This is a genomic window from Exiguobacterium sp. s50, assembly GCF_018618175.1.
Taxonomy (GTDB): Bacteria; Bacillota; Bacilli; order Exiguobacteriales; family Exiguobacteriaceae; genus Exiguobacterium; species Exiguobacterium chiriqhucha.
Genome location: NZ_JACSLP010000003.1, coordinates 344,026 through 399,434 on the forward strand (window position 1 = coordinate 344,026; position 55,409 = coordinate 399,434).

Sequence of the window (55,409 nt, forward strand, 5' to 3'; positions counted from 1 at the left end):
CCGTTCCGTCTCTTCCAAGTCGGTCTGGACCGGTAATGTGACGCTCGTCACGACTTCTGGTCGGTTCGCGGCCGGGAAAAATTCGAATGGTGTCAATAGAATCAATCCGTACAAGGCGGTCGTGATGACGAAACCGACGAGTCCGAACGTCCATGGACGCTTCGCAACTTTTGGCAACAACGTGTCCGCATAGAAATTACTGAGACGGTTGAGTGGTTTCCCTAACCAACCCGGCTCTCGTTTCGAGACTTTGACTTGTTTCCGGTTCAACCAGTATTGGGCAATCGGGACGAGAGTCAAACTGATGACCATCGAAGCGAGCACCGATAACGCCAATACGGTCGGCAAGGCGCGGATAAAGTTCCCGTTCGCACCTGACAAGAGGGTCAATGGCAAGAAAGCGAAGACGACGGCGAGCGTCGAAGTGACGATCGAGCCCCACACTTCTTTCGTCCCGCGTACGGCACCTCCCATCGCCGTATCCCCTTTCCGGTAACGACGCAGGATGTTGTCGTTGACGACGATGGCGTCATCGACGAGAATCCCGAGGGCGATGATGGCACCGATGATGGAGATTTGGTTCAAGTCGACCCCCGTGAAGCGAAGCGGGATTAACGCGAGCAAGAACGATAATGGAATCGCCAAGCTGACGATGATGGATCCTGATACCGTCAATCCAATCGTCGTGACGACGATGACGGCAATCATGGCGACGATGAACTCTTTTGTCAACGACGAGAAGATCGCGTCGACCGCTTTGGCCTGCTCGTAATAAGGGACGAGCTCGACGCCAGAGACGTCTCCGACTTCTGCGGCGACGACTTCATCGACGCGTTCTTGCAGCGTCGGGATATCTTGTCCCGACTCGATTGTGACCGTCAAGGAAATGGCGGGCATCCCATCGAGCGAGACGAGGTCGGTGACCGCTTTTTCCGTCTCTTCGACCGTACCGACGTCTTCGAGTAGAACGGGCGTCCCGTCTACCGATCCGACGACGACTTGGCCCATATCATTGACGTTCGTCAAACTGTCGATCGCCAACTGATAGATGCCCTCTTCCGTCGACTGGCGTCCGAGCGGTGTCGTCTTATATTCTTCATTGATGGCCGTCAAAACGTCCGGGAAGGCGAGTTGACGCTCCCCGAGTTCGGCCGAGTCGAGCGAGACGACGAATTCGGTTTCTGGCAATCCTTTGATTGTCACACCGGTCACGCCTTCGGTCCGCAACAATCGTTCCTCCAACCGCTCGACATCTTCTCGAGCCGCTTGCAACGTTTCGCGGTCGTCCGAAGTCAACAAATATGAAGCGACCGGCAATTGTCCGATCGAATCATTGACGGTCGGTGCCAGCGCATTCTCAGGCAAGCGCGGTGCGGCATCCGAGATGGCTTGGCGCACGTTCGCCTGGAGCTCACTTCGGTCGAAGCCGTCTTCATACTCGACTGTGATGTTTGAGAACTCGGATGCGGATAATGATGACACATTCTCGATTCCTTCGAGTCCTCTCAATTCAGTCTCCAAAATATTCGTGACGTTCCGTTCGACCGTCTCTGCGGTCGCGCCTGGATATGGCGTCTGAATCAAGACGATATTGACACTCGTCTCCGGAATTTCACGCTTCGGAAGTTGGAAGAACGTGAGCACCCCGACAACGACTGCGACGAGTAAAAACACGATGACCAGTTTTCCTCGTTCAATCATTTTTTGAAAAAACATGTTGACCCCTCACTTTCAGATGATGTGCAAATACACATATGAACTATTCTTCTTCATCATAGAGGGGTTCGTCATCGATTTCAATCTTTAAACCTGATTGAATGTGTTTCAGTGAAAGCGTTTTTGAAACGAATACGATAACTCGATGGAACGCTGCTTCTGCTTATAGACGGTATGATTCGACACCGGCACTTCGACCGATTCACCTGAATGAAAGATAATTCGGCTCCCTTTTCCGCTCTTCTCCGCATCATAGACTTGAGAGAAGTTGATCCAGGCACAGTCGGGGCTTTCTTTGGCAATGGTCGGGAAAAATACGGCATCTGCATGCCAATCCATGATGACGGGCGTTTTCCGGTGCGGTCCGAGTACGTCACGGGCCGCTTCAATCCGTCCTTGGATACTTGAACCGTAATACAGACAGGCGGATTCGAGTAAGTGAAGGGGTGAGCCTTTCAAGCGTCGGACACCATCGGATTGATAGACGAGCGTCTCCGCCTCCCCGTACTCATTAAACACCGGAATCAAAGCTCTTGTTTCATTCGTCAACTGAGTCATCTGATCTGCCTCCATCATGGATGTATTGCCTTACCTCTCATTCATACCAAGGAGTCACCGTTTCCACAAATCGAGCTCAAACATTTCCAACTAAAAAAATCAGCCAACGAGTGGCTGATTTTTTAATTTCGATAATCTAACTTTAGTTTTGGATTCGAATTCGATGGCGGAAAGTGAAAATGTACAGCAACTCCGTCACTCGTATTTCCCAAGGCGACCGTCCCCTCATGGAGCGTCACAATCCGTTGAACGATGAAGAGACCGAGCCCAAACTTTCCTTGTTTTCCGCGTGAGAATTGATGGAACAAATCGAGGTTCTCATCGACCGGTGGACCATCGTTCTCAATCGTAATCTCGACGCCTGCCTCAGTGTGAGACAGACGGATATGAATCCTCGATTCGGCGTAGCGCAAGGCGTTATCGAGCACGTTCTCGAACGCGACGCGAATCTGTTCCCCATCACCGAGCATCTCACCGGCATGTCCTTCGACCGTCCAGTCCAAGTTGCCACGCAATTTGAACCGGCTGACGAGCAGCTCCACCAATTTATCAAGATTGATTGGTTCAAGTCGCATCTCTTGGCCTTTGAAATATTCCAGCTTGGTGACGTACAACAAATCGACGACTTTCTTCTCGAGACGCGATGCCTCTTCATCAATGACTTCGGCCGACCCTTTCAAGTCTCCGGTCGGATAGATGCCGTCCCCGATTGATTGGGCGTAACCACGGATGACCATGATCGGCGTCTTCAAGTCGTGGGAGATGTTTTGAAGCAACGCCTGTTGGGCCACGTCCTGCTCTTGCAACTCTTGCCGCATCGCGTCAATCGAGCGGGCCAATTGGCCGAGCTCGTCTTGACGGGCGAGTGGGAGCACCGTCTCCCATTGACGGTTCGAGATTTTTTCGACCGCCCGTTCCATCTCGACGATCGGCTTCGTCAGCTCACGCGACATCCATAAGGCTGGAATCAACGACAGCAAGCTGATGACCCCGATTAAAATCGAGATGCGCCAGTAGAGCGTCGAGACGAGCTCACGGCGATAGGCGTCCCACGCATAAGATGCCTGATAGATGAGCTCTCCGTCGTATTCGTTTTGACGGATGATATAGTAGACATCCTCTCCGTCAATCGTCGTCTGATATTTAGCGACCTCGCTCGTCTGTTCGATCGCCTCTTGATACATCCGGTTCGTCAGTTCGAGTGGGGCCGACCCATAAATGATTCGTCCGTTCGGCAGAAAGATGAGCTGGTTGACCGAACGGGACTCTTGTTGGCGACGGTCATATTCAATCGGATTTTGCGGGATATTTTCCAACTCGTTCGTATTACCCAGGTAATAATCGACATCTTGTAACGTCTCATACACTTGTTCATCGATGAACTGCGTGATTGAGGAACGAATCGTCAATAAAATCATCAAGGCGAGCGTCACGATGATGAGGAGAATCAACACCCAGATTTTCCACATGAGCCGCTTCGGCTGAAGGTGATCGAGCTTCATGGCTTAACGAGTCGATAACCGACGCCATAAAGCGTCTCGAGCTCCAAGCGATGCAATTTCTTCCGCAGGCGCCGCACCAAATCATCGACGACGCGGTCCGAACCGAAATAGTCATGGCCCCAGACGCCTTCGAGAATCTGTTCACGCGACAATGCCGAACCCGGGTGTTCGAGGAAGAGGAGCAATAAGTCGAACTCTTTCGACGTCAAATCGATTTCATCCTGTTCGTGTCGGATGAGACGTTTCTCGGGATAAATCGTATATTCCCCATACTCGATATGTTCGTTCGATTTTGAGCCGTATACCCGGTCAATCAACTTCTTCACCCGGATGACAAGCTCGCGCGGCAAGAACGGTTTGGCGATGTAATCGTCAGACCCCATCTCGAGCCCGATGATTTTATCGATATCCTCATCTCGCGCCGAAATGAAAATCGTCGGCGTGAACGCGTTTTTCGCTTTGATTTCTTTCAGTAATTGGAACCCATCGAGGTCCGGGAGCATGATATCGAGCACCCATAAGTCTGGTTCGTCTTTGATTGCGGCCTGGGCCGAGGTCCCGTCGGTGAACGAACGGACCTGATACCCTTCTTGCTCTAAATACGTGACGAGCATCTTATTTAAATTGATTTCATCATCGACTAAATAGATTGTGTACATTCCAGTCACCTCTGCAACGTTTTTTATTTATCATATCAAACAATTGTGGATGAATGATGGGAATGCAGCCGTTTCCTCCGCGCTCAATGTGTTCACGACACGCAAACAAGCCCACAAAAAAAGAAGGGTTCCCCCTTCCTTACCGCGTCGGCCGAGTGCGCATCTGTTGTGCGAGGAATACCGTGCCGCCACTAAGGAGGGCCAGTACACCGCTGATCATCATGAGTTCCATCATGTTCCACCTTCCTACTGATAGCGATTCTCATTATCACCTATAATATAGCATACTTTTCTTAGCATGAACATGACAAAAAAACTCCCGCCATGCTAGGCGGGAGCTCTCGATTATGCGTTGACGTCGTAACCCTGTTCTTCGATGGCTTCGATCATCGTTTTCACTGAAATTTTATCGTTGTGGATGACATCGACCCGATGGTCCTGTAACGAGACGATCGCTGACTCGACGCCTTCAAGTTCTGTCAAGGCGCCTTCGACCGCCGCCTTGCAGTGATTACATGTCATACCTTCTACTTTTAATGTCGTTTCATTCATTTGGATGTTCCTCCTTGTGTTTTCAATCGTAACGCGTTCAAGACGACCGAGACCGAACTGAACGCCATGGCCGCCCCGGCAATCCACGGGGCAAGCAAACCGGCGGCTGCGACCGGGATACCGAGACTGTTATAGGCAAGCGCCCAGAACAAATTTTGACGAATGTTACGCATCGTCAACGCACTCATCTCGATGGCACGGTTCACCCCATCGATATCTTGCCCCATCACGGTGACATCGGCCGCCTCAAGAGCGATATCCGTCCCGCTTCCGAAGGCGATGCCGACGTCAGCGACAGCAAGTGCCGGCGCGTCATTCATCCCGTCCCCGACCATGGCCACACGGCCCTGGCGTTTCAGCGCCTCGACATGATCCGCCTTCTCGACGGGCAGTACCTCGGCGATGACGTTCGTTTCCGGAATCCCGAGTTGACGGGCGACGTCGAATGCGACTTCTTTCCGATCACCGGTCAAGACGTAGACTTGTCTCGTCTTGGCAAGTTGTTGGACGACGGCACGGCTTTGGTCTTTCAACCGATCTTGCAGACCAAACGCCGCAACGACCCCAGACTCGTCGGCCACATAGACCGGCGTCATCGCCTGCATGTCCCACTCCGGTAATGCCAATCCAGCTTCTTGCATCATGCGGACCGAGCCGATAAGAAGAGGTTTCCCATCCACGACCGCTTTCAATCCTCGACCGGCCAACTCTTCAACGCGTTCGACCTGACCGTCCCCTTCGCCCCGACCGATTGCCTCGGCGAGCGGGTGCGTCGACTGACGTTCGGCCATGACGGCTTGTTTCAAGAACGACGTCTCTCCGAACGTCGCCACGACTTCCGGCGTACCTTTCGTGAGCGTCCCCGTCTTATCGAAGACGACGATATCGACCCCATTCAACGATTCGAGCTGACCGCCACCTTTGAACAAGACACCACGTTCGGCGGCACGGCCCGTCCCGACCATGATCGATGTCGGTGTCGCGAGACCGAGCGCACACGGACAAGCGATAACGAGAACGGCGATCGAGGCCCGGATCGCCATGTCCAAATCATTGAAGCCAAGCGTCCAGACGGCGAACGTCAAGGCGCTGATGGCGACGACGATTGGAACGAACACACCGGAAATCCGGTCCGCTTGTCGTTGGATCGGGGCTTTGTCCGTCTGCGCCTGTTCAACAACACGAACAATTTGAGCGAGCATCGTCTCGCTGCCAACACGTTCGGCGACCATCAAGACCCGGTGCGAGCGGTTAATCGTTCCGCCGACAACATCGGCGCCGACACTTTTCTCAGATGGGATTGATTCCCCGGTCAACATCGACTCATCGATGACCGTCTCACCTTCGACGATTTTTCCATCGACCGGCACTTTTTCGCCAGGGCGGACGACGATGACGTCACCGGCTTTGACCAAGTCGATCGCGACTGGCCGTTCCACACCGTCAACAAGTAAAATCGCTTCTTTCGCCTGTAACGATAAAAGTGACTTGAGCGCGTCCGTCGTTTTTTCTTTCGCTCGGGCCTCTAACCATTTCCCGAGCAATACGAGCGTAATCAAAACGGCACTCGTCTCAAAATAGAGCGACGGATGCATCGGATGCACGAGCATCTCGAAGACGGAATAAAAGTAAGCCGCCGATGTCCCTGTCGCCACGAGCACATCCATGTTGGCCGCGCCGCTCTTCAGGCTCTTATACGCCCCTTTATAAAACTGGGACCCGATCCAGAACTGGACCGGTGTGGCGAGCGCGAATTGCCACCACGGATTCATGAGCCAATCGGCATGGAACGTCACACCCGGGATGTGCGTAATCATGACGAGCAGAAGCGGTGCCGACAACAGCGCCGAGATGAGCACTTTTCGCTCGAGCGGGCGCAGGTCGTGTTTTGGCGTCAGTTCCGCCTTTCGTTCTGCGCCATAACCGATTTTTTCGATGCGGGCGATCAGTTCGTCTTCGGTGATGCCGTCGTCGACGCGAATCGTCGCCGTCTCGAGCGGCAAGTTGACGGTCGCTTCAACACCGTCCATTTTATTTAACACTTTCTCGATGCGGGCCGAGCATGCGGCGCATGTCATCCCTTGAATCGACAGTTCGACGGTTTTCATCGGAACACCTCCTTACTTCTTGATGCGGCTGACGATTGTCATCAATTCGTCAATGTACGGGTCCATGTCTTCCGTTTCACTCGCATGGACTAAACATTTACGCATGTGACGTTCGAGCAGTTGCATCTCGACTTGTTTGAGTGCCGCTTGAATGGCTGACGTCTGGGTCAAAATGTCGACGCAGTAGCGGTCGCTCTCGACCATCTTTTGAATCCCACGTACTTGTCCTTCGATCCGGCGCAGCCGTTTGCTGAGCGCTTCACGTTCTGCGTCTTCACACGGAACGATTGGTTGGTCATGCATGAATTCTTCCATGATTATCACCTCACCACCAATATACCCCTACCCGGTAACGGTGTCAAATCTTTTGAACAAAAAAAGGACGACTGATTTCGTCGTCCTTCTCTCCCGTCAATTGCGTTGGAATTGCTCGCTCTTCAAGACGGTCCGTAAAATCTTCCCGGTCGTGTTCCGCGGCAGCTCCTCGATGATCTCGATGTGCGTCGGCTGTTTGTACTTCGCCAGTTTCGTCGCCGCGAACGCTCGGATCTCGTCGAGCGTCACCTGTTCGTCTCGCGTGACGATGAACGCTTTGACCGCTTCCCCTTGTTCGGCATCCGGTACCCCGATGACGGCTGCTTCGACGATGCCCGGATGTTGATAAAGCACTTCTTCGACTTCGCGCGGATAGACGTTATAGCCACCGACGATGACCATGTCCTTCTTCCGGTCGACGATATAAAAGTAACCGTCTTTGTCACGTTTCGCCAAGTCGCCTGTATAGAGCCACCCGTCGCGAAGCGTCATCGACGTCTCTTCCGGTAGTTTATAATAGCCTTTCATCACGTTCGGTCCACGGACGATCAGTTCACCGACCTCGTCGATCCCGACCTCTTCGCCGAGTTCGTCGACGACCTTGTTCTCGACGTGGACGATTGACGGACCGATCGATCCGGCTTTCCGCTCGCCGTGGAGCGGATTGAAACACGTGACCGGTGACGCCTCGGACAGACCGTATCCTTCGAGAATCTTACACTCGAACTTTTGCTCGAACGATTCGAGCAACTGTACCGGCAGACTCGCTCCACCGGATACGAAGACGCGGACGTGCTTGAGCGCCGAAGCGTATGCTGGAACTTTCATCGCCGTCTGCAACAGGAAGTTGTACATCGTCGGGACACCGGCAAAAATGCTGACGCGATGTTTTGGGACGAGGTCGAACACGTCCTGCGGTGAGAATTTTGGCAAGATGACAATCGTCGCCCCGCGCAGGAGCGGTGCGTTGACGATGACCGTCAAACAGAAGACGTGGAACATCGGTAAGGCGGCGAGCGCTTTGTCTTCCGGCGTGATTTCCAAATACTCCCCGATCGAATGGGCGTTCGAGAACAAGTTGAGATGTGTCAACAAGGCGCCTTTCGGTTTCCCGGTCGTCCCGCTCGTATACAGGATGACAGCGACCTCTTCCTCATCGACTTCGACCACTTCAACTTTCGTCGTCGCGAACGCCTCGCTGAACGGTAAGAACTCGATGTCCCCATCCCGCTTCAACGCCGGTACGTCTGCATACGGGACCGAGATGACGAGTCGGAGTTGCGGTAATTTCGTGAGTGCGGCTTCCGCTTGCGCGACGAGCGGCGACAACGCGACAATCGCCTTTACGTCGCCATCGAGCAAGATGTAGGCCATCTCGTCCGGTGTGTATGTAGGGTTGATCGGAATGACGACCCCACCTCGGGCGAGCACCGCGAAATACGAAATCAAGAACGCGGGGCTGTTGCCGAGGACGAGCGCGACGTGGTCGCCTGGACCGATGCCTTTTTGCTCAAGCGTCGCCGCCATCGCCTCGACTTGTCCATAGAACTGTCCGTAGCTGACCGTGTCTTCCCCAAACACGTAGGCCGCCTTGTTCGGATGCGCGGCCACCACGCCTTGTAGTGCCGTGACTAAGTTTGCCATGATAATCCCCCTTTGAAAATGAATGACTATTCACTTTTGAGCCGTAAAAAAGAGCACGGCAGCCGCGCTCTTTTTCAGTTATCTTCATTGTACATGAAACGCCTCAATAAGAAAACGCTTTCAAGTCCATCGTCTGCAAATGATACAATCCGGTCCGGCTCTGTACGTGCACGAGCGCCTGTAACGTCTCATCGTCCATGAGCAAGTCGTCCATCAACTTATGGAGCGCCGACTGTTTCGCTTCCGTCGTCGCCGTGATGAAGAAAATCGCTTCGGCCCGAATACTCTCTCCCGCAATCGTCTGCATCGCAAACGGTTGATTGAGATGCAACAAGGTGATGCCGTCTTGTTTTGCGACGTGAAGCGGTACATCGACGACAGCGACCGGTACGGCGACATCGGTAACGCCCGACGGGATCGTCCGCTCTTGCTCCGTCACGACGCGCGCGAACGTGTCATTGACGATACCTCGACCTTCGAGTTCAAGTCCAATCGCTTGGACGGCGAGATCAAATGTCGGTTGCTCCGTCACCCACATCAAATTCGTGTCCATCCATTCAGTGATAAATCGATACATATCGTTTCCTCCCATTGGTTGACTCCATCTCACGAAAGCGCTTACACTGATTATGATACGCCTCGCCGGAACGACACGCAACGGTCCAGACAACCTGTCACGAAAACGCCAAAAAGAAGGACCTCTGTAGGGAGGCCCTTCTGCATGAAAACCCGCTTCAGCTAATGAGATCGACGAGTTCTTCGAGCTCGACGTTGCCGAAGTAATGTTTGACGTCAAGCTGTGACAATTGTTCCCGAATCGCGCCGCGTTCGAACCGCGTTCCGACGAGGGCTTGTTCGACGTCATGGATATCCCCGACACCGAAGAAGTCCCCATAGATTTTCGCTTCCGTGATTGTACCCTTGTTGACGTTCAAGCGGACGTCGATCGTACCGATCGGGAATCGACGTTTCGACTCGACATCAAACTTCGGCGATTTTCCGAAGTTCCAGTCCCAGTTCGCATAGCGCTCTTTCGAGATATCTTGAACGATTTCCCAGTCCTCATCGCGAAGCACGTAACGTTCTGGTTCCTGTCCGTCATAAATGGAATGAAGCAGCGCCTCGACAAAGTGCTCCATCGCCATCTCTTCCTCTAAGAACTCTGTGATGTTAGCGACACGGCTACGGACCGATTTAATCCCTTTAGAACGCATCTTCTCTTCCGAGACGTTGAGCGAGTTGACGACTTCCTCGATGTTCGAGTTGAACATGAGTGTTCCGTGGCTGAACATACGGCCGCGCGTCGTGAACTGGGCGTTCCCGCTGATTTTTCGTTCGCCGACTTGGATATCGTTACGTCCCGTCAACTCTGCCTCGACGCCGAGTTGCTTCAAGGCGTCGACAATCGGTTGCGTGAACTTCTTATAGTTGTTGAACGAGTTGCCGTCATCTTTTGTGATGAAGCTGAAGTTCAAGTTGCCCTCATCATGATAGACAGCACCGCCGCCTGACAAACGACGGACGACGTCGATCCCGTTCTCTTCGATATACTTCAAGTTAACTTCTTCTGATGTGTTCTGGTTCTTGCCGATGATGATCGACGGGCCGTTAATATAGAACAAGAAATAATCCTCATGCTCGACGTTCAAATGTTTGAGGATATACTCCTCGACCGCCAAGTTGAGTTTCGGGTCCCGGATATCCGGGTTGAAAATAAATTTCACAGTAGGTTCCTCCTAAGGATAATCGTTAATTGTATTATACGAGACGGCGGCCCGGCGCTACAACTTGTTTACTTCCATTCCCCGTTCATGACGCGCTTCAATGCGTTCGCGACGCCGTATTCGTCATGACGCTCTGTGACGTGGTGGCTAATGGCAATCAAGTCTTCGTGACTATTGCCCATCGCGATCGCTTTACCGGCCACCTCAAACATCGGGACATCGTTCAAGTTGTCCCCGATGACGACGACTTCCGATAAATCGACGCCGAAATGCTCGGCCAATTTTTTGACGCCGTGCCCTTTATCAGCCCCGTTCGCCATGACTTCGATATTGTCATTGCCTGAAGACGTGACGTAAACGCCTTCCACGCGCTCATCGATTTCCTTCCATAGTGAGGACATCTTCTCGAAATGACTCGAAAAGGCGATGAATTTATAGACGCGTCCGGCCTCATTCTTGATGAAATCCTCGATGTCTTCGACGAGACGGACGTCCTCGTTGACGTAATAACGTTTTTGGAAGAACTCATACATCTCGAGCGACCGCTCATCGCCGTTCTGCTTCAAGTTCTCCATCGTCGCATCGATCAAATCGAGTCGGCTCGCGACGAGGCCCGCCTCTGAATACATTTCATAGAAGACGTCCGAATATTTGTGGTCTTGATGCAACACCGACACGACCTCGAGCGCTTCTTCTGTCGTCAAATCGATTTCATGAAGCACTTCACCCGTTTCCGTCAGCACGCGACCGCCGTTCGAAGAGACGATTGGACACGTGAGGCCCACCTCGTCGAGAATCTCTTTCGCGTTGAAGTAATTGCGTCCCGTCGCAATCGCAAAGCGAATCCCTTGTGCTTCTGCCGCACGGACGATTTCTGCCGTCTCGGGTGCAATTTTCGTGTGGTTGTGCAGGATCGTGCCATCCATATCGGATACGAACAATTTGTACGTTGTCATCAACATCCACTCCTCTTTTTCTGTTTCGCTTATAACTATAACAAAAAGAGAGGCCATCGGAATAATCCGACACCTCCCTTCACGAATCTTTACCCTTCTTCTGCGAGCGCTTTGATTTGTTCATGGACGCTCTTGATGCAGTCTGGCATGCCGATTCCGTCATAGGCGATGCCTGCGAGCAAGATGCCTGGATAGACGCGGCCCATCTCGGCGCGCAACGCGCGGACCCGATCGGAATGGAAGACGGCGTAAGGTGGCAACCCGTCCCGGAGCCGGCTGACGACCGTCTCGAGCGGTGCTGCTTTAATCGTCATCAAGCCGCCAAGGTCACGTAACGCCGTCGCGACAATCTCCTCATCGGACGCATCGACGATCTCATCGGCGCCCGGACGTCCGAGAAAGACGCGCAGGACGTGATACCCTTCCGGCACGGCATGCGGCCATTTTTGGTCGATGAACGTGCACGCCGTAATCGTCACATCCGCCTCTTGGCTCGTGACGAAGCCCGTCCCGACGAACGGCAGCTCGATATCGTCTTCTTTGAATACGAGCGAACACGTCGCTGTCGCGTGCGGTTTCATATCCGCGAGAAAATTACTGTCGACTTTCGGTAAGAACTGACGGATGAGCCGAGGCGGGACCGTCAAGATGAGGTGGTCGGACTCGATATCGCCTCGATTCGTCAGCAGGCGATAGCCGCCTTCAATCTCCTCGACTTGTTCGACCGAACAGTTCAAGATGATTTCGGTGCGCTCTAGTCGCTCGGCAAGACGATCAGTGAGCGACTTCAAGCCTCGTTTGAGTGAAGCGAACTGTCCAACTTTCTTGGCGCCGACTTCCGCGACCCGTTGTTCAGGACGCAAGTGACGCATCCCTTCATACAAGTTCCCATGTTTCTTCTCGCCTTCGATAAACTGTGGGAACGTCGACAAGGCGCTCATTTGATCGATGTCTCCCGCGTAAATCCCGGAAAGAAGCGGTTCGATCAGCCGGTCGACGATCGGGTCCCCGACCCGTTCACGCAAGTACAAGCCAAGGGAGACGTCCGTTTCCGGTGCTTCGACGTCCGGTGGCGATAAGAGCATCGCCCGGAGTGCGGCATGTTCTTCGTCCGATAAGAGTGTCGTGTCCTTGAACGCATCGACGTCGAGCGGGATGCCCATGACCGTCTGTTTCGGAATCGGATGCAGCCCGTCATGATGGAGCACGTACGCTTGACCGACCCCGTTTCGGACGATTTCATCGCCGAGACCGACGTCATGAATCAAATCCGTCATCGCTGTCTTGCGGAACACGTACGAGTCGGGCCCTCGTTCGACCGCAAATTCCCCCGTTTCAAACGTATCGATTTTTCCGCCTAACCGTCCGCTCGTCTCGACGAGCTTGATCGTGACGTCGTTCGGTAAATAACGCTCGGCATAAAAAGCGGCGGTGAGACCTGTGATCCCACCACCGACAATCGTTACATTACGCATGATGTACAATCACGCTTTCCATGCGATCGGCGATGGCTTCAATGAAGCTCCGCTCCGCGTTTGGCATGTTAGGACGCGCGTAGTGAACGCCGAGGCGGTCACAGACGACTTTACATTCCACGTCGTTATCGAAGAGCACCTCGAGGTGATCCGCGACAAATCCGACCGGCGTGTAAACGAACGCTTCATAGCCATGCTTTTCATAAAGTTCAGCCGTCAAATCTTGGACGTCCGGCCCAATCCACGGGTCAGGCGTGTTGCCTTCCGACTGCCAACCGACCTCATAGTTCGGTACGCCCGCCGCTTGGGCGATTTTGTCAGCCGTTTCTTTCAATTGATCCGGATACGGGTCGCCACCTGCCAAAATCTTCTCTGGCAGACTGTGCGCCGAGACAATCAAGCAAGCCTTCTCAGCCGGCACCGGCAAGTTCGCGAACGTCGTTTTGATGGCTTCCGCCCACCAATTGATGAATTTCGGCTCATCGTACCACGATTCGACCGAACGGATCTCGATGCCGTATTTCGCGGCTTCTTCATGCGCCCGTCCGTTGTACGACTTGACGCTGTATGACGAGTAGTGCGGGGCCAATACGACCGAGACCGCTTCTTTGATGCCGTCGTTCGCCATTTGCGCGACCGCGTCTTCTACGAACGGTTCGATGTGCTTGAGCCCGATATAGAGCTTGAAGTCGATTTCGCCCACGTGGCGCTCGTTCAAGATGTCACGGAGCGTCTCCGCTTGATCGATTGTGATTTTCGCGAGCGGCGACACGCCACCGATGGCCTCATAGCGCTCCGTCAAGTCTTGGAGTGCTTCCGGTGAAGGCTTGCGGCCATAACGAATGTGCGTATAGTAACGCTCGATATCTTCAGGTTTGTACGGTGTCCCATAAGCCATTACGAGTAATCCGACGGTTTTCATAATGATTTGCCTCCCATTTTTTCACGTGAGTAGTCATGGATAAATGCTGTCAATTTGACGAGCACAGACGGATCGACTTCCGGGAACACCCCATGTCCCAAGTTGAAGACGTATCCAGGTTGTTTCATCCCCTCATCGAGGATTTCTTTCACTTTCGCTTCGATGATCGGCCACGGAGCCAGCAAGAATGACGGGTCAAGGTTACCTTGGACCGCTTTCGTGATGCCGCGGTCGCGCGCTTCTTGAATCGACAGACGCCAGTCGAGTCCGACGACGTCGAGCGGCTGGTCTTGCCACTCTTCAACGAGATGGCTCGCTCCAACACCGTGCATGATGAGCGGAATGTCGAGCTTGCGCAACTCGGTGAAGATCCGTTCTGTCGTTGGTTTAATATAACGAACATAATCTTTGCGGCTAAGCGTCCCGACCCATGAGTCGAACAACTGGAACGCTTGGATGCCAGCCTCCGCCTGCGCCGTCGCATACGTGATGACCATGTCGCCAAGCTTCTCCATAAGTGCGTTCCATACGTCCGGCTCAGCGTACATGAGCGCTTTCGTCCGATGGTAACTCTTCGATGGGCCGCCTTCAATCATATAACTCGCGAGTGTGAACGGTGCGCCCGAGAACCCGATGAGCGGGACTTCCAAACGTTCCCGAAGCAAACGGATCGTCTCGAACACGTACGAGATGTCGTCCGTGTTGAGCGGTTTTAAGCGTTCCACGTCTTCCATCGTCCGGTACGGGTTATCAATGACCGGACCGATGCCGCTCTTGATTTCCACATCCACGCCCATCGACGGGAGTGGCGTCATAATATCTTTATACAGAATGGCCGCGTCGACTCCTAGTTGTTTTACCGGGAGCTCTGTCACGTAGGCACACAATTCGGCATCATGCGTGATTTCGAATAATGTCCTCGTTTTTTTGATCTCACGATATTCTGGTTGGTAGCGTCCGGCTTGGCGCATGTACCAGACGGGCACATAGTCTGTCGCCTCTCCTTTAAACGCCTTCAAAATAGTATCGTTCATACGTCGCGTCATTCCCCTCTATAATTCTCCTACACTCTTCTTCTATAGGTATGTGAACTCAAAAACATTATACAGAAATTAATTAGAATAATGCTAATGTGAAGCATTTTCATTGTGTTTTCTTTGTGTCATTTCTTTGGCGGATACGTGCGGAATGCCGAATTGAGCTGACCACGAATCAAATCGTCACGCTGTTTCGTCGACAAACGCTTCTCGCGATTTTTAATGTCTTGAATCCGCCAGCCGTCTTCAAGCTTCGAGGCCACATCAATTAATCGTTCCACATCATGGAAAGAATATTTACGTGAACCGCCTTTTGTCCGTTCTGGAAAGACGAGCCCTTTTGACTCATAATAGCGGACTTGTCGCTCCGAAAGTCCCGTCAGTTCAGTAATGACGCCCATTCCAATTACTTTCTTCAACTTATAGTCCATCGCTCGTCCTCCTCCCTCACAAAAAAACTATGTCAGATAATCTGACAAATTGCAATCCAAGTCGAATTTTTCGTCTTACACTGAAAACAACTTTTGAATCACCAATCGAAAAAAAGGAGGAATCGCAACATGGAAGACATCTTATATTATATGGACACGCTGTTCGTACTCATCGCCGCTTTGCTCGTCTTGACGATGCAACTTGGATTTGGGTTGCTCGAGACGGGGACGCTCCGGGCTAAAAACGCCGGGCACGTCGCAGTCAAACAAATCATCAGCCTCTCTGTGGCGGCACTCGCCTTTTGGGCTGTCGGCTTCGGCCTCTCATTCGGGGACGGGACCCGCTGGTTCGGGACGGAAGGATTCTTCATGAACGGATCGTTCACGAGCCTCGATTGGGCCAACGTCTCAATCGACATCAAATTCTTGTTCCAGTTGTCATTCGTCGCCGTAGCGCTCGCCATCGCCTGGGGCGGGTTCGCAGAACGGGCTAAACTGTCTGCATACGTCTTGTTCGGTGTCTTCTTCGTCGCCATCCTGTATCCGATCGTCGCCCGCTCTGTATGGGCTGGTGGACTTCTCGGAACGATGGGCATGCAAGACTTCGCCGGTTCGGCTGTCGTCCACCTTCAAGGCGGGATGGCTGCACTCATGGCCACCATCATCTTGAAACCACGTCGTAAAACGGAATCACTCGCCGGTCATAACCACGTCTTGACGGTCGTCGGTGGACTCGTGCTCTGGCTCTGCTGGTTCGGTTTCAATGCCGGATCGACGATGTCAGTCGCGGACGGCTTCTTCGGTTACGTCGCTCTTACGACGATGCTCGCCACGGCTGCCGGCGCTCTCGGCGCTCTCGCCATCGTCATGATTCACAAGAAAACGGCCGACATCCCGACAATCGTCAACGGTGTGCTCGGGGCACTCGTCGCCATCACCGCTGCCTGCGCCTTCGTCGAACCTTGGGCCGCCATCGTCATCGGTGCCCTCGCTTCGATTGCCACGTACGGTACGAGCATCCTCATGGCGAAATATATCGACGATCCGCTCTGCGCCTTCTCGGTGCACGGTGTCGCGGGAATCATCGGGACACTCGCGCTCGGATTCTTCGCCTCGCCTCGCTTGGTCGAGATCACAGGCATCGGTTCGGCCGGCCTCTTCTACGGCGGCGGCTTGACTCAACTCGGTGTGCAAGCACTCGGCGTCTTGATTGCGATGGTCATCGCCGGTGGCGGTAGCTACGCCTTCTTGAAACTCCTCGACGTCACGATCGGTCTTCGTGTCACGGAAGAACAAGAAGATATCGGCCTCGACATCGCCGAGCACGGTGTATCCGCATACGGTGAAGTCGAGACAGAACCTGAAACTCCGGCACGTCTCCCGAAAATTCTCGGGTCGAGCGTATCGGTCATGTCACCAAAAAAATAACGACAACAGTCAGGGACACCCAATGCGGGTGTCCCTGTTTCATGTCAATCGACTCAAGTAGTATCGGACGACCACGTACGCGAGTCCGAGACCGACGAGCGCGTCCCACGTCGCCCCAAACAAGAGCGAGGCAACGCCAAGGGCGAGCAGTTGCGCGAACAACAGCCGCGTCGCCCACCATTTATAGGCGACGAGCCGCTCGGTACGTGTGATTGGCAACCACGACGCCATCGACACGGTGTCGAGCCGTTTAAATAATGGCACGAGCTGGAGCGCCGTCAACCCAACGAAAAGCGGGACGACCAACCCGACATACCATCCACCCGAGAGCCACATGACAACGAGCGCGACGACGGAAAGACGCAACACGAGATCGAGCGAATCGTTCGACCGCATGACCCGGAGCCCGTACACGTATCGGGCGGCATCGGCCTGTTTCAACACCGACCGCTCGAGCAGGCTCACGATGAACGACCGTTCCCGCACGTCTTCCCGCATCGTCGGCACATCGACGAACCAACTGACGACCCGGTTGAACTGGGCTTTGCTCTTTTCTTCGAGCGTGAGCCAGTCAAGCAGCGGGATGCGCCGATTCCGTCGCACGTGGAGCAGGACAAACGGGACGAGTGCGGGCACTGGCGTCAACAACGGCACACCGAACAATACGAGGAAGCCGCTGGCGAGTGCGCTCGGCAAGACGACGTATTTAATCCCCTCCAACTTGGCGAGACGACCCGCGGCTGAAATGAGTACACTCGTGGCGAGGATGGCTCCGACTTCGACCGACGTGAGCGCTTGCGTCCGGACGAGCAGCGGCAACACGACAAGCATGACGAGGATGGCGCGGACGGCGGCAAAGACGACATTGAACAGGCGGATGCCTGTCATGAACGCTTGAATCTCACCGAGACGCGGCAATAGGAAGACTTGATCCGCTTCTTGAATCAACGTTCGGGGACGATGACCGAGCGGAAGGAGCAACCAAATCAGCGCCACGATCCATTCACTCGGAAAAGCCGGGTCCAAATCCGTCAAAAATTGGTTATACACGAACGCCCCGTAGATGAGCGTGAAATAAAGCGTGAATAACAAGCCACCGTTCGCGACGTAGCGGCTGTATTTCACGACGTCTTCCACCCAGACGCCAAATCGTTGTTTGAATACGTTCATCGTTTCCGCTCCTCGGCCTCAATCGCCTCGACATAGATGTCATCGAGCGTGGCGTCCGGACGCAGACCGTATGTCTCGCGCAGTTGCGCGGCCGTCCCGGTCGCGATGACCGCCCCTTGGTGCAAGAAGACGAAACGGTCGCAGTGGCGCTCGGCCGTCTCTAGAATGTGTGTCGACATTAAGATGGCGCAATCTTCCTTATACTCGTCAAACAATCGCAATAGTTGACGAATCGCGAGTGGATCGAGTCCGACGAACGGTTCATCGACGATGAGAAGCGGGGACTTCGTCACGAGCGCACATAGAATCATCGCTTTTTGACGCATTCCTTTCGAAAAGACGGACGGGAACCAGTCCAGTTGCTTCTCCATCCGCATATCTCGTGCCAATCGCTCGGTCCGGTTCGTTAAATCTGCCGCATCAATGTCATACGCTTTTCCGATCAACGTCAAATGTTCACGCAACGTCAGCGTGTCATACAAAATAGGGGTCTCGGGTATATAGCTTATTTTCTTACGATAATTCTTTTCTGACGAGCTGAGTGTTTGACTATCGACTTCGACCGATCCTGAAATCGGATTAAGCAATCCTAAAATATGTTTGATTGTTGTCGATTTTCCGGCTCCGTTTAGCCCTATCAGCCCGACGAGCTCACCTTTTTTTACATCAAACGAAATATCGTGCAACACTTGTTTACCTATATAACCGCCATTCAAATGGTCGACGTGCAACATGAAAACTCCACCCCTCATTTTCAACTTTTTTTTGTGATATATGTTTTAAAAGCTGTCACATGGGAATAATCTGAACTGTAAGGCATTTTAAAACTTATTCATTACTTCCATTGTTCCATAAAATTGTTAGTGAGAACAATGGACAAAACAGAAAGGAGAATGTTTTTATGGGTTGGATTATCACTTTAATCGTCGGGGGTATTATCGGTTGGTTAGCAGGTCTTATTTTAGGTAAGGATGTACCAGGTGGCGTCATCGGGAACATCATTGCTGGTATCATCGGTGCTTGGCTCGGTGGCCTCATCTTCGGAGACTTCGGTCCTGCAGTTGGCGGCATCGCGATTATCCCAGCACTTCTCGGTGCGATTATCTTGATCTTGATCGTATCGTTCGTTATGAAATCAATGAACCGTAAACGTTAATCTACGGCTCACGTAAAAGGGACCCTCGCCGAGGGTCCCTTTTTTTGTCATGTCAAAATGAGATAGATGGCTTCATCCCGCTCGATGAACCGTTTCTCGCTCTGTAAGCGCAAGAACGTGAAAATCGACTCGAGCAACGTCCGGTCGTAGCGCCATTCGAGGCCGAGGTCCGTCTCGACTTTTTCATTCGGTTCGCCCAAGAGCGCGAGCAGGTCGTCGGGCCGCTTCTGTAAATCGATATCAATGCGATCGACCCGGCCGTCGACAAACCGGAGTTCCATCCCATCATAGCGCCAGACGTCGCCCCGTTCCATCGGTTCACCGATCTCGTCGACGACCGTCTGTTCCTGATTGTTCATGAGCGCCTCAAGCGTCTCAATCGAATGACCGGTTTGCGCCTCGACCTCGATTTCAATCAATTCGGCCCGTTCGAGGTCGAATTGTCCGGCCACCGTCTCGTCCTGGTCCGGCAATAACCCAAACGCCAGTTGCGCATCTTCCGTCAACGTCACGGCCTCGGTCTCGGTCACCGTTTCCCCATCGACGACGGCGACGGCTTTGACGTCGTAGCGGCCCGGCATGCGAACAATCTCAACTGCTTCGCCGGCCTCATCAATCCGTCCCGCCTGCACCCCGTCTATCCAAATATTCGTCAGCGGAACGTCTGCAGACGTCCGCAACGTCTTTGGCAACAACTCAATCCGATAATCCGCAAAGCCGAACCGCCCTTCGCCCGTATCAACGAGCCGGAACAACCCGTCCGTCTCCATGCCTTGTGCCCGATCGGACCGATCCTGTGCCACTTCCGAGATGGCCTCGCCGCGAATCGACTTTTCTTCATTCAACCAACCCATGAACCGGAGTGCTTCGGCTCGCGTGAGCGGTTCCGCTTCATATTCGACGTTCTCCTGGAAGAAGCGGACGTCTTCGGTCAACAAGGCGTCCTTGAAGCGGACGTGAATCTTGTCGTTGGCGGCAGCCGGTTTATATCCCCATTGATAGAACGCACCGACCGCGAGGCCAATCCCGAGCGTCACGAGCAGCCCGAGGTAAATGTTTCGTCGCCGCGACTGTTTTTTCGATCGTACATACGCCATCCGTTCCCTTCCTCTCTCTACTTACTATTGATTTCAGTGTAGGGTGAATTGTCTGTCCGGACAATCGTTCTTCCGCCTGAATTCCATGTTATGATGAGATGGATTAGTCATTCATGAATGGAGGAGTCAGCATGCACACTGAGGACAACTGTATCTTTTGTAAAATCGTCAACAACGACATCCCGTCGTATAAGGTATACGAGGATGACGCCGTCGTCGCGTTCCTCGATATCTCTCAAGTCACGAAAGGGCATACGCTCGTCATTCCGAAACATCATGCCCGTAACATCTATGAATTGCCGACCGATGTGGCCCGTGACGTCTTCCAAGCCGTTCCTGCCGTCGCGAACGCGATTCAGCGTGAAACAGGTGCCATCGGGATGAACGTGTTGTCTAACGCCGAAGCGATTGCCGGACAGACCGTCTATCACTTCCACATCCACCTCTTGCCGCGCTACGGCGAGGCGGACGGATTTGGTGCCAAGTGGGAAACGCATCAAGACGCGTACTCATCTGACGACATGCAGGCGATCGCTGCCGGTATCAAAGCAAACCTGTAACGAACAAATGGACCGCCGCCTGTTGAGCGACCGGTCCATTTTTTGTCTTGCGCCTCATGACGAGTTGATTGAATCGAGATGGCGTTTCCGCTCTTCCTCGATTTGGGCACGCTCGACTTGTAATTTAATCGCCTGCTCGTATAACTGTTGCCGCGATTTGACAGATTCCGCTTGTTCGAATTCTTTTCTTAACAAATTTAGACGGGCGTCTATTTCAATCAGTCGCTTTTCAAGCAAAGTTTGTTTCCGCGTCTGTTCATTATGTTCCGACGCTTCATATCCCGCCTCGAGTGCTTCCATTATTGTCTGTGCCCAAGGGTCATCTCCCAGTCGCTTGGCCGCGTTATACAGGTCTAACATGTCATCAACCCAACGCTTTTGCATATTCACTGGAGGTCACCTTCCTTTACCTACAGTTTAAAATAAAATGATTTTTCGGTCAAAATTGAATGTTCTGAAAAATTTTATTTAAGATATAGGTTTTTAATCTCTCTTTTTTGGTAAAATAATATGAAAAGAATGTATTCTAGTATCAGCGTGCTCGAGGAGGGGAATGTATTGTCGAATCACAATCGTCGCGATTGGGTTGCTTTCGGCTTTGTCGTAGCGTTTCTAGGAGCTGTGACCGTGAAAAAACTCGCCCGTGGAACGGCGAATGACGCGGCGGCCAATCAACACCGAGCGTCTACAATCACTACGTTGAAAGAACAATTCCAAAAAGTCGCTAAAGATGCGTCGCAAGTTGCGGCGGCAGGTAAGTTACAAGGAAAAGAATTGACAAATCAAGTGAAAGCCGAAGTCGAACGCTATCAACAAGACATTCAGCCTTCAATCGAGCGGATCCAAGGAAACCTAAACGAGCTTTCGAACGTACAGTCAGATGCGACCGAAGCGAAAGCGGAAAAGGCCAACTGACCGGTCTGTCGTCATCGCCCGTCGTTTTAGTCACATTGTATCGGAAAGGATGGATCGACATGGAACACGAAAAAGAATTCACTGGCCCTGAGGCCATGCTCTATAGTCATAAAATCATTCAGCTTAGTAAGGCACTGTGGAAGACGGTCGAGAAAGACTGGCAAAATTGGATTAAACCGTTCGATTTGAACATAAACGAGCACCATATTTTATGGATCGCTCACGCCCTCGGCGGCGCTTCGATCTCAGAGATCGCCAAATATGGGGTCATGCACGTATCGACGGCGTTCAACTTCTCGAAAAAGTTAGAAGACCGCGGTTTGCTCACGTTCTCGAAAAAGGAGACGGACAAACGAAATACGTACGTCCAATTGACGCCTGAAGGTGAAGCGCTCTTGCTCGAGACGATTCATGCGTTCGATCCGGAAGAGAACGGCGTCTTCCGCGCCTCGCTCCCGCTCCAAGAATTGTACGGGAAATTCCCGGACTTGACGGACATCACCGCAATCGTTCGCCGCTTGTATGGCGACAACTTCATGGACATCTTTGCAGAAACGTCGAAGATGATCACGGAAGAAGCCGGACGTCGCCCTGAGGACGACGAGATCAGTAAAGAAGCTTGACCTGCCGATACAGCGGTTCCGTGACGTCTAGCGCCATCCCTTGGCGCACACACGCCGCGAGAATCGTCTCGGCCTCTAAATGGGGATGAAGCATCCCGACGAAATGAACGAGCAAAGGCTCCACGGACGACAGCCCGTAGCGCATTTGCTCGTTTTGTCGTTCTCGGATATCATCCAACAACGCGAAAAACGCAACGACTTCTTGCCGTGTCAGATTTGCCTTGAGCACCTCATGTTCAAAGGGCCGTTCCGACCAATCGACCGCCCCGAGCAACAGTTCCATTTGAAACGATAATTGATTGATTTTCTCTTCTAACGACACGTTCTCCACCCCATCATTTCACATTCTCTTTCATCATTATACGACACGTTTCTGTGCTATGATACTACACAGGCAAGAGAACAGCTGTTATCATTAACAAAATGTGGTATAGTCGGATTTAGAAACTTATAGATTTATAGGGGTGGAATATATGTCAAACGGAATGACGAATGAACCGAACAAACAGAATAAGAAGTTTTCAACAGGCGCCCTCGTCGGCGCATCAGCGATTGCACTTCTCATCGGTGTCGGCGGCACGTACGCGGCGACAAACGGAGGGTCTTCTGACAACTCTACAGTTGTTTCATTTGAAGGCGGCGAAGTGACGCGCGGCGAAATCGCCGACATGAGCTACGACCGCATGGTCCCACAACTTGCGTTCCAAGAAACGATGAACGAATTGCTTGAAAAAGAGTACGGCGATAAAGTCGAGCAAGAAAAAGTCGACGAAGAGTTCAGCAAGACCGAAGAGCAGTTCAACTCGAAAGAAGAGTTTGAGCAAGCGATTCAACAAGCCGGCATGACGAACACGGACGAGTTCAAAGAAGCGCTCCGCGGTCAAATGCTCGTCGATGCTGCGAAATCAGAACTCGTTGAAGTCACAGACGAAGATATCGAAGCACAGTTCGCGAAAGAAAACGTCGAAGTCAAGGCGAGCCATATCCTTGTCGAGACAGAAGAAGAAGCACAAGCGATTATTAAAGAATTGAACGACGGTGGCGACTTCGCTGACATCGCGAAAGAAAAATCGACAGACACAGGTTCTGGTGAAAAAGGTGGCGACCTCGGTTACTTCTCAGCCGGCGCCATGGTCCCTGAATTTGAAGAGTACGCGTTCCAAGAAGACGTCGTTGGCAAAGTTTCTGAGCCGGTTCAGTCACAGTTCGGCTTCCACGTCATCAAAGTCATGGACCGTAAAGAAAAAGACCTTAAACTCGAAGACGAGAAAGATCGCATCCGTGAAGCATTGGCGACTGAAAAAGCCGCTTCTGTCGACGCGAATAAGATCTATGCCGAGTTGATCGAGAAATATAACGTCGATGTGAAAGATGCGAAAGCATCGACACAGTTCGATGCCGTGAAAGACGCTCTCAAAGCGGAAAAAGAAGGTACAGAAGAAGCTCCAGCCGAGGAATCGACAGAGCAGCAATAAACAAAAGACGTCCCGCGGGACGTCTTTTTATATGCCTTCATAACTTCGGTTTATAGAACGCCCGGTTATCGAGCGCCATGATCCGTTCTGTGAACGTACCAGGTTCGACCCCTTCGAACGCCTTATCGAACATGTTCATCCGGGCATCGATGTTGTCGATGAAGAAGAGCATCTCGGCTTCCGGGAGCTGCGGCGCGTTCGCCGATCCCCATTCCGGTTTCCCGTGATGGCTGAGGACGAGGTGTTGGAGCAACGTCACGACTTCACGGTCGGTGCCGAGCTCGCGTGCCACGACTTCGATTTCAGATGCCATGAGCGACAAGTGCCCAAGCAGTTTGCCTTCGAGCGTATATTCCGGTGTGATTGCGTCCGACAACTCGATTACTTTCGCCAAGTCGTGGAGCACGACGCCTGCAACGAGCAAGTCCCGATTCAATTGCGGATAGAGGTCGCACATCGTGTCAGCCAGCTTCAGCATCGACAGGACGTGGAAGGCGAGTCCCGAATAGACCGCATGGTGATGGCGCACCGCTGCCGGATACGTGAAGTAAGCTTCCTCGTTCCGGTCGACAAGCGCCGTCACGAGTTGTTTCATCCCCACGTGCTCCATTGCCTCGATATAGCCGCGAATCCCTGTCTCGAGTTCTGACTTCGGCACTGGGGCCGAGCGCACGTATGGCGTGATGTCCGTCTCACCTTCGATGATGGAGATTTGTTTCAACTTCAACTGGGTCCGGCCACGGTAGTCCATCACTTCCCCGGAAGCATGGACAATTTTTTTCGTCGCATATTTGTCCGTATCGGCACTGTCCCATACTTTCGTCTCAATCTCTCCGCTCTCATCGCATAGGATGAGCGTCAAATATGGTTTGCCGTTCCCGGCGAGTCCTCGATACGATTGTTTAATCATCACATATTGGTTCAACGTGTCGCCCACTTTGAGCTGACCAATTTTAGTAGTCGTCAAAAAAAGCACCTCTCTTCTTGTCAGTACCTACATCTTAACGAAAGTTCAGGTCAGATGCCAACTTTCTAAGAAAAGCGGGAATACTTGAGAGAGAAGCATATTGGGGGAATGGAAGATGAATTGGAATTGGTATACACGACCAGAAGAAATTGTACATGTCGACAATCACTATGAGGAAGCGTACACGTTTTGGCTCGAACAATTGACGACGGCGAAAGTCACAAAAATCATCGTCGAACGCGATTATATGTACGGATCGCTCACGCTCGATTATGAACAGTTGGAACGCGAACCACAAAAAATCGGGCACTATTTCGTGACCCGAGATTTCCTGTGGACAATCGGGTTTGATGAGCTATATTGCGAGACGGTCGCCGCGAAGCAGTATGACTCGCCAATCGAGGCATTCTATGACCTGCTCTCTGAAAAAATGGACTATTATTTCCACGGCATCGATGAGTATGAAGAACGCTTGATGATGACCCAACGCGAGATGAGCGGGCAAGTCCCTCCCGAATTTATGAATGAGATTTTCGGACTCCGCAGCGAGATTGAACGGTGGTCCGATACCGTTGTCCCATACCGTGAGTTGCTCATGGCCGGACGTGAGGCGTTCCTCGATGTCGACTTGGACGAGTTGAACGCTTATCGACTTGCCACGTACCGGGTCGACCGGCTCTTGACGTTAATCGAACATTATCAAGCCGATGTCATCGCGTTAACCGACCTCGCCTCGACGCTGTCGAACTTTCGCGGTAACGAGATTATGAAGGCGTTGACCGTCTTCACGGCATTGACGACACCAGTCGTCGCCTTCGGTGCCATCTGGGGAATGAACTTCAAAGCGATGCCTGAACTGAAGTGGCCGCTCGGTTATCTGTTCGCCTGGATGATGATCATGCTCTTCACAGGCTTGGTCTATGCGTGGTTGAAACGGAAGAATTGGATTGGCTCGCTCTTACAGTTCCCGAATCAAGTCCACAATCAAAAACGTCTAGAAAAACAACGGAAAAAGAGAAAACAGTAAAAAAACGAACAAAAGTTCGGTATACTGAAAGGAGCAGCTGCCATAGAAAGGTGATGTACATGGAACGATTGATTATCCACGTTGATATGGACGCGTTTTACGCCTCGGTCGAACAGCGGGACCGTCCTGATTTACGTGATAAGCCTGTCATCGTCGGTGGCGCCCCCCACAGCCGTGGTGTGGTCGCCACCTGTTCGTATGAGGCGAGAAAATACGGGGTGCACAGCGCCATGTCGTCACGGCGTGCGTTTGCGCTCTGTCCTCAGGCGACGTTCGTCAAACCGCGCTTTCACGTTTATCGGCACGTCAGCCAACAAGTGATGGCGATTTTCAAGTCTATCACGCCGCTCGTTGAACCGCTCTCGCTCGACGAGGCCTATTTGGATGTGACCGAGAACACACTCATGAGCACGTCCGGCCCTTATATCGCGCGCTATATCCTCGGGGAAATCAAACGCCGGACGGGACTGACGGCCTCGGCCGGAGTCGCCCCGTCGAAGTTCGTGGCCAAGATCGCCTCAGGATTCAACAAACCGAACGGACTGACTGTCGTCGAAGCAGCCGATGTCGAGTCGTTCCTCGCCCCGCTCCCGATCACGACGATGCACGGGGTCGGTAAAGTGACGGCCCAAACACTGTTCAAGCACGGCTACCATACGATTGCCGATTTACAGCGTGCGCAACCTGAACAACTGAAGGCCATTTTCGGATTCGACCGCGGGAGCCAACTATATGAACTCGCGTCCGGTCGTGATAACCGTCCCGTCGTCCCGACGCGGGAACAAAAATCGATTGGCTCCGAGACGACGTTCGCGTTCGACCTCGATGACCCGGAAGAAGTGTATGAACGGGTCGTCCCGGAAATCGAAGACGTGCTCCATCAACTCGACCGACGCGAACTCAGTTGCCAGACGGTGACGATTAAAATCAAGACGAGCGAGTTCCAGGCCCGGAGCCACCAAATCAAACTGAACCATCCGACGCACGACCACGACGAGATTAAACGGCTCGCCCGCCGCCTGTTCGACGAGATGGCGATCACTGAACCGGTCCGCTTGATCGGGATGACGGTGTCCGATTTGATTCCCCGTACTGAGACGGCGCGTCAGCTCACGTTCGAGGAGCTGACGAAACCTTCGCTTGAATAATGAATGGTCATTCAGTACAATGGAAGTAAAGGGGGGCGAACGGATGGAACAGTATACGATCACAGCGTTCGAGAACGACGGCACGGTCGTCTTGAACGATTCATTTACTGCGGCAAGCAATGACGAGGCGAAAACGAAAGGACTCACGTTGCTTGAGGAAGCCGGGCACCTCCATAAAGGGGCCCGCATCGCACGTCGCGGCCAACTGATCTACTTCGAGCGCTGTAAACTGCCAGGAAAACTGAAAGGCACGGCCTCATAACAGAAGCGCCTCGGGAATCCCGAGGCGCTTGTTCATTCGCTATATTTGGCTTCCCACTCGCTGCGCCACTCCATGTAATCGGGATGCAGCTCTTCCACCGTCTTGCCGTCTAGCGAGTACGCACTGCCGACGAGCGGCTCGGCCGAATCCGGATATGACGTCCCGCCGATGATCTCGCCGTCCACCATCATGACCGAGACGTTCGTCTGGCCGAGTTCTGCAACATCATCGAGCGGATGGTCGCGGACGATAAAGTACTCATGTCGAATGTCACGTCCGATATAGTCATCCGGCGGCGGCGTCTGGACTTGCCACGTACTTTGCGTTGGCAACTCAAGCAGATCTTCCTTTTCAAAACTCGACGTTCTATTCCCTCTATAAGAGACGACGTCATAGCCTTGCTCCTCTAAGTACGCCTTGGCCACTTTGGCATCCGCCCCGAGCGTCGGTGCCGGCTGTTCGCTCTCATTCGAGCAGGCTGCAAGCAGCAGGGCACATACAATGATTCCGATTCGTTTCCACATCGTTTCTCCACCTCATTATTTAGCATTTTTTTACATATTAGGCAGATAAATCAACATGTCCTTCAAAACGGAAAGATGAGTAAGATCGTGAAAATCGCAATGACCGCTGTCACTACTTGCAACGGCAAGCCGACTTTGACGAAATCAAAGAAACGGTAGCCGCCGATTCCGAACACCATCGCATTCGTCGGCGAACCGAACGGGGTCATGAACGCGAGCGAGGCTGCAATCGCGACGGCGACGACGAATGGGACCGGACTCACTTGAAGTGCCGCGGCGAGTGATACGGCGAGCGGTGCGAACAAGACGGCCGTCGCCGTGTTCGAGATGATTTGACTGAGCGCCATCGTCGCGAGGAAGATGGCGACGAGCACCCAGACCGGTCCGGCTTGACCGAACGAGTCGCTGATCCACGTGACGAGCCAGGCCATAATCCCGGCATTGTCGAGTGCTTGACCGACGGGAATCATCGCGGCAATCAATAACAACGATGACCACTGAATCGAGTCATAGGCGACATCCATATGCCGCACGGCTCCGGTGAGCACCATGGCCAGTGCTGCGAGCCATACCGCCACGGTCGGGTCGACCCACTCGAAGACAAGGAGCGTGACCATCATGAGCATGATGAGACCCGCTGCCAGCTGATGACGCTCGGACACGGCCCGGTTCGCGACATCGGTCACCCGCTCATTGGCGAGCAACAGGGACGTCTCGTCCCCAGCTCGCTCTAAATCGCTCCACTCCCCTTGCGCGACGAGCATATCTCCGCGCTCGAGCGAAACATCTTTCAATCGCGTGATGGCAATCTCTTCGTTCGGACGGATGACTTGAAGCACGTTCAACCGATATTCGTTGCGCAAGTGACTATCCGATAAACAACGACCGACGAGCGGGCTATCCGTTGGGATGGTGAAGACGGCAACGCCGCTATCTTTCCCGTAGACGGCCTTCAAGTCGACGTGTTCCACCGTCACCCCTTCCCTTCCGGCAATTCGCCGGACATCCGCCTCTGCTCCGCTGACATACACTTGACCTTCAGTGAGACGCGTATCCGCACGTGCCGTGACAAAGCGGTGCGTCATGCCTTTTTGTTGTTCGCCGACGACGATTAGACCGTCTCGTGACCAATTGACGTCGCGGAGCGTCCGCCCGATTAAAGGGTGCCCTTTCGAAAGGGATAAGGCGAATAGGCTCACGTGCGGCACCGCCAAGCGTGGCATCGTCGCGGCGCGCACATCGCTCGTACCGAGCAATCGATTGCCGATGACGTAGAAATAGAACAGCCCGACGACTGCCATGACGAGCCCAATCGGTAAGAGCGCGAAAAAACCGAGCGTGCCAGCGGACGTGTTCCGTAACGTCTCAGCCGCCACCAGGTTCGGCGGCGTCCCAATCAGCGTCATCGTTCCGCCGATACTCGAGAAGAACGCGAGCGGCATCAACAGTTTGGCAGGACTCGTCCCCATCTGTCTCGACATGGCGAGGACGACCGGAATCAATAAGGCGACCGTCCCCGTATTCGACATGAGACTCGACAACAAGGTCACCGTGACCATCAAGACGAGAAAAAGACGCACCTCACTCCCTTTTGCGAACGGGATAAGCGCAGCACCTAACCGTTCGGCCAAACCTGTGTGAAATAGGCCGGCCCCCACAATGAACAGTCCGGCGATCATGAGCACGACCGAATTCGAAAAACCGGCCATCGCTTCGACCGGCGTCAATTGATTCGTCAAGACGAGCAACAAGAGACCGATGAGCGCAACCAAGTCGGCTCGGAGCCAGCCTCCAATAAACCCGATAATCATGATCGTTAAAATCACCAAGGTGACCATCACGTCCACCCTTCCTTGTGAAAGTTTCTACAAGCTTACTATACCACGCATCATGTAAGCGTTATCATAAAGTGGGTGACAATCTTGGCAACAAAAAAACGGATGGCTCGATTGCCATCCGCATCACGTCTTATTGAACTTCGTGATCATTGACCATTGGAGCGTAAAGCTCTTCAAGTGGCTTCATGATGATTTTCGTCACTTCTGTGACGAGTTGATGCATGCGTTGCTCTTCTTGCATGAGCTCCATGATCAATTCGTTCTGTTGAACGCCCATCATTTTCGTTTGCGCGTCCATCATCTCTTGTTCAGAGATTTCTTCGCCTTGCATCTGCTTCTGTTGAAGGGTCATTTGGATGTCACGGAAGTCAGCGAATAACTGGTTCGCTTCTGCATCCGCATTGACACGGTCGTATAGTGAAGAGAGATTTGTGAACTCCTCAGAATCGCGAAGTGCTTTTTCCAATTGGTAAGCATGATCGTACAAGTTTGTTTGTGACATGTGACGTCCTCCTAAATACTATTAGGGCGTGCCTCTTAAATGATGGCAATCAACCCTTGAATCAACCCAATCATACCACCTAACAAGGCGCCAAGCCATGTTATTGCCCGGAACTCTCGTTTCGAGATTGAGAGAACAATCTCTTCGAGGTACGATGTATCGAGCGAGCTCACCTGCTCTTGCACGATTTGGTCGATTTTGAGGCGGTCCATGATCGTCTCCATTTGATCCGTGAAGCGCGTAATGACGAGTCGTACTCCAGCCGGGACGAGCTCGTCGACGACGCGGTCTTCAATGTCCCGTGTGTACGAGTGGACCGTTCGATCGAGCAACTCCCCGACCGGCAAGCGCGAGACGACTTCCGTCGTCACACCGTCAATCAACCGTTCCTCTAGACGGTCGTCAAGCAACGTATCGACCGACCGTTCGCTGAACCGTTCGAACTCACGTGTAATCATTTCCGCCATACCCGATCGCGTCGAGCCGCCGCGGAGGATATTGATAATCTCCGGTCGAATCATCTCGACAAAATTCAAGTTCTGGACGAAACCGGCGATGAATCCAAGCCGACGCTGGACGAACGAGTCGACCATGTGTCGAAGTTGGGCCTCACCCTCGACGGAATAGAAATACTCCTCCGACTTGACGAGCAAGGTATCGACAATCTCCGGAATGATGCCCCGGACGCGGTCCATGCCGTCTTCACCGAGAATCTCATACAGTTTACGCGTCTTCACATCTGCGAGGACGAGCCGGAGCTCTTGGCGGAGCTTCGTGTCCGCTTCTGCCAAGACACGAGTCTCGGCATCCGGATAAAGTGGTTCGATGAGCGATCGAATCGTCTGATCCGAGCGCAGCATCGTCCGCACCTCACCTTGGACGTAATACGTGATGTGGCCACCGACCTGTTCATCGAGCAGGCGCTTACGCATCCCTTCCGGGGTCAACAAGTGTTTGACGACGGTCTTACCGAGGCTCGTCGCCAACTCATCGCGCCGTTTCGGGATCAAGCCTGGCGTGAACGGGACGCGCATGTTCCCAATATATTTAGGGTGATGGGGCCGGAATAACATTTTGATGGCGAGGAAGTTGGTCACTCCCCCGATTGTCGCACCGATGGCGATCATAATGAATACTTTGACTAGACTCTCCAAACTGTCTGCCTCCGATCTGAAATATGATACATTTATTGAAGAGGTGATTGTGTTGACTACGTTTGAACGAATTAAATCGATTTTCCCGATGGCTGTCCATCGGTCCGAAGAAGCGTCCAGTGACGTTCGCTGGTATCAAGCCCAGGACGGCACGGTCTTCGGTCTCCCTAAACTGGAGCTGACGGAGCGTGAGCGACAGCTGCTTGAATGGTTCGCCACCCCACTCCTGACAAGACTCGACCCACGACAAGCCAAATGGCAGGACCGTCTACTCACCGATGCGTACCGGTTCGACCGGCCGTTCCGTCTCATGTCGCTCGTCCTGCATTATCAAGACCCTGAGGCACTCGAACAATTTTTAGACGTGTTAGCTGACTTTATGCCTGAAGCAGAGATTGTTCTCATGACCCGGTCTCACGTTGAAATCATTGAGACCGATCAGTTCGTCGAGCTGACCGAGTTCGAAGACGTCTTGCGGGCGATCGCGAGCGATTGTTACGTCGAGGCGCATGTCGTCTATAGCGCACGTCCGCTCGGTGACCTTGCGCCACTTTATCACCAGCATCAGGCGCTACTCCCACTCGCCAAGCTCTCTACTAAAGCTTACCCTGCTAGTCAATTATTATACCATTATTTACTACAACGCCATGAGACTTTTGATGTACGTCCCCGTCTGACGGCCCCTGTCGTCGCGTCACTCGATAAGACGACGATCGATTTATTGGAGGCGTTGTTCGCCCACTCGTTGAACGTATCGCACACGGCCAAGGCGTTATTCATGCATCGAAATACGCTCAACTATCGGCTCGATCGGCTCTACGAAGCGACCGGTTATGACGCTAGGCAGTTCTACGATGCCGGTCTGCTCCAATTGATTGTCACGTTGCACAAATCTGAGTAATCGTTTTTGTGCAACGTGTACATATTCGATGCAAGCGGTTTCATCGTATAATCAGTCTTGTAAGCGCTATTATACAAGAACAGATTCCCAGGAGGCTAACGACATGGCAGAAATTCAATTAAATCACATTGATAAAATATACGATGGTGGTGACTCGAAGGCAGTCAGCGATTTCAACTTGCACATCAAAGACCGCGAATTCATCGTCTTCGTCGGACCTTCAGGTTGTGGTAAATCGACGACGCTCCGTATGATCGCAGGACTCGAAGAAATCTCGAGCGGCGACTTCATCATCGACGGCAAGCGCATGAACGACGTCGCACCGAAAGACCGCGACATCGCCATGGTCTTCCAAAACTATGCACTTTACCCGCACATGAGTGTTTATGACAACATGGCGTTCGGTTTGAAACTTCGCAAGTTCCCGAAAGATGAAATCGACCGTCGCGTCCAAGATGCGGCCCGTATCCTCGGACTTGAAGAATACCTTCAACGTAAGCCGAAAGCACTCTCTGGTGGTCAGCGTCAACGTGTCGCCATCGGCCGTGCCATCGTTCGTGATGCCAAAGTGTTCTTGATGGATGAGCCGCTCTCAAACTTGGATGCCAAGCTTCGCGTTCAAATGCGTAAGGAAATCATCCAGTTGCACAACCGTCTCGACACGACGACGATTTACGTTACCCATGACCAAACGGAAGCGATGACACTCGCGACTCGGATCGTCATCATGAAAGACGGAATCATCCAACAAGTCGGTTCGCCAAAAGAAGTATACGAAAACCCAGACAACATCTTCGTAGCCGGCTTCATCGGATCACCTTCGATGAACTTCTTCCGCGGAAAATTGGCTGATGGGAAGTTCCTCGTCGGCGGCGAAGAAATCAACGTCCCTGAAGGCAAAATGAAAGGTCTTCGTGACCGCGGTTACGTCGGCAAAGAACTCGTGCTCGGAATCCGTCCAGAATCGATTCACGATGAGCCAATCTACATCGACTCGCCAACGACGCACACGTTCCGCACGCACATCGACGTTGCCGAGCTCATGGGCGCTGAGTCGTACTTGTACGCTGAACTCGGTGGCCACCAGTTCACGGCACGGATCGATGGACGTTCGAACATCCACATGGGTGACGATGTCACACTCGCACTCGATATGACGAAAGCTCACTTCTTCGACACGGAGACAGAACTCGTCATCCGTTAAGCACTACGATATGTTGAAGTGAACCGTATACATACGGTTCACTTCTTTTTTATTTCATACTATTCCATAGGCGTTTACACTGCGTGAATTATTCCTTTATAGTCTTTATAAGGACTCTGATTTGCTTAGAAAGGAAACCATTTATGAATTATTTAAAAGATCGAGATGTGCTATTGGTGACAATTCACCAAAAAGAAAAAGTTATCAAACCTCTCCTTGAGGACGCATTCGGATGCAACGTACACGTGAGTCCGCTCGACACTGATCAATTCGGAACATTCACACGGGAAATCAGTCGAAAACAATCTCAATTTGATACAGCAAGAAAAAAAGCGACTAGGGGTCTGGAACTGACCAATCATCATGTCGGGGTAGCGAGCGAAGGCACATTCGGATTCCATCCTCTCGCGCCCATTCCTTGGAATACTGAACTGGTATTACTGCAAGATGACGAATTAGAGCTTGAATTACATGGTTATTATGAAGGACTCGACACAAACTTCAGTCATACAATCGTTCAAGATTACCCTTCTGCACTGCAGTTTGTTAATAAAGTTGGTTTTCCAGATCATCATGTGATTCTCCGATCAGATGATGAACATTCATCCATTATGCTAAAAGACATCACCAGTGAATCGCTATTAAAAGAAGCTTTTACATACTGTTTTAATAAGTCAACGAATCGACAGGTCTTTATCGAGACAGACATGCGGGCGTATGCCAACCCAACTCGAATGAAAAATATTGAGAGCGCGACGAGGCAACTCATTGAACAGGCAAACTCACTCTGCCCATCCTGTGGCACACCGGGCTTCCGTATCGTCCGCAAAGTACCTGGTCAATTATGCGAGCAATGCCATACTCCCACAAAACAAATAATGCAACATGTTTATGCCTGCTCGACTTGTAAGTATCAACAAACCGAATATCTTGGAGATTTATACACATCTCCAAGATATTGTGATGTGTGTAATCCCTAATAAAAAAAGCAGCCTGCTATCTCCCCATAAGGAGAAATCATGGCTGCTTTTTTGGTTAACGAATCGCGTAGCGACGTTCAAGCCGATGCTGTCCTGCTTGGATGAGCGTCGATAAAATCCAATAGATCGACGCCGAGAATAAGAGAAGCGGCATGACGAGATACGTCGTCGCTGCGATTTGGTCCGAGACGTATGTCAACTCCTGCACCGCGATGACCGAACCGAGTGACGTCGATTTGATGATATCGATGACCGAGTTGGACACCGGTGGGATTGCACGCGATAGCGCCTGTGGGAAGATGATATCCTTGAAGCGCTTCGCACGCGGGATCCCAAGGGCGACGCTCGCCTCGACTTGCCCGCGATCGACCGAATTGATGGCCGCGCGGAACGCTTCCGAGATATAGGCCGCAAAGTGAAGGCCTAACCCGAAAATGAGCGCCTGCATCCCGCTCAACTGGACGAAACCGGTCAGACCGACGTACAGGATGAGAAGTTGCAAGAGGAGCGGTGTGCCCCGGAAGAACGAGATATACGTACGAGTGAACAAACGAACGACTTTGACAGGGCTGCTGTGTAAGACAGCGATGATCAGACCGAGCACCAAGGCGAGGAGAATCGACAGGATACTGGCGATCAACGTCAATTGTACGGCTTCGATATAGGCCGAACGGTTCTCGATGACGGTCGTGATCAGTTCACTCATTGACTGATGTCCTCACCGAAGTACTTCTCACCGATCTCAGCCATCGTGCCGTCTTCTTGCATCTCAGCTAACGCGTCGTCCAACTTGTCGAGCACGTCTGAGTCTTGACGTGTCATGTAGCCCGCTTCACTCTTATTGAAGACGTCTCCGACCGCTTTCACGTCGTAACCTGTCTTCTCAAGCTCCGTCAAGATGAAGAGACGGTCGTTGAGTGCCGCATCGAGACGTCCGACTTGAAGGTCTTGGAGCACTTGGTTCGCGCCTTTGTAGAACTTCACTTCAGCACCGGCTTCTTCAGCGAGCTGCGCGTAGACTGAACCTTGTGTCGAGCCGACGACTTTGCCGTCGAGGTCATCGATGCCTTGAATGTCTTCGTTGTCCGAAGCGACGATGACTTGCGCACCTGATACCGCGTACGGAGTTGAGAACGCGTATTTCTCTTCACGTTCTGGCGTGATACTCATTTGGTTGGCAATCATGTCGATGCGTTCTGCGTCGAGGGCCGGTACGAGTCCTTTGAAGTCCATTGGCTCGTATTCGACCGTGTAACCGGCACGCTCGGCCGCTTCGTTCAATACATCGATGTCATACCCTGTGATTTCACCTTTGTCTTTGTACGTGAATGGCGGGTACGTCGCTTCTGTCCCGACTGTGATGACGGCTTCTTCTGAGCCGCTGTCTGTCTCTGTCCCGCAAGCCGCGAGCACCCCGAACGATGCTCCGATTGCAAGTACTGCTGTTAATGATTTTTTCATGGTAATTTCCGCCTTCCTGATAATCCGTATATGATTACATGGTTATGAACAATACACTCATCATACTGAGGGGGGCATATCTTGTCAAACAAAAGACACCACCCTCGTCAGGGCGGTGTCGTCAATTAATCGATTGCTTTCGCTTGCTTCATAACATCACGTTCAATCGCTTCCCGTTTCACTGTCGTTTTCTCCGCGCTATCGGCGTGGACACTGAAATAGAATTTGATTTTCGGTTCGGTCCCAGACGGACGCAGGCAGAACCATGAGCCGTCCTCGAAGATGAATTTGAGTACGTTCGACGATGGCAACTCGATTGCTTCCGTCTCGCCTTGCTGCAAGTTTTTCGCGACTTGTTGCTTGTAATCCTCGAAGCGGACGACTTCGTAGCCCCCGACTTCTTGTGGCGGATTGGCGCGGAACGCCTCCATCATTCGACCGATTTGTTCGAGACCGGCCTTTCCTTTCAACGTCATCGATTGGAGCGACTCCTCGTAGAAGCCATACTTCTCATAGACGGCTTGGAGGGCATCGTACAACGTGCGCCCGTGCTGTTTATGGAAAGCCGCCATCTCGGCGCCGAGCAAGCACGCCTGGACGGCATCTTTGTCGCGGCAGAAGTCTCCAATCAAATAACCGTAGCTCTCTTCGTAACCGAATAAGAACTGGTACTGGCCCGACTCTTCATACTGCTTGATTTTCTCGCCGATGAATTTGAAACCGGTGAGCGTGTTCTCGAGGTGGACCCCATACGCCTTGGCGATGGCCGCCCCGAGTTCTGATGTGACGATCGTCTTCGCGACGAAGCCGTTCGTCGGAAGCGTCCCAGTCTCCACTTTTTGAGACAAAATGTAATCCATGAGAAGCGCCCCGGTCTGGTTCCCCGTCAAGACGAACCATTCGCCATTGCGGTCACGGACCGTGAAGCCGACACGGTCGGCGTCTGGGTCCGTAGCCATGAGCAAGTCGGCCCCGACGCGGTCGCCGTACTGCATCGCGAGCTCGAAGGCAGCTCGTTCTTCCGGGTTCGGATAACTGACCGTCGGGAATGCCCCGTCCGGCTCAGCCTGTTCGTCGACGATGGTGACGTGTTCGAACCCATATGCTTTCAATCCTTCCATGACCGGGCGACGTCCCGTCCCATGGAGTGGTGAATAGACGATTTTGAGCGGATCGCCTTGGACGTCCGTATGAATCCGAATCGATTGGAGAGCTTCCATGTATGCCGCATCGACCGACGCATCGACCGTGACGAGTGTGCCCTCGGACCGAAGCGGTGCCTCATCTTTGACGTCAATCTTCAATTCATCTTCGATGGCATTGACGTACGAGACGAGCTCATCGGCTTCGGCCGGTGGCAATTGTCCACCGTCGGCGCCATACACTTTGAAGCCGTTATATTCCGGCGGGTTGTGGCTCGCCGTGATGACGATGCCGCCGAAGGCGTTCAAGTGACGGACGGCGAATGATAACTCTGGCGTCGCCCGCAAACTCGGGAACAAGTATGTCTTAATCCCGTTCGAAGCGAGTGTGCGTGCCGCCTCGAGCGCAAACTCTGGCGAGAAGTGACGTGAGTCGTGGGCGATGACGACGCCGTGACGTTTCGCTTCTTCCCCTGACGCGGCGATAAAATCGGCAAAGCCTTGCGATGCCTTACGGATTGTATAGATGTTCATTCGGTTTGCCCCTGGACCGATTTCACCGCGCATACCGCCCGTCCCGAATTCGAGCGTCTTATAGAAGGCATCCTCGAGTGATGTCTCGTCTTGCTCGAGCACCTCGAGTTCGGCGCGCAAATGCGGCTCGAGCGCCTCGTGTTGTTTCCATCGGTCATATGTCTGTTGCCATGTCATGGTCAGTTCCCCTTTCGACATTCAAAAATTCAATCGAAGTACTCGCCAATTTGTTCCATCTTGTATACGATGGGAGTAACGAAACTTCGAGGTGATACTATGTTTCCAACTATGCGTGCCCAAGAATTGAAACACATCGTCCATACGGACTCGATCCGCTTCATTGATTGCCGCTATTCATTAAACGACGCCTCATACGGAAAGTATGCGTATCGACAAGGACATCTGCCTAACGCCGTCTTCCTTGATTTGATGGAAGACTTGTCCGGACCGTTGTCCGAGCACGGCGGACGCCATCCGCTGCCGTCTAAACAGGCATGGACCGAAACGCTCCGCCGCATCGGGATTCAACGCGATGACTTGGTCATCATCTACGACGACGGCTTCCCGTTCGCCGCTCGTGCGTGGTGGTTATTCAAGTGGGCCGGCCATGAGCGCGTCATCGTGCTCGAAGGCGGCATCCAATCCGGCATCACTTACTGTGGGGAGACGACGACAGACGTCCCGTCCTATCCCGTTTCCGACTATACACCCGTCTTCCAAGACGAGATGATCGCGACGATTGAAGACGTGCGCGCCGCCACCGTCACTGGTGGGTTATACGATTCAAGAACGGCCGACCGTTACGACGGCAGCCATGAACCGATTGACCGCAAGCCCGGGCATATCCCGAACGCCGTGCTCTGTCCCTATACCGAGGCCGTCACCGACTTAGGGACGCTTCAAGACTTCCACGATTTGAAAGAGCATTATGCCGACGTCCTCGATGTCCCGAATCCCATCTTTTATTGCGGGAGCGGGGTCACCGCCTGCGTCAACATTTTGGCGCTACACGCCCTCGGTAAAGACGATGTGCGTCTGTACCCCGGCTCTTACTCTGATTGGATTAGTTATCCAGAAAACAAGGTCCACCCGTAACGGGTGGATTTTTTTATTTGACGCTCGTCGGTTTAATGTTCCAAACGGCGTTCGCATATTCTGTGATCGTCCGGTCACTCGAGAAGATACCCGATTTGGCCGTATTGACGATCGAACTCTCGGCCCAGCGTGCCTTGTCGGCGAATACTTCATCGACACGACGCTGTGCCTGCATGTATGACGCGAAATCTTTCAAGACGAGGAAGTCGTCATTATAGACGAGAAGCGAATCAAAGATTGCTTGGAATTGGTATTCCCCGACCCTGTCGAACGTCCCGTTGACGAGCGCGTCGACGACGTTGCGCACTTCCATGTTCGCATGGTAGATGTCGGCCGCATGGTAACCGCCGAACTTCTTATAGTTCATGACTTCTTGCGGCGTCAATCCGAAGATGAAGATGTGGTCGTCGCCGACCGCATCGCGAATCTCGATATTGGCCCCGTCGAGCGTCCCGATGGTGAGCGCCCCGTTCATCATGAACTTCATATTGCCGGTACCTGACGCCTCATAGCTCGCTGTCGAGATTTGTTCACTCAAGTCCGAACCAGGGAAGATGCGCTCGGCCATCGAGACACGATAGTTCTCGAGGAAAACGACCTTGATGAAGCGGCTCGCCCGTTTGTCATTGTTGATCATCGAGGCGAGGGCGTTGATATAGCGAATGACTTCTTTGGCGTAATAATAACCTGGTGCCGCCTTCGCCCCGAAGATGAACGTCCGTGGGACCATCGTGAACGTTGGATCGGCTTGAATCTTTTGATAGAGCGCGTGAATGTGCATCGCGTCCATCAATTGACGTTTATAGGCGTGCAGCCGTTTGACTTGGACGTCAAAAATCGAGTCCGGATCGACGGCGATGCCCGTCTCAGCTTGGATATAGCCGGCTAGGTCAAGTTTGTTTTGTTGTTTCACGTTCATGACCTGCTCTTGGAAGCTCGCATCTTTTGAGACACCCATCAACTTCTCGAGATCGTTCGGATGTTCAATCCATGATGGACCAATTGCATCCGTAATCAAATTCGAGAGGCGTGGATTCGACTTGAGGAGCCAGCGTCGATGCGTGATGCCGTTCGTCTTGTTGTTGAACCGGAGCGGGAACATCTCGTACAAATGACGCATTTCGCGTTGCTTCAAGATGTCCGTATGAATCCGGGCCACCCCGTTCGTCGAGTGCGAACCGACGACGGCAAGGTTTGCCATGTTGATGTGTTCGTTCGATACGATTGCAATCTCGCCCATATGTGGCTCGAGATGCGGATAGTTGACGAGGACGTCTTTACAGAAACGGCGATTGATTTCCGTGATGATTTGATAAATGCGTGGCAATAACCGTTCATACATCTCGACCGGCCACTTCTCGAGCGCCTCGGCGAGGAGTGTGTGGTTCGTGAACGACATGACGCTCTTCGTCACACGCCACGCTTCGTCCCAGCCGTAACCATGATCGTCCATCAAGATCCGCATGAGTTCAGGAATGGCCACGACCGGATGCGTGTCGTTAATATGGACCGCATAATGGTCGCCTAAGTGCTTCAAGGATTTATTATGACGTAAATAAGACGCGATCATCGACTGGACGCCCGCCGAGACGAAGAAGTATTGCTGCTTCAAACGAAGCACTTTTCCTTCGTACGTCGTGTCGTCCGGATACAGGAATTCAGAAATGGTCGCAATCGACTGCTTATACTTCAACAAATCTTTATACGACCCTTTCGTCCGTTCCATATACTCCTCATCATCAAACGGCGACTCGGCGTTCCAAAGTCGGAGCGTGTTGACGACGTCGTTTTTGTACCCGATGATTGGCATATCGTAAGGGACGGCCCTTACGACTTCGTCCGGATGGTGGACGACCCGGAGCCGGTCACCGATTTGACGCATCTCAATCCAGCCGCCGAAATTGACGTCGATGGCGCGATCCGCTCGGCGTGTTTCCCACATGTTCCCGTCACGAAGCCAGTTGTCTGGCAACTCGACTTGATAGCCGTCGACGATTTTTTGTTTGAACAAGCCGTAACGGTAGCGAATTCCGTTCCCGTGTCCTGGGAGACTAAGCGCTGCGAGCGAGTCAAGGAAGCAGGCGGCTAGGCGGCCGAGACCGCCGTTACCGAGACCTGGTTCCGGCTCATATTCGGTAATATCGGTGAAATTGAATCCGAGCTCATCGAGTCCCTCTTGCACGACTTCGAGGACGTCCATACTGAGTAAATTGTTGTATAGAAAACGACCGAGCAAAAATTCAAGTGAGAAATAAATGACTTGTTTACTTTGTTTTTCTTCATGCTTGTCGCGGGTGTTGATCCATTTCGGAATTGCCTGCTCGCGCACCATCGTGGCCAACGTTTGATACACTTCCTGCTCGGTCCCTTCATCAAACGACTTCCCGTTTAATGCGACAAATCTCTCTTGGAATGAAGTGACGAAGCTCTGTTTGTCTGTAAACATATGTGTGTAAAACTCCTTCCGGTCATGCAAATAGGTGATACAACTCACGGTATTGCTTCGCAGATTGTTTCCAACTAAAGTCCGCGGTCATCGCTTGGTGGACGAGCGCGTTCCACGTGTTGTCCTCGTAGAAGACGCGAATCGATTTCTCGATCGTCGCGAGCATCTCGTGGGCGTTATAGTTCAAGAAACCAAAACCTGTGCCTTCTTGTGTGTATTCGTTATACGGTTTGACCGTATCGCGCAGTCCGCCCGTCTCTCGTACGATTGGGAGCGTCCCGTAACGCATTGAGATGAGCTGGCTGAGACCGCACGGTTCGAAGCGGGACGGCATGAGGAATGCGTCCGATCCGGCATAAATCAAGTGTGCGAGTTCGATATCGAAACCGATATACGACCCGACCTTGCCAGGGTGCGACGCCGTCATGTGATGGACGATGCCTTCATATTCCGGTTGACCCGACCCGAGGAACACGAACTGACAGTCCAAGTTCCCGAGCTCTTCACTCACCGCTTCAATCAAATCGAGGCCTTTTTGTTCCACGAGTCGACTGACGAAACCGATCAACATGATATCGTCACGCACCTCGAGGCCGAACCGTTCTTGAAGCTCACGCTTGTTGACAAGCTTCCCTTCTTTGACCGTATCGAGGTTGTACGTCTGGGCGATGCGCTTGTCCGTGCTCGGATCATTCGTCGCCAAATCGAGGCCGTTCAAGATGCCTCGGACGTCGACAGACCGGTAACGGAGTGTCGCATCGAGCCCTTCTCCGTAATACGGTTCCATGATCTCATCGCGATACGACGGGCTGACCGTCGTGATTTGGTCAGAGTGGACGAGACCCGCCTTCATGTAGTTGACGAGACCGTTATGTTGAATCCCTTCCGCCGTGAAGTGTTCCGGACCGAACTGTAACAGCTCGCCGAGGACCGCTTCCGGGAAGATGCCTTGATATTGCAGGTTATGGATGGTAAAGACGGTACGAATGCGTTGATACGCCTCGATATGTTGATAATGGATCCGCAAGAAGGCTGGGACGACACCGGTCTGCCAATCATGACAGTGGAGCACGTCAGGCACGTCTTCCGCTTCGAGCTTGCCAATCATCTCGAGAACGGCACGAGAGAAGAATGCGAAGCGCTCGGCATCATCGTAATGGCCATAGAGCACGCCTTCTCGTTTGAAGTAATATTCGTTGTCGATGAAGTAATACGTGATTCCATCGCGTTCAAGCTTGAGGACGGCACCGAACTGCTTGCGCCAGCCGACCGGAACGATCAGATCGAACATGTACTCCATCTCATCTACGTATTCTTGAGCGATCGTGCCATATTTCGGCATGATGACACTCACTTCTTCACCAAGGCTAGACACCGCTTGAGGGAGCGAGCCGATGACATCGGCAAGCCCCCCCGTTTTCATGAACGGTGCTGCTTCTGAAGCGACATACCATATTTTCATAATATCCCCCTTACACCGTTGTCCGTTTTCCGATTACGATCGGCTCATCGACCGTACCACGAATGACTTGTCCTCGTTTGACGACCACTTCTTTATCTAAAATGGCGTTCTCGACGACAGCACCTTCTTCGATGATCGATTTGGATAGAATGATTGAATTTTTGACGCGGGCGTGTTCGCTGACGACGACACCGCGGAAGAGAATACTGTTTTGGACTTCGCCGCTGATTTTACACCCGTTCGCGACGAGCGCCTCATTCACTTTCGACCCGTTCAAATAGCGCGTCGGCGGCTCATGTTTAATCTTCGTATAGATGTGCGGGAAGTCGTAAATGATTCCCTCATGACGAAGTAAGCGCATACTCTCATTATAGTATGAAAGCACAGAGTGAATCACCTGCATTTTGCCAGTATAGTGATACCCGTGAACGTGGAGACGGTGAAGCTGCGGACGGATGACACCGTCGAGCAAGTCATACTCGCCTCTTGACGTCGCTTCATCGACGAGACGAAGGAACAGGTTTTTCGACATGACGATCGTCTCCGTATACGTATACTCATCGCTCGGGCTGTATCCGCGCTCACCGATGCCGACGACGCGATCGTTCTCGCCGAGACGGATCGGGCGGCAATAGCCACACTTCTGTTCATGGCCTGTATAGGCGAGCGTGATGTCCGCCCCCATCGATTTGTGATGCTCGAGCATGTCTTGGAAATCGATTGTCGTCAACACGTTCGAACCTGTGATGACCACATACGGTTGCTTGCTACGCACAAAATGTTCGCGGTGCATCGAGAAGTTGGCCAAATCGCCGAGATAGGCTTCTCCGTCAGGTTTGAGTGCCGGCGGGAAGATGTGCAGGCCGCCTTGTGAGCGGTCCAAATCCCATTCTTTCCCTGATCCCAAGTGGTCCATGAGTGAGCGGTATTTATCAAGTGTGAAAATACCAACTTGGTTGATGCCTTGAGTGATCATGTTCGTCAATGTAAAGTCAATTAGGCGATAACGCCCTGAGAACGGGACAGCCGCTAAATTGCGGTGCCCCGTGAATTCAGGAAATAAACCCTCTTCAGTTCCTAAGTTGATGATTCCTAACAAATCATTCGTCAACAGTAACGCCTCCTTGCGTCGGTCTTTTTTTAAATCAAACACGTTGTTTGAAGACTGTGCCGCTCTCGATATTTTCATGTGGTTCAATGACAACGATCTCACCACCCGGCTCGCCAACTGTCGCCCCGTCTTGAATGACGGCACAGCTCGCGACGATTGCTCGATGAATCGTTACATCTTTTCCAATCCGTGCTCCCGGCATGATGACCGAGTCTTTGACGAGCGAGCCTTCACCGACACGTACATCGTAGAACAAGACCGAATGTTGGACCTCGCCTTCGATTTGGCAGCCTTCGTTAATGACCGACTGTTCGACACACGCATCTTTCCCGATGAATTGCGGTGTTTGGTTCGGGTTGACCGAATAGATTTTCCAGTTCGGATCGTAAAGGTCGAACGGTGGATCTTCTTCGAGCAAGTCCATGTTGGCTTCCCAAAGCGATTGAATTGTTCCAACGTCTTTCCAGTAGCCTTTGAATTTATAAGCGAACACGTCTAAGCCGTCGAGAAGCGTGTTCGGAATGATGTTTTTCCCGAAGTCGAAACTTGATGTCTCGTCTTCCGCGTCTTGAATCAAATGCTCCCGAAGTACTTTCCAGTTGAAGATGTAAATCCCCATCGAGGCCAAGTTGCTCTTCGGCTTCTCTGGCTTCTCGTCGAACTCATTGATGCGAAGATCGTCGCTCGTATTCAAAATCCCAAAGCGTGGCGCCTCGTCCCATGGAACTTCCATGACTGAGATTGTGACATCGGCTTGTTTCTCTTTATGGAAATCGAGCATCTTCTCATAGTCCATCTTGTAAATGTGGTCCCCCGATAGGATCAACACGTACTCCGGATCGTAGTCGTCGATATAGCTCAAGTTCCGATAAATCGCATTGGCCGTACCTTCGTACCAGTTTTTTCCCGACTGAGCTTGGTATGGTGGTAAGATGGCCAAGCCTCCATTGCGGCGGTCCAAATCCCAGGCTGACCCGATGCCTAGGTAACGGTTCAATTCCAGTGGTTCATATTGTGTTAACACGCCCACCGTCGTGATTCCCGAATTGGTACAGTTCGATAATGGAAAATCGATGATCCGGTACTTCCCTCCAAAGTTGACAGCAGGTTTTGCCGTCTTCCGTGTGAGAGGCCCGAGTCGTTTCCCTTCTCCTCCTGCGAGGAGCATCGCAACCATTTCTTGCTTCATAGTACAGCCTCCTAAATTCATAATATAAACATCTATTACCCTCTTTCTCTACTTCCTAATGTATTCCTGCCCAAATTATTATATGATAACGTTTACATTTTGAATTTTTTTGAAAGATTGACGATATAATGTATAAAGAGAGAGGTGAGACGATGCGAGCGTGGATTGGGACACTATTTTTTGCTGGACTGTTAGCCGTCGGCGGGACGATCAGCGGAGCGTTAAAAGAAGAAATTGAGCAAGCGAAACAGATTATGACGTGGGGTGAAAAGACGGTCAACGCTACCCCGCTCGCGTCGAAACATGCCGTCACGTTGACGTACAAAGGCGGGACGGAACGGCTCTATTTGAACGGTCGACGCGATGACGTCTCTGTCGCGCGCTTTCCGGCCCACCTCCGTGAAGCCATCATGACCATCGAAGACCGCAAGTTTAACGCCCATCCGGGATATGACCTCGGTGGTATCGCTCGGGCTTTCATCAATAACGCCAATGAATCCTCGCGCCAAGGCGGCAGCACCATCACCCAACAGCTCGCCCGGAACGTCTATTTGACGCACGAGCGGACATATGAGCGCAAAGTGAAGGAATTATTGCTCGCCCGGGCGCTTGAAAAACAATATAGTAAAAAAGAAATTATGACAGCATACAGCAATGTCATCTTCTTCGGACATAACGTTTACGGGATTCAAGCAGCAGCCGAGACGTATTTCGCCCGCCCGCTCGAAGATTTGAACTGGAATCAAATCGCTTTCCTGTTAACCATCCCGAACAATCCATCTTTATATGATCCGCTCGATCCGTCAGAATCGTTCTATGAGCGCAAAGATCGAATCCTCACCCAGCTCCGTGATGCCGGCGTCATATCTAGACAAGCGTATGAAACGCATCATGGGGTGAAGCTGACGGCGACGTACCGTCAACACGTCGTCCGTTATCCCGATTATATGGATACGGTCATGAAAGAGGCGATTCGACTCGTCCGCTCACGTTATGATCTCGATGAAGAAGCAGCCAGAGACTACTTGGCGACCAATCAAGCGACAATCGAGACGCATCTGTCCGTCGCCCGGCAACAACAGGCGAAACAAGTCATGACAAAACTGCCGAACGGTTTGAACGGCGGCTACGCCGAGCTGACGCCGAACGGACGCATCATCGCCCTCGTCGATTCAGAGATGACCCAATCGGGTGAATTCAATCGGGCCACGCAAGCGTTCCGCCAACCTGGGTCAGCCATCAAACCTGTCCTCGTGTTCGCGCCCTATATAGAAGAGACCGGAGCGAAACTCGATACCATCCTCGACGGTCGGCCAGTCTGTTACGGGACGTATTGTCCGACGAACAGCGGAAATCGTATCCTCGGTGATGTATCGTTCCGCGATACGGTCGCGTATTCCTACAACACGCCGGCGCTCGCCGCCTTCACCGCGATCGATCAAGAGGCAGCGTATACGACGGCGGACATGATGTTCAGCCAGTGGGACGCTAAGAGCGATAACAGTCTCGCCAGCGCACTCGGCGGTTTGACCCAAGGCGTGTCGCCCAAAGAGCTTGCCGCCGCCTATACCCCGTTTCTCAACCAAGGCGTGTACGTGTCCGGCCAGACGATTAAACAGATTCGCTTCGAGTCGGGCGCAGCTACGATCACGCCAAGCATGACGAAGCAAGCTGTCTGGTCGAAAGCGACCGTCGCGACGATGCGGGAGGCGTTGTCCGCTGTCACCACTTACGGGACGGGACGTTACGCCAACCAAATCAAAGGGCCTTATATCGGCGGGAAGACCGGTACGACGAACTCGCATAAAGACATGTGGTACGTCGGTTTGACCGATGAGTCAATCACGGCCATCTGGCTCGGCGCCGACACGCCGCGGCCGTTCCCGGAGCTCGCCAACCGGGCCTATCCTGCTATCGTTTGGACGGAAGCACATCGCTAAAAAGCCAGGGACATCGTTGTCCCTGGCTTTTTATGGTCGTCGATACGTCTGGCACGTGTAGTCCCCCCATGCCTCGAACAGTTCATGTTGTTGAATCAGTTTCCATGGATTGAACAGCGTCTGCCCGTTCTTGTTGAAGAAGAGTCCGGCGCCGATGCAGTATGTCGCGTGTTGGACACGCCCTGCCTCATCAACGAACGTGAGCACATCCCCTCGTTCGGTCAGTTCCGACTCGGTTCTCATGTAACCAGCCTGACCGAGCGTCTGGAGGAATGTGCCAGGATGGACCCATTGCGTCGCCATCCACTCCGCACCTGTCACCGCGAACAGCGTGGCCGCGAGGCAATTGCTGCCTGACGTGACCGGGAAGGTGTTAGCAAGGCGTCGCACATGGTCAGGGCAAGTATCGGGAATAGAACTCGCCGTCCACTCGTCCCAAGCTTTGGCGTACTCGAACGTCAGTTGACGACGCATCTCGTCTGGCATCACCTGAAAGGCTGACTGATGTAAGATGAGATACGGCACATCGTCTACCGTCACAATCGAAGTCGCCAACGAATCGATTTCCATGTCAGTCGCCGGGAAAACGAGCCCCCGTCCGACCGTGACTTGATAGGCAAGCAACTCGCGTCTCACTTCTGGCAATAATGTCGCGACCCACCCCGGCGGCGCATGCAAGACGACAACAGCCTCGCGGTCGATGGTCCAATACGTATAGGCGTTGGCCATGCGGATGTCCCGATAAGACGGATGCACGTCGAATTCTGCCCGTGGGATCATCAAGACATTCGCATCCGCACCGAGTCGCGTCACGAGTCTCGCATCCGCCATGAATAAGTCCATCGGTGGCACCATCGAACCCATCCATGCCTGGACGACTTCTTCGGTCGGAATGAGGGGAATCGTCGCATTCACCGTCATAGGATGATGTCCCCGACCGAGTTAAACAAGCGTAGCATCGCCCAAGCGAGGCCGCTCAACAGGATGGCCCACATCATCGCTTGAATCAAGAGCAGACCGATTGCCCGAAACGTCGACATCAACTGACTGACTTGCCATATGTAATAGAACAAATAGAGGACGAATGTGCCGAGCAATACCGCGATGACGGCAAGGAGCGAGTTCAGGAACAAGAAGCTGATTCCCGACCCGACCAGAAAAATCGTCGCCCCTGGCTTGAGACGATGGAGCGAGCTGCCGTTCGTCTCACGCGCGAAGAAGGCGAATCCGAGTTGATTGAACGTGTCGGCCACGAGCTTGAAGGCGCTGAACAGCATGAAGTAAATGGTAAAGAACACGACGAGCACGAGCACTTTTGACTCCTGTACGGACAACAGGGCGATAATCTCGCTGTAGACACCGACACGGGTCAGCCATTGAATCACATACTCGCTCGTGGCGATCGCAAGCGACATCGAGAACAGAATAATCCCAATCAACGGGGCATAGCTTAACAAGTACACGTTTGTTTTCATATCGGCTCCAATTTCACAAGAATTTCTCATATTCAGTGCAAATCTATTATCAAGTATATTATAATATTCGTAGTCACGGAGAACAAAAGGGGGATTTTCAGATGGGTTTGTTACTAATGGTCGGAATCAGCGTCGTCTTCCTCGCAGCTATCTTTACAGCTGGATACAACAGAAAACCTGAAGGTAATCAATAAGAGCCGAGATTCTCACGAATCCGGCTCTTTTTTTATTTCAACCCAGCATATCCTTGTTGGCGGAGCGCCTCATAGACGATAATCGCCGCCGTGTTCGAGACGTTGAGCGATCGCACGAGGTTCGATTGCGGCAAGCGGATGCAACGGTCGAGGTTATTCTCGATTACTTCCATCGGCAACCCTTTCGTCTCGCGACCGAAGACGAAGAAATAGTCTTTGTCGACCGCAGACACGTCGAGGTCACTCGGGTACTGTTCCCCGTACTTGGTAATGTAGAAGAACTCTCCGTCCGGGTGCTTGGCCCACAGTTCGTCAAGCGAATCGTGATACCGCACGTCGACGAACTGCCAATAATCGAGCCCGGCTCGTTTGAGCATTTTATCGTCTGTCGAAAAACCTAACGGACGAATCAAATGAAGCACCGAATTCGTCGCGGCACATGTGCGCGAGACGTTACCTGTATTCGCCGGGATTTCTGGTTGGAACATTACTACATGGATTGCCATAATCTACTCCTCACTTCACTTGTTCGAGATCAAGTAATCGTTGTTTTTGATGAATACCGCCACCGAAACCGGTCAGTTGTCCTCCGCTACCGACGACCCGATGGCACGGGAAAATGACGGGCAACGGATTCCGGTTCAGTGCCTGGCCGACCGCACGAACCGCTTTTGGTCGTCCGATTTGTTCGGCGATTTGTTTGTACGTCCGCGTCTCTCCGAACGGGATTGTTAAGAGCGCGTCCCATACTTCTTGCTGAAAGACGGTCCCGTTCATCTCGATCCACTCGCGGTCAGACGGTTGAAGCCCGTCTTGTTCGACACGTTCAATCAGTTCGGTCAGCCAAGCTGGTGCCGAACCATCATCCGCTTCCGTCTCCGCAAAGTCTAACGCACATAGCTTTCCATTGGCGTTCAATTCATAGCCTAACGTTCCCCATTTAGATGACACGGTCTTCATGACTCCACTCCTCTCGGAATAATCGAATCTCTTCATGTACGAGCTCCGACGTCTCCGTCGACTCAATCTGTTGATAAATCGTCTCGGCTTCGGCTCCGAGAATCGCCCCGATCGCCCAGACCGCTGTCGCCCGCATGTCTTCGCGCTCATCTTGTTGGATGAAGTCTTCGAGCACCGGCACGGCCGATGGTTCCCGATAATGGGCCAACGCTAGAATCGCATTTCGCTGAATCGGCTTTTTGCCGCGCCATGCGCCAGACAGATGGCCGAACTTCGCTTTGAACTCCCGATTGCTCAAGTTCAGTAACGGGACGAGCAACGGTTTGACGATTTCCGCTTCAGGAAGCAGTTCCTCATGATGGCGCCAATCCTTCTTCCGATTATACGGACAGACTTGTTGGCACGTGTCGCAACCGTAAAGCCGTCCACCGAGCTTCGAGCGGAACTCGCGTGGCATGAGCGTCTTCATTTGCGTCAAATAGGCGATACAACGTTTTGCGTCGAGCACACCCGGTTCGATAAGCGCCGTCGTCGGACATGCCGTCATGCATTTCGTACATTCTCCGCACCCGTCCTCAATCATCTCATCCGGTGGTAAGTATGTGTCCAGGATCATCTCGCCTAGATAGAGGTACGACCCCTTCTCGGGCGAAATGATGGAACAGTTCTTGCCGCTGAAGCCGATTCCGGCCCGTTCGGCCACCGCCCGATCGACAAACTCTCCCGTATCGACCATCGAGCGTGTCCGGACGCCCGGGACGAGCTGTTCAATATACGCCTGCAATTGTTCGAGTCTCGAGCCAACAGCGCGATGGTAGTCGAGCCCCCACGATGCCCGGGCGAACAAACCGCGGCGCTCATCGGCCACACTACGCGGCGCGTCCTTCAATTTGCTCGGATACAAGATGGCGATTGCAATAATCGACTGCGCTTCTTCAAGTAACAGCGTCGGTGTCGTCCGTTTGTCCAAATCAGGCTCCTCGAACCCCGAAGCGAATCCCTTTTCTTGTTGCTTCACGAGACGTTGCTTCATGACGATGAACGGGTCGGCCGTCGTCACTTTCAACTCGTCAATCCCAATCGTCGTCGCGTACGCCACAATCTTCTGTTTAAGTCTTTCCGGGCTCATCCCGTTCATCGAATCACCTCTTTCATGCCTATTTTCGCATACAAAAAATCTCCCCGCCAGTCGGCAGAGAGATGATGAAGCGGGTGAAGAGAATCGAACTCTCGTCATCAGCTTGGAAGGCTGAGGTTTTACCATTAAACTACACCCGCATGGTTCATATGAGTCGGCTGTAAAAGCGACTACAATCAATATACATCTATACCTTTCGGAAGTCAACACTTTTAAAGAAATTTCTTTGATGGCTTATCAAGTCTATATGTTTATTGTCTGAGTACATCTAATTCCCTTATTTATCTTCTTTAAATCATATCTCAATATAAGATAGCTGTGGCGATATAAAAATATCCTGCCGACAAAGCCGGCAGGAATGTGCGTCACAACGATGACGTCTTCGGTTCCCGAAGCAAGTGCTTAATATCGCGGAACGTGACGAACGTCTTGTTCTGAGCATCGTACAGTTTGTAGCGTAGCGACTTCAAACTCGACCATAGACCAATCGTCGTCGCTTTTTGGAGCGGCGGCGTCGACGTATGGGCTTGTTCAAGGTTGTAGTTCGGTACACGCGGGCTCAAGTGATGAACATGGTGGAAACCGATATTCCCGGTTACCCACTGCAACACTTTCGGCAACTCGTAATACGAGCTTCCTTCGATCGCAGCCTTCACGTAGTCCCACTCGCTCTCGTCCTCGAAATACGAGTCTTCGAACGTATGCTGTACGTAGAACAACCAGATTCCAAGGACACCGGCTGTGAACATCGTCGTGCCTTGAACAATCAAGAACGCTTTCCAACCGACAATCGCGATGACGAGCGCATAGAGAACGACGAGCGACAAGTTAATGAGGTATGTGTTATTCCGTTCTTTTTTACGCGCATCTTTCCGATTGAAACGGCTTGTGACAAGAATCAAGAACAACGGCCCGAGACCGAACATGACGAGCGGGTTACGGTATAGACGATATTGCAATCGAGTCCATCTCGATGCCTCGACGTATTCTTCAATCGTCATGACCCAAATGTCACCGACGCCACGTTTGTCCAAGTTACCACTCGAAGCATGGTGAATCGAATGCTCTCGTTTCCATTTCTCATATGGGAACAACGTTAGAATCCCCATAATCGTCCCGACGATAGCGTTCGCTTTTTTATTCTTGAAAAACGAACCGTGCGTACAGTCGTGGAAAATGATGAACATCCGGACAACAAAACCAGCTGCGACGATGGCGAGTGGAATGGTCAAGAAGACCGAGATTTGGAGCGCCTGATAGGCAAGAATCCAGGCGGCAAGAAACGGCAAGATTGTGTTGATCATCTGCCGGACGCTCTTCTTCACATCGGCCTTTTCAAACGGCGAGACATGCTTTCGGAGCTGGGCGATTTTTTCTTTACTCATGTACAACTTCCTCCTCAATTGCAAATAGCGATGACGACAACAAAAATGAAATATGAAACCAAATACAGTATGAGATTGACGAGCAACGTGACCGTCATTAGAATTTATTCATCATAAAATATTATTACCAGGTAATTATATCACATCACAGATGGAAAAACGTTCATTCAAAATGAGTTATCAAATCATTTTTTTGTTTCTTTTATCTATTTTTCCATATTAATCCCTTATATGGGATTAATGGTATTTGAAGTATGTTAAAATCCAACTATGTACAGATAGGAGGCAATGATATTGTTCAAAAAACTGAAACAGGTATTTACCCCGAAGTGACTCATCATCACGACTAGCGTCCTCATCTTGCTCATTCCAGTCTTTTGGATCAGCTACACGTTTTATAAAAACTTAAGTCAAGGTGTCGAGAATGAGAATCTTGATGACAAATACGCAAAGCGCGTCAAAGAACTACAAATCGAAGTATCCAAGGAAGACCCATTAGACCGCAGAGGCAACTCCACCGCAAAGACTCGCGTTGAACTAGAGGTCTCTTTCAATGAAGAGAAACCAAATCGAACTGAATTGATCAAAAGCATGCACTTGATGACACATCAAAAAATATCAGCTCGTGCTAAATGGGGGGCGATTCCGATGACACCACAGAATATTCAACAATCGGCTGAATACTTGAATCTTCTAAAATCAAAATTCAAGATCGAAGATGACATATACGCCGAATTGAACATCATGCTCGAAAATTGGTCACAAGGCGACTCCTCCAAAGCCGACACGGAGCAAGATCGTTTGTTGCATCTCCTCCAAGCGAATAGAGGATTCTCAAACGGATTGGCGACTGAGAACGAAGAGGAACTCTTTATCCTGAACAATTTTGGACCCGATTACTTACATACTTTGGACGAAGCGACGTACACGTCATATGAAGAATCATCTCCGTGATGGTTCTTTTTTTCATTAATCCTAAAAAGCTCTAACCGAGGTTAGAGCTTACCAAATCTTTGCTCAAGATTTTCTTCCGTTTCTGGTGATAGCAACCAGTTGAACCAACGTCCATGCCCATCCGTTTCAGCGAGCACGTACTCACTCTTCCTACCATCGATAATAAGATCGAGGTGGAGCAACTTGTCTTGGACATTATTATAGATGTGACAGACGTCCCGGTACTCCCCGATACAGTCGACTTGACGCAAAAGCTCATACTTGGTTTCAAGTGGCATTTGATTCGCCACGTGTGTATGGAAGATACAGACGATGCTGTCCGTTTCAATCGAATCGACTCGTGTTTTTAATAATTGAACTCCATCCCCTTGAATCAACTCCAATGGTTGTGATCCGATCAACGCACTCGCCTGTTCAAATAGCTCGAGACGAGTTGTATGTTCCGGCCATATAAGCGAATTCAACCATAATTTTTCATCGCCATCGGTCAAATCGACGATATTCAAATCAAACCCGATTCGTTCCCGGACTGGAGGAATCGGTAGATTCAGTCGAGGTCTTCCTTCGCCAATCACCTCCGCTGAAATCTCGAGGGATGACGTGACGTTCCCGACCAGTTCGCTGTCGTCATATCGATAGCTGTACTGGTCCCATAAGAGCTGTAGACCGGCGCTCGTACCAATCTCCACTAAAGACAACGGTTGCTTTGAGTATCTAGAAATCATACCGAACACTGGATATAAATACGCACACCGTCTCACTTCGTTCGTTTGAACGAGCCTAGTCTGTAAGAGAGCAACCAACTCAGTTTCATAAGTTTTGCAAAATTGCTGAAAACTCGGAAATAGTCCTTCATCTACCTCTTTCGCTTCAATGGCCACGCTTGGGTAATAGTCGCCTAATGGATGCTGGTGCCCACTCAAGAGCAGATAATGGACTGCTCCAAACAACAGGTTCGGAATAGGCTGTCCTGGATTGGCTTGCTCACATAATGTGAGAATCGACACGTCTGTCGCTATCTCGTTCGACAATGATTCATAAAGAACACTCGAACCTCTACACTCGTTTGAAGCAAATCTCATAAAAGCTTGAGCGATTTGATTTGTCGACAATGTACTTCCCCCTTCGTCCCCTTGCACAATCGTACACTCCTTGCTTATTCCTTACGCATCGCTCACTTCCCTTTATTTTTAAACTTTCACATACAAAAAAAAGACCCTAGCCTCAGCTAGGATCTACGGATACCGGTGGTCGGAGTCGAACCGACACTCCAGAGGAACACGATTTTGAGTCGTGCGCGTCTACCAATTCCGCCACACCGGCATATTATGTTGGAGGCGCCAGTCGGAATCGAACCGACGATAGAGGAGTTGCAGTCCTCTGCCTTACCACTTGGCTATGGCGCCAAATTTAATGGAGCGGAAGACGGGATTCGAACCCGCGACCCCGACCTTGGCAAGGTCGTATTCTACCACTGAACTACTTCCGCATAATGGCTGGGCTGGAAGGGATCGAACCTACGCATGTCGGAATCAAAATCCGATGCCTTACCACTTGGCTACAGCCCAATAAAATGGGGCGACTGAAGGGAATTGAACCCTCGAATGCCGGAATCACAATCCGGTGCGTTAACCACTTCGCCACAATCGCCATAATTATATTAGAAAGCAGGGGCAGCAGGAATCGAACCCGCGCTGACGGTTTTGGAGACCGTAGTTCTACCGCTAAACTATGCCCCTAGGTGGTGGGGGGGGGCGGATTCGAACCGCCGAACCCGAGGGAGCGGATTTACAGTCCGCCGCGTTTAGCCACTTCGCTACCCCCCCACATGGTGGCTTTGGACGGAATCGAACCGCCGACACAAGGATTTTCAGTCCTTTGCTCTACCAACTGAGCTACAAAGCCATGTATGTAGTAATTTAATTGAAAAAATGGCGGTCCTGACGGGATTCGAACCCGCGATCTCCTGCGTGACAGGCAGGCATGTTAACCGCTACACCACAGGACCACACTAATTGCGGGGGCTGGATTTGAACCAACGACCTTCGGGTTATGAGCCCGACGAGCTACCAGACTGCTCCACCCCGCGACGATATAAAATTTAAATGGTGACCCGTACGGGATTCGAACCCGTGTTACCGCCGTGAAAGGGCGGTGTCTTAACCGCTTGACCAACGGGCCATACTATTGATTGAAAAACTGGCGGAGAGCAAGGGATTCGAACCCTTGAGACGGTTTTGCCGCCTACACGAATTCCAATCGTGCTCCTTCGGCCACTCGGACAGCTCTCCAAAAAGAGAAAAGTGGCTCCGCAAGTAGGATTTGAACCTACGACCTACCGGTTAACAGCCGGTTGCTCTACCACTGAGCTATTGCGGAACGATCTTGCCTGG

General features: G+C 52.1%; 54 protein-coding genes and 14 tRNA genes (1 of these 68 running past the window's edge). 15 read left to right on the plus strand and 53 right to left on the minus strand.

The window, feature by feature from the left end:
- The 15 genes from KNP68_RS06210 to KNP68_RS06280 all read right to left on the minus strand — a co-directional run.
- Positions 1-1,716, minus strand: the 5' portion of a protein-coding gene (locus tag KNP68_RS06210) for an efflux RND transporter permease subunit (protein WP_131472257.1). Its footprint begins 1,353 nt before the window's first position; the window shows 1,716 of its 3,069 coding nt (coding positions 1-1,716); its start codon is at positions 1,714-1,716; its stop codon lies beyond the left edge, outside the window.
- Positions 1,717-1,824: 108 nt separating this feature from the next.
- On the minus strand, positions 1,825-2,274 hold the full coding sequence (locus KNP68_RS06215; RefSeq protein WP_021066693.1) for a competence protein ComK: 450 nt from the start codon (positions 2,272-2,274) through the stop codon (positions 1,825-1,827).
- Between the two features lie 122 nt (positions 2,275-2,396).
- Positions 2,397-3,743: a sensor histidine kinase gene (locus tag KNP68_RS06220; protein WP_241764604.1), complete on the minus strand. Its 1,347-nt coding sequence runs from the start codon at positions 3,741-3,743 to the stop codon at positions 2,397-2,399.
- A gap of 29 nt (positions 3,744-3,772) precedes the next feature.
- The gene (locus KNP68_RS06225) at positions 3,773-4,435 is read right to left on the minus strand and encodes a response regulator transcription factor (protein WP_029595963.1); all 663 of its coding nucleotides are present in this window, start codon (positions 4,433-4,435) and stop codon (positions 3,773-3,775) included.
- 345 nt (positions 4,436-4,780) lie between these two features.
- Positions 4,781-4,987, minus strand: a complete 207-nt coding sequence (gene copZ / locus KNP68_RS06230) for a copper chaperone CopZ (protein WP_029595964.1) — start codon at positions 4,985-4,987, stop codon at positions 4,781-4,783.
- On the minus strand, positions 4,984-7,095 hold the full coding sequence (locus tag KNP68_RS06235; RefSeq protein ID WP_214799062.1) for a heavy metal translocating P-type ATPase: 2,112 nt from the start codon (positions 7,093-7,095) through the stop codon (positions 4,984-4,986). Before KNP68_RS06235 ends, copZ begins: the two co-directional genes overlap by 4 nt.
- A 12-nt stretch (positions 7,096-7,107) precedes the next feature.
- On the minus strand, positions 7,108-7,410 hold the full coding sequence (locus KNP68_RS06240) for a metal-sensitive transcriptional regulator (protein WP_214799064.1): 303 nt from the start codon (positions 7,408-7,410) through the stop codon (positions 7,108-7,110).
- A gap of 96 nt (positions 7,411-7,506) precedes the next feature.
- Positions 7,507-9,054, minus strand: a complete 1,548-nt coding sequence (locus KNP68_RS06245; RefSeq protein ID WP_029595966.1) for a long-chain-fatty-acid--CoA ligase — start codon at positions 9,052-9,054, stop codon at positions 7,507-7,509.
- A 103-nt stretch (positions 9,055-9,157) separates the two neighbouring features.
- Positions 9,158-9,631 carry a PTS sugar transporter subunit IIA gene (locus tag KNP68_RS06250; protein WP_131472251.1) on the minus strand — a complete coding sequence of 158 codons (474 nt, stop codon included), beginning with the start codon at positions 9,629-9,631 and terminating at the stop codon, positions 9,158-9,160.
- A 157-nt stretch (positions 9,632-9,788) separates the two neighbouring features.
- Entirely contained in the window at positions 9,789-10,778 is a 990-nt protein-coding gene (gene lplA, locus KNP68_RS06255) for a lipoate--protein ligase (protein WP_021066701.1), read from the minus strand.
- A gap of 68 nt (positions 10,779-10,846) precedes the next feature.
- Positions 10,847-11,734, minus strand: coding sequence for a Cof-type HAD-IIB family hydrolase (locus KNP68_RS06260; RefSeq protein ID WP_236355806.1), 888 nt, complete (start codon positions 11,732-11,734; stop codon positions 10,847-10,849).
- 89 nt (positions 11,735-11,823) lie between these two features.
- On the minus strand, positions 11,824-13,209 hold the full coding sequence (gene hemG, locus KNP68_RS06265; protein ID WP_029595969.1) for a protoporphyrinogen oxidase: 1,386 nt from the start codon (positions 13,207-13,209) through the stop codon (positions 11,824-11,826).
- Positions 13,202-14,131 carry a ferrochelatase gene (gene hemH, locus KNP68_RS06270; RefSeq protein ID WP_021066704.1) on the minus strand — a complete coding sequence of 310 codons (930 nt, stop codon included), beginning with the start codon at positions 14,129-14,131 and terminating at the stop codon, positions 13,202-13,204. Before hemH ends, hemG begins: the two co-directional genes overlap by 8 nt.
- Positions 14,128-15,177, minus strand: a complete 1,050-nt coding sequence (hemE, locus tag KNP68_RS06275; protein ID WP_021066705.1) for a uroporphyrinogen decarboxylase — start codon at positions 15,175-15,177, stop codon at positions 14,128-14,130. The genes hemH and hemE overlap by 4 nt, the downstream gene beginning before the upstream one ends.
- A gap of 116 nt (positions 15,178-15,293) precedes the next feature.
- The gene (locus tag KNP68_RS06280) at positions 15,294-15,599 is read right to left on the minus strand and encodes a MerR family transcriptional regulator (RefSeq protein ID WP_214799066.1); all 306 of its coding nucleotides are present in this window, start codon (positions 15,597-15,599) and stop codon (positions 15,294-15,296) included.
- A 129-nt stretch (positions 15,600-15,728) separates the two neighbouring features.
- Here KNP68_RS06280 and KNP68_RS06285 point away from each other — a divergent pair, with 129 nt between their 5' ends.
- Positions 15,729-17,027: an ammonium transporter gene (locus tag KNP68_RS06285; protein ID WP_021066707.1), complete on the plus strand. Its 1,299-nt coding sequence runs from the start codon at positions 15,729-15,731 to the stop codon at positions 17,025-17,027.
- A gap of 39 nt (positions 17,028-17,066) precedes the next feature.
- Here the strand turns inward: KNP68_RS06285 and KNP68_RS06290 are convergent, their stop codons facing one another.
- Both KNP68_RS06290 and KNP68_RS06295 read right to left on the minus strand, forming a co-directional pair.
- Positions 17,067-18,197 carry an ABC transporter permease gene (locus tag KNP68_RS06290; protein ID WP_214755685.1) on the minus strand — a complete coding sequence of 377 codons (1,131 nt, stop codon included), beginning with the start codon at positions 18,195-18,197 and terminating at the stop codon, positions 17,067-17,069.
- On the minus strand, positions 18,194-18,931 hold the full coding sequence (locus KNP68_RS06295) for an ABC transporter ATP-binding protein (protein ID WP_214799068.1): 738 nt from the start codon (positions 18,929-18,931) through the stop codon (positions 18,194-18,196). Before KNP68_RS06295 ends, KNP68_RS06290 begins: the two co-directional genes overlap by 4 nt.
- 167 nt (positions 18,932-19,098) lie before the next feature.
- On the opposite strand from KNP68_RS06295, the gene KNP68_RS06300 reads away from it, so the two are divergent.
- On the plus strand, positions 19,099-19,353 hold the full coding sequence (locus tag KNP68_RS06300) for a GlsB/YeaQ/YmgE family stress response membrane protein (protein ID WP_021066710.1): 255 nt from the start codon (positions 19,099-19,101) through the stop codon (positions 19,351-19,353).
- A 47-nt stretch (positions 19,354-19,400) separates the two neighbouring features.
- Here KNP68_RS06300 and KNP68_RS06305 read toward each other — a convergent pair whose 3' ends face one another.
- Positions 19,401-20,450 carry a hypothetical protein gene (locus KNP68_RS06305; protein WP_214799070.1) on the minus strand — a complete coding sequence of 350 codons (1,050 nt, stop codon included), beginning with the start codon at positions 20,448-20,450 and terminating at the stop codon, positions 19,401-19,403.
- A gap of 131 nt (positions 20,451-20,581) precedes the next feature.
- On the opposite strand from KNP68_RS06305, the gene KNP68_RS06310 reads away from it, so the two are divergent.
- On the plus strand, positions 20,582-21,010 hold the full coding sequence (locus tag KNP68_RS06310) for an HIT family protein (RefSeq protein ID WP_021066712.1): 429 nt from the start codon (positions 20,582-20,584) through the stop codon (positions 21,008-21,010).
- A gap of 54 nt (positions 21,011-21,064) precedes the next feature.
- Here KNP68_RS06310 and KNP68_RS06315 read toward each other — a convergent pair whose 3' ends face one another.
- Entirely contained in the window at positions 21,065-21,394 is a 330-nt protein-coding gene (locus tag KNP68_RS06315) for a hypothetical protein (protein WP_235045179.1), read from the minus strand.
- A 174-nt stretch (positions 21,395-21,568) separates the two neighbouring features.
- Between KNP68_RS06315 and KNP68_RS06320 the strand changes: the two genes are divergently transcribed.
- Both KNP68_RS06320 and KNP68_RS06325 read left to right on the plus strand, forming a co-directional pair.
- Complete coding sequence (locus KNP68_RS06320; RefSeq protein WP_251130754.1) at positions 21,569-21,925, plus strand: hypothetical protein; 357 nt, start codon at positions 21,569-21,571, stop codon at positions 21,923-21,925.
- A gap of 59 nt (positions 21,926-21,984) precedes the next feature.
- The gene (locus tag KNP68_RS06325; protein WP_021066715.1) at positions 21,985-22,548 is read left to right on the plus strand and encodes an HTH-type transcriptional regulator Hpr; all 564 of its coding nucleotides are present in this window, start codon (positions 21,985-21,987) and stop codon (positions 22,546-22,548) included.
- On the opposite strand, the gene KNP68_RS06330 is transcribed toward KNP68_RS06325, so the two are convergent.
- Positions 22,532-22,870 carry a DUF1878 family protein gene (locus KNP68_RS06330; RefSeq protein WP_021066716.1) on the minus strand — a complete coding sequence of 113 codons (339 nt, stop codon included), beginning with the start codon at positions 22,868-22,870 and terminating at the stop codon, positions 22,532-22,534. The genes KNP68_RS06325 and KNP68_RS06330 overlap by 17 nt on opposite strands.
- Before the next feature lie 151 nt (positions 22,871-23,021).
- On the opposite strand from KNP68_RS06330, the gene KNP68_RS06335 reads away from it, so the two are divergent.
- Positions 23,022-24,023 (plus strand): peptidylprolyl isomerase, encoded by a 1,002-nt coding sequence (locus KNP68_RS06335; protein WP_058765782.1) that lies wholly within the window; start codon positions 23,022-23,024, stop codon positions 24,021-24,023.
- 37 nt (positions 24,024-24,060) lie between these two features.
- Here KNP68_RS06335 and KNP68_RS06340 read toward each other — a convergent pair whose 3' ends face one another.
- Entirely contained in the window at positions 24,061-24,933 is an 873-nt protein-coding gene (locus KNP68_RS06340) for an HD domain-containing protein (RefSeq protein ID WP_214755938.1), read from the minus strand.
- Positions 24,934-25,105: 172 nt separating this feature from the next.
- Here KNP68_RS06340 and KNP68_RS06345 point away from each other — a divergent pair, with 172 nt between their 5' ends.
- The 3 genes from KNP68_RS06345 to KNP68_RS06355 are packed head-to-tail and all read left to right on the plus strand — an operon-like array spanning position 25,106 to position 27,427.
- Positions 25,106-26,017, plus strand: coding sequence for a magnesium transporter CorA family protein (locus tag KNP68_RS06345; protein WP_214799072.1), 912 nt, complete (start codon positions 25,106-25,108; stop codon positions 26,015-26,017).
- A gap of 59 nt (positions 26,018-26,076) precedes the next feature.
- Positions 26,077-27,165, plus strand: a complete 1,089-nt coding sequence (dinB, locus tag KNP68_RS06350; protein WP_251128724.1) for a DNA polymerase IV — start codon at positions 26,077-26,079, stop codon at positions 27,163-27,165.
- Positions 27,166-27,208: 43 nt separating this feature from the next.
- Positions 27,209-27,427, plus strand: a complete 219-nt coding sequence (locus tag KNP68_RS06355) for a YhzD family protein (protein ID WP_214755682.1) — start codon at positions 27,209-27,211, stop codon at positions 27,425-27,427.
- A gap of 32 nt (positions 27,428-27,459) precedes the next feature.
- Here KNP68_RS06355 and KNP68_RS06360 read toward each other — a convergent pair whose 3' ends face one another.
- The 4 genes from KNP68_RS06360 to KNP68_RS06375 all read right to left on the minus strand — a co-directional run bounded on the left by KNP68_RS06360 (position 27,460) and on the right by KNP68_RS06375 (position 31,418).
- Positions 27,460-27,951 carry a hypothetical protein gene (locus KNP68_RS06360; protein WP_214755681.1) on the minus strand — a complete coding sequence of 164 codons (492 nt, stop codon included), beginning with the start codon at positions 27,949-27,951 and terminating at the stop codon, positions 27,460-27,462.
- Positions 27,952-28,013: 62 nt separating this feature from the next.
- On the minus strand, positions 28,014-29,789 hold the full coding sequence (locus tag KNP68_RS06365; RefSeq protein ID WP_251130769.1) for an SLC13 family permease: 1,776 nt from the start codon (positions 29,787-29,789) through the stop codon (positions 28,014-28,016).
- 130 nt (positions 29,790-29,919) lie between these two features.
- Positions 29,920-30,291, minus strand: coding sequence for a YlbF/YmcA family competence regulator (locus tag KNP68_RS06370; RefSeq protein WP_021066724.1), 372 nt, complete (start codon positions 30,289-30,291; stop codon positions 29,920-29,922).
- A 35-nt stretch (positions 30,292-30,326) separates the two neighbouring features.
- Complete coding sequence (locus KNP68_RS06375; RefSeq protein WP_131472313.1) at positions 30,327-31,418, minus strand: DUF445 domain-containing protein; 1,092 nt, start codon at positions 31,416-31,418, stop codon at positions 30,327-30,329.
- Between the two features lie 76 nt (positions 31,419-31,494).
- On the opposite strand from KNP68_RS06375, the gene KNP68_RS06380 reads away from it, so the two are divergent.
- From KNP68_RS06380 to KNP68_RS06390, 3 genes are all read left to right on the plus strand, one after another.
- On the plus strand, positions 31,495-32,346 hold the full coding sequence (locus KNP68_RS06380) for a PucR family transcriptional regulator (protein ID WP_214755679.1): 852 nt from the start codon (positions 31,495-31,497) through the stop codon (positions 32,344-32,346).
- A 103-nt stretch (positions 32,347-32,449) separates the two neighbouring features.
- Complete coding sequence (locus KNP68_RS06385) at positions 32,450-33,550, plus strand: ABC transporter ATP-binding protein (protein WP_021066727.1); 1,101 nt, start codon at positions 32,450-32,452, stop codon at positions 33,548-33,550.
- A 143-nt stretch (positions 33,551-33,693) separates the two neighbouring features.
- Positions 33,694-34,530: a DUF6671 family protein gene (locus KNP68_RS06390; protein WP_029595988.1), complete on the plus strand. Its 837-nt coding sequence runs from the start codon at positions 33,694-33,696 to the stop codon at positions 34,528-34,530.
- Positions 34,531-34,585: 55 nt separating this feature from the next.
- Here the strand turns inward: KNP68_RS06390 and KNP68_RS06395 are convergent, their stop codons facing one another.
- From KNP68_RS06395 to KNP68_RS06405, 3 genes are all read right to left on the minus strand, one after another.
- Positions 34,586-35,236, minus strand: a complete 651-nt coding sequence (locus KNP68_RS06395) for an amino acid ABC transporter permease (protein ID WP_021066728.1) — start codon at positions 35,234-35,236, stop codon at positions 34,586-34,588.
- Positions 35,233-35,991: a transporter substrate-binding domain-containing protein gene (locus KNP68_RS06400; RefSeq protein ID WP_029595989.1), complete on the minus strand. Its 759-nt coding sequence runs from the start codon at positions 35,989-35,991 to the stop codon at positions 35,233-35,235. The genes KNP68_RS06395 and KNP68_RS06400 overlap by 4 nt, the downstream gene beginning before the upstream one ends.
- A 125-nt stretch (positions 35,992-36,116) precedes the next feature.
- Positions 36,117-37,844, minus strand: coding sequence for a phospho-sugar mutase (locus tag KNP68_RS06405; protein WP_029595990.1), 1,728 nt, complete (start codon positions 37,842-37,844; stop codon positions 36,117-36,119).
- 99 nt (positions 37,845-37,943) lie between these two features.
- Here KNP68_RS06405 and KNP68_RS06410 point away from each other — a divergent pair, with 99 nt between their 5' ends.
- Positions 37,944-38,762, plus strand: coding sequence for a sulfurtransferase (locus KNP68_RS06410; RefSeq protein WP_029595991.1), 819 nt, complete (start codon positions 37,944-37,946; stop codon positions 38,760-38,762).
- A 13-nt stretch (positions 38,763-38,775) separates the two neighbouring features.
- On the opposite strand, the gene KNP68_RS06415 is transcribed toward KNP68_RS06410, so the two are convergent.
- The 4 genes from KNP68_RS06415 to KNP68_RS06430 are packed head-to-tail and all read right to left on the minus strand — an operon-like array spanning position 38,776 to position 44,970.
- Positions 38,776-41,208 carry a glycogen/starch/alpha-glucan phosphorylase gene (locus KNP68_RS06415; RefSeq protein WP_214799074.1) on the minus strand — a complete coding sequence of 811 codons (2,433 nt, stop codon included), beginning with the start codon at positions 41,206-41,208 and terminating at the stop codon, positions 38,776-38,778.
- 22 nt (positions 41,209-41,230) lie between these two features.
- Positions 41,231-42,670, minus strand: a complete 1,440-nt coding sequence (gene glgA, locus KNP68_RS06420) for a glycogen synthase GlgA (RefSeq protein ID WP_131472214.1) — start codon at positions 42,668-42,670, stop codon at positions 41,231-41,233.
- A gap of 10 nt (positions 42,671-42,680) precedes the next feature.
- The gene (gene glgD, locus KNP68_RS06425) at positions 42,681-43,781 is read right to left on the minus strand and encodes a glucose-1-phosphate adenylyltransferase subunit GlgD (RefSeq protein WP_021066734.1); all 1,101 of its coding nucleotides are present in this window, start codon (positions 43,779-43,781) and stop codon (positions 42,681-42,683) included.
- Between the two features lie 34 nt (positions 43,782-43,815).
- Complete coding sequence (locus tag KNP68_RS06430; RefSeq protein WP_029595994.1) at positions 43,816-44,970, minus strand: glucose-1-phosphate adenylyltransferase; 1,155 nt, start codon at positions 44,968-44,970, stop codon at positions 43,816-43,818.
- Positions 44,971-45,122: 152 nt separating this feature from the next.
- On the opposite strand from KNP68_RS06430, the gene KNP68_RS06435 reads away from it, so the two are divergent.
- Positions 45,123-46,910, plus strand: a complete 1,788-nt coding sequence (locus KNP68_RS06435) for a transglycosylase domain-containing protein (RefSeq protein ID WP_236355803.1) — start codon at positions 45,123-45,125, stop codon at positions 46,908-46,910.
- A gap of 30 nt (positions 46,911-46,940) precedes the next feature.
- On the opposite strand, the gene KNP68_RS06440 is transcribed toward KNP68_RS06435, so the two are convergent.
- From KNP68_RS06440 to desA, 7 genes are all read right to left on the minus strand, one after another.
- Entirely contained in the window at positions 46,941-47,831 is an 891-nt protein-coding gene (locus KNP68_RS06440) for a hypothetical protein (RefSeq protein ID WP_058765770.1), read from the minus strand.
- Complete coding sequence (locus KNP68_RS06445) at positions 47,828-48,385, minus strand: DUF5366 family protein (RefSeq protein ID WP_021066738.1); 558 nt, start codon at positions 48,383-48,385, stop codon at positions 47,828-47,830. The genes KNP68_RS06440 and KNP68_RS06445 overlap by 4 nt, the downstream gene beginning before the upstream one ends.
- A 226-nt stretch (positions 48,386-48,611) precedes the next feature.
- Entirely contained in the window at positions 48,612-49,085 is a 474-nt protein-coding gene (trmL, locus tag KNP68_RS06450; protein WP_021066740.1) for a tRNA (uridine(34)/cytosine(34)/5-carboxymethylaminomethyluridine(34)-2'-O)-methyltransferase TrmL, read from the minus strand.
- Between the two features lie 10 nt (positions 49,086-49,095).
- A complete protein-coding gene (locus KNP68_RS06455) occupies positions 49,096-49,539 on the minus strand; it encodes a methylated-DNA--[protein]-cysteine S-methyltransferase (protein WP_021066741.1) in 444 nt (147 codons plus the stop codon).
- Positions 49,520-50,668, minus strand: coding sequence for a tRNA epoxyqueuosine(34) reductase QueG (gene queG, locus KNP68_RS06460; protein WP_214799088.1), 1,149 nt, complete (start codon positions 50,666-50,668; stop codon positions 49,520-49,522). Before queG ends, KNP68_RS06455 begins: the two co-directional genes overlap by 20 nt.
- A 78-nt stretch (positions 50,669-50,746) precedes the next feature.
- Positions 50,747-50,817 (minus strand) — tRNA-Gly (locus tag KNP68_RS06465).
- 225 nt (positions 50,818-51,042) lie between these two features.
- On the minus strand, positions 51,043-52,062 hold the full coding sequence (gene desA / locus KNP68_RS06470) for a Delta(5) desaturase DesA (RefSeq protein ID WP_021065768.1): 1,020 nt from the start codon (positions 52,060-52,062) through the stop codon (positions 51,043-51,045).
- A gap of 360 nt (positions 52,063-52,422) precedes the next feature.
- Here desA and KNP68_RS06475 point away from each other — a divergent pair, with 360 nt between their 5' ends.
- Positions 52,423-53,016: a DUF6241 domain-containing protein gene (locus tag KNP68_RS06475; protein ID WP_214799076.1), complete on the plus strand. Its 594-nt coding sequence runs from the start codon at positions 52,423-52,425 to the stop codon at positions 53,014-53,016.
- A gap of 41 nt (positions 53,017-53,057) precedes the next feature.
- Here the strand turns inward: KNP68_RS06475 and KNP68_RS06480 are convergent, their stop codons facing one another.
- The 14 genes from KNP68_RS06480 to KNP68_RS06545 all read right to left on the minus strand — a co-directional run bounded on the left by KNP68_RS06480 (position 53,058) and on the right by KNP68_RS06545 (position 55,395).
- A complete protein-coding gene (locus KNP68_RS06480; protein ID WP_029595999.1) occupies positions 53,058-54,098 on the minus strand; it encodes a DUF2332 domain-containing protein in 1,041 nt (346 codons plus the stop codon).
- A 160-nt stretch (positions 54,099-54,258) separates the two neighbouring features.
- Positions 54,259-54,339, minus strand: a tRNA-Leu gene (locus tag KNP68_RS06485).
- A gap of 9 nt (positions 54,340-54,348) precedes the next feature.
- Positions 54,349-54,422 (minus strand) — tRNA-Cys (locus tag KNP68_RS06490).
- Between the two features lie 8 nt (positions 54,423-54,430).
- A tRNA-Gly gene (locus KNP68_RS06495) sits at positions 54,431-54,505 on the minus strand.
- A gap of 4 nt (positions 54,506-54,509) precedes the next feature.
- Positions 54,510-54,584 (minus strand) — tRNA-Gln (locus KNP68_RS06500).
- Positions 54,585-54,590: 6 nt separating this feature from the next.
- Positions 54,591-54,666: transfer RNA gene (locus KNP68_RS06505), tRNA-His, on the minus strand.
- An 18-nt stretch (positions 54,667-54,684) separates the two neighbouring features.
- Positions 54,685-54,755: transfer RNA gene (locus tag KNP68_RS06510), tRNA-Trp, on the minus strand.
- A 3-nt stretch (positions 54,756-54,758) separates the two neighbouring features.
- Positions 54,759-54,842, minus strand: a tRNA-Tyr gene (locus KNP68_RS06515).
- 3 nt (positions 54,843-54,845) lie between these two features.
- Positions 54,846-54,921: transfer RNA gene (locus KNP68_RS06520), tRNA-Phe, on the minus strand.
- Between the two features lie 27 nt (positions 54,922-54,948).
- Positions 54,949-55,024, minus strand: a tRNA-Asp gene (locus KNP68_RS06525).
- 7 nt (positions 55,025-55,031) lie between these two features.
- Positions 55,032-55,105: transfer RNA gene (locus tag KNP68_RS06530), tRNA-Met, on the minus strand.
- 17 nt (positions 55,106-55,122) lie between these two features.
- Positions 55,123-55,197, minus strand: a tRNA-Glu gene (locus tag KNP68_RS06535).
- A 19-nt stretch (positions 55,198-55,216) separates the two neighbouring features.
- Positions 55,217-55,307 (minus strand) — tRNA-Ser (locus KNP68_RS06540).
- Between the two features lie 13 nt (positions 55,308-55,320).
- A tRNA-Asn gene (locus KNP68_RS06545) sits at positions 55,321-55,395 on the minus strand.
- Positions 55,396-55,409: the final 14 nt, after the last annotated feature.

Coding starts and splice junctions, on each gene's coding strand:
- KNP68_RS06215 (WP_021066693.1), bottom strand. CDS start 2,274: ATGACTCAGTTGACGAATGAAACAAGAGCTTTGATTCCGGTGTTTAAT.
- KNP68_RS06220 (WP_241764604.1), bottom strand. CDS start 3,743: ATGTGGAAAATCTGGGTGTTGATTCTCCTCATCATCGTGACGCTCGCC.
- KNP68_RS06225 (WP_029595963.1), bottom strand. CDS start 4,435: ATGTACACAATCTATTTAGTCGATGATGAAATCAATTTAAATAAGATG.
- copZ (WP_029595964.1), bottom strand. CDS start 4,987: ATGAATGAAACGACATTAAAAGTAGAAGGTATGACATGTAATCACTGC.
- KNP68_RS06235 (WP_214799062.1), bottom strand. CDS start 7,095: ATGAAAACCGTCGAACTGTCGATTCAAGGGATGACATGCGCCGCATGC.
- KNP68_RS06240 (WP_214799064.1), bottom strand. CDS start 7,410: ATGGAAGAATTCATGCATGACCAACCAATCGTTCCGTGTGAAGACGCA.
- KNP68_RS06245 (WP_029595966.1), bottom strand. CDS start 9,054: ATGGCAAACTTAGTCACGGCACTACAAGGCGTGGTGGCCGCGCATCCG.
- KNP68_RS06250 (WP_131472251.1), bottom strand. CDS start 9,631: ATGTATCGATTTATCACTGAATGGATGGACACGAATTTGATGTGGGTG.
- KNP68_RS06260 (WP_236355806.1), bottom strand. CDS start 11,734: ATGACAACGTACAAATTGTTCGTATCCGATATGGATGGCACGATCCTG.
- hemG (WP_029595969.1), bottom strand. CDS start 13,209: ATGCGTAATGTAACGATTGTCGGTGGTGGGATCACAGGTCTCACCGCC.
- hemH (WP_021066704.1), bottom strand. CDS start 14,131: ATGAAAACCGTCGGATTACTCGTAATGGCTTATGGGACACCGTACAAA.
- hemE (WP_021066705.1), bottom strand. CDS start 15,177: ATGACGCGACGTATGAACGATACTATTTTGAAGGCGTTTAAAGGAGAG.
- KNP68_RS06280 (WP_214799066.1), bottom strand. CDS start 15,599: ATGGACTATAAGTTGAAGAAAGTAATTGGAATGGGCGTCATTACTGAA.
- KNP68_RS06285 (WP_021066707.1), top strand. CDS start 15,729: ATGGAAGACATCTTATATTATATGGACACGCTGTTCGTACTCATCGCC.
- KNP68_RS06290 (WP_214755685.1), bottom strand. CDS start 18,197: ATGAACGTATTCAAACAACGATTTGGCGTCTGGGTGGAAGACGTCGTG.
- KNP68_RS06295 (WP_214799068.1), bottom strand. CDS start 18,931: ATGTTGCACGTCGACCATTTGAATGGCGGTTATATAGGTAAACAAGTG.
- KNP68_RS06300 (WP_021066710.1), top strand. CDS start 19,099: ATGGGTTGGATTATCACTTTAATCGTCGGGGGTATTATCGGTTGGTTA.
- KNP68_RS06305 (WP_214799070.1), bottom strand. CDS start 20,450: ATGGCGTATGTACGATCGAAAAAACAGTCGCGGCGACGAAACATTTAC.
- KNP68_RS06310 (WP_021066712.1), top strand. CDS start 20,582: ATGCACACTGAGGACAACTGTATCTTTTGTAAAATCGTCAACAACGAC.
- KNP68_RS06315 (WP_235045179.1), bottom strand. CDS start 21,394: ATGCAAAAGCGTTGGGTTGATGACATGTTAGACCTGTATAACGCGGCC.
- KNP68_RS06325 (WP_021066715.1), top strand. CDS start 21,985: ATGGAACACGAAAAAGAATTCACTGGCCCTGAGGCCATGCTCTATAGT.
- KNP68_RS06335 (WP_058765782.1), top strand. CDS start 23,022: ATGTCAAACGGAATGACGAATGAACCGAACAAACAGAATAAGAAGTTT.
- KNP68_RS06340 (WP_214755938.1), bottom strand. CDS start 24,933: ATGATTAAACAATCGTATCGAGGACTCGCCGGGAACGGCAAACCATAT.
- KNP68_RS06345 (WP_214799072.1), top strand. CDS start 25,106: ATGAATTGGAATTGGTATACACGACCAGAAGAAATTGTACATGTCGAC.
- dinB (WP_251128724.1), top strand. CDS start 26,077: ATGGAACGATTGATTATCCACGTTGATATGGACGCGTTTTACGCCTCG.
- KNP68_RS06355 (WP_214755682.1), top strand. CDS start 27,209: ATGGAACAGTATACGATCACAGCGTTCGAGAACGACGGCACGGTCGTC.
- KNP68_RS06360 (WP_214755681.1), bottom strand. CDS start 27,951: ATGTGGAAACGAATCGGAATCATTGTATGTGCCCTGCTGCTTGCAGCC.
- KNP68_RS06365 (WP_251130769.1), bottom strand. CDS start 29,789: ATGGTCACCTTGGTGATTTTAACGATCATGATTATCGGGTTTATTGGA.
- KNP68_RS06370 (WP_021066724.1), bottom strand. CDS start 30,291: ATGTCACAAACAAACTTGTACGATCATGCTTACCAATTGGAAAAAGCA.
- KNP68_RS06375 (WP_131472313.1), bottom strand. CDS start 31,418: ATGATCGCCATCGGTGCGACAATCGGGGGAGTGACCAACTTCCTCGCC.
- KNP68_RS06385 (WP_021066727.1), top strand. CDS start 32,450: ATGGCAGAAATTCAATTAAATCACATTGATAAAATATACGATGGTGGT.
- KNP68_RS06390 (WP_029595988.1), top strand. CDS start 33,694: ATGAATTATTTAAAAGATCGAGATGTGCTATTGGTGACAATTCACCAA.
- KNP68_RS06395 (WP_021066728.1), bottom strand. CDS start 35,236: ATGAGTGAACTGATCACGACCGTCATCGAGAACCGTTCGGCCTATATC.
- KNP68_RS06400 (WP_029595989.1), bottom strand. CDS start 35,991: ATGAAAAAATCATTAACAGCAGTACTTGCAATCGGAGCATCGTTCGGG.
- KNP68_RS06405 (WP_029595990.1), bottom strand. CDS start 37,844: ATGACATGGCAACAGACATATGACCGATGGAAACAACACGAGGCGCTC.
- KNP68_RS06410 (WP_029595991.1), top strand. CDS start 37,944: ATGTTTCCAACTATGCGTGCCCAAGAATTGAAACACATCGTCCATACG.
- KNP68_RS06415 (WP_214799074.1), bottom strand. CDS start 41,208: ATGTTTACAGACAAACAGAGCTTCGTCACTTCATTCCAAGAGAGATTT.
- glgA (WP_131472214.1), bottom strand. CDS start 42,670: ATGAAAATATGGTATGTCGCTTCAGAAGCAGCACCGTTCATGAAAACG.
- KNP68_RS06430 (WP_029595994.1), bottom strand. CDS start 44,970: ATGAAGCAAGAAATGGTTGCGATGCTCCTCGCAGGAGGAGAAGGGAAA.
- KNP68_RS06435 (WP_236355803.1), top strand. CDS start 45,123: ATGCGAGCGTGGATTGGGACACTATTTTTTGCTGGACTGTTAGCCGTC.
- KNP68_RS06440 (WP_058765770.1), bottom strand. CDS start 47,831: ATGACGGTGAATGCGACGATTCCCCTCATTCCGACCGAAGAAGTCGTC.
- KNP68_RS06445 (WP_021066738.1), bottom strand. CDS start 48,385: ATGAAAACAAACGTGTACTTGTTAAGCTATGCCCCGTTGATTGGGATT.
- trmL (WP_021066740.1), bottom strand. CDS start 49,085: ATGGCAATCCATGTAGTAATGTTCCAACCAGAAATCCCGGCGAATACA.
- KNP68_RS06455 (WP_021066741.1), bottom strand. CDS start 49,539: ATGAAGACCGTGTCATCTAAATGGGGAACGTTAGGCTATGAATTGAAC.
- queG (WP_214799088.1), bottom strand. CDS start 50,668: ATGAGCCCGGAAAGACTTAAACAGAAGATTGTGGCGTACGCGACGACG.
- desA (WP_021065768.1), bottom strand. CDS start 52,062: ATGAGTAAAGAAAAAATCGCCCAGCTCCGAAAGCATGTCTCGCCGTTT.
- KNP68_RS06480 (WP_029595999.1), bottom strand. CDS start 54,098: ATGAGATTTGCTTCAAACGAGTGTAGAGGTTCGAGTGTTCTTTATGAA.